This is a genomic window from Paenibacillus sp. FSL R5-0701 (assembly GCF_037973995.1).
Lineage (GTDB): Bacteria > Bacillota > Bacilli > Paenibacillales > Paenibacillaceae > Paenibacillus.
Map to the genome: position 1 here is coordinate 576,715 of NZ_CP150230.1, position 57,671 is coordinate 634,385.

Here is a 57,671-nt window from a genome sequence, read left to right on the forward strand (position 1 = left end):
TTGCGGCAATTCCATTACTTTTCCATCAAAATCGTGTGCGAGGTAACGTTCTGCCAGTGTGAGCAAGCCGATGTAATCGAAAAGCAGATCGTTGCGGTAGTCAATGCACTCAGCAAGTTCATCGATCTGTTCTTTGGTGTAACATTCCAGCAATTCTTCGCGGTAGATACCTTTTTTCACGAGATCTACAAGAAGAGGATGGAATGCGCCATAAGGCTCGTCCGGGTAAGACTTGTATCTGCGGTTGGTAGCCGCTTTTTTGTAAAGGGAAGTGAGCAGGGAGCGCGCCGCTGCAAATTTCCAATTAGGCTCCTCTTTAGTTACCAGTTCCAGTGCGCTCATGATAAAAGCGTTGCTGATTTCGTCTCCGGTAACTTCATCACGGCGGAGCTTGCTGTTTACCCCACGTACCAGACGTTCCTTGTCCAGCATTTCCAGTCCTTCCAGAGTACGGTCGGCATATACCGAGATGCGCATATCATCAAAGGCAAGCTGGCGGTTGTTCGGCTTGGTCACAACTTGTGGCATGAATATTCCTCGCTTTCGCATGTTTAAGAGATAAATTGGAGAAATTCTTTATATAAAGAATTGAGTGTTGTCTTACGGTGAGAAAAAGGTAAAGGTTGCTTTTGGCAGACTGAAACGGCGGTGACAAGTTCATGTCTTAAATCGCTCAACTTGAGGAGCACAAAACAGCACAATTCAGAACATACTCATATAAAAAGCATTCTCCTTGCCTCGCGGCTGAAAATGCCCATGGATGCTCTGGCTTCCTTACTGTCTTAGAAGTTCAGAATATCGACAGAAAAGGGTGCTTATGTAAGATTTTGTCTATTGCAGATGTGTCTGTAGTTTGAGGATACCGGATGCAGTCCAAACAGCCCCGTTAACCTCCATGTCAACTCTGTTTCGAGAAAGCGATTTACACCTACAGGGACGTGCCTTTGGAGGTGATTTCATCCTGTTTTTCGCGAGAATGCAGAAGGTGACTAATAGAAGCGGAGAAATCTAGTGTTACTACATTTTGTAGCTGTCAACATACTGTAACCCAACATATTGTGTTTGTAAAGTGGGCAGAACCAGTAAAACGTAATTCCGAGTATACCATTTAAGCCAGGAATCCGCAAAGGAAAAGGACTGGAAGATTTGAAGATTTATCAAAAAAAATTTTTGAACAATTTGAATGACGTCTTCACGTCAGTTTGAATTGTAACGCATTCAACTGGTAGAATAATAATAGTCAAAAATCGACTAAAATTAGCGGCAGCGGTTGTTCACGGGGCCCAGAGGAGGCGGAGCAAAATGGCAATAGCAGAAGTGACTGTAATTCCAATTGGAACGGGTACAACCAGTCTAAGCAGTTATGTGGCGGACATGCAAAAGGTATTGGAACATCAACGGGGCATTACATATCAGTTAACTTCCATGAGCACCATTATTGAGGGACCGCTTAACGAGATCTTTACAGCAATTGCGGCTCTGCATGAAGCGCCGTTTTTGTCAGGAGCTCAGCGTGTTTCCACATCCGTCAAAATTGACGACCGTCGTGATAAACCGGATGCCTCAAGTATACAGAAGTTACAATCGGTTCAGGATAAACTGACATCACATCAGGCGCATCCGAATTAATGGTTTAGTGTAAACATCCGTATATTCGGTTATTCAGTATGTTATAAGTCATTAATTAAAGCTTAGATTGTGTAGTTAACGTGAATTTCTGACATCTATAAACTGAAAGACAAAAAAGACCAGCTTATGGTATTATCCCCTTTAAGTAGACACTTGAAAAAAGCTATGCTGCCAGCGCGCATCGATATTCAATCGGTGCGCGCTGTTTGAGTTTGGCTTGAAAACGTCGGTAGTTGTAATGGTACATATAATCTTCCACGGCTTGTCGAATCTCTGCTTCTGAATTACACTGGTTAAGGTACAGCTTCTCTGTCTTGAGATGCGAAAAGAAGGATTCGATGCATGCGTTATCCAGGCAGGTTGCTTTGCGAGAGTGGCTACCCTTCACGCCGAATGCTTCTAATCGTGTGTTGTACGCCTGAGACGTGTATTGGAAGCCTTGATCCGAATGGAGCACGGCTTCCGAAACGTCTCTTTTTTGTGTCCATTGTTCCACCGTATCCAATACGAGCTGAACATCGTTCCGTTTAGATAATTGCCAAGCTACAATTTCGTTGTTGAACAAGTCTTGAATGACAGACAGATAAACGAATGTGTTTCCATCCGAAATATAAGTAATATCCGTCACCATTTTTTGCTGGGGGGCTGTGGCATGAAATTTGCGCTTCAGGCGATTCGGATAAATCACAGATGGCGTATAGCTGGACTTCTTCCGCTTCTTACGAATGACCGATTGGATCGATAGTTCCCGCATGATTCGCCATACTTTCTTGTGATTAACGTTCAGACCAGCCTCCCAGAGCGCCGTTGTCATGCGAGGATAACCAAACTCTCGGTTTGCAAAATGAATAGCCATCATGTGTTCTTTGATCTCACGATCACGGTCTTGTCTTGCGTCTCGCTGCGGCTGTGTTGCTCGCCATTTGTAATAACTGGAACGGGGTATTCCTGTAATCGATAATAGGCGTGTAATGCTATGCGAGCAGCGCAATTCGTCTATGATATCGTAGTTCTCCCGTTGGCTCAGCGCTTCTCCTTTACTAGATTTGGATACCGCTTTTTTAAATAATCCACCTGTGCTTGAAGGTAGTCACGTTCTTCTTCTACACTGCTAAAGGCAGTACGGGGACGTCCTTTCATTGGATTCGGAACATTGTTTTTTCGCTCATCGAACGATTCCCCGTTTTTCCACTTTTTCACCCACACCTTCAGTTGTGAACAGTTTCGAATTCCTTCGCGTTCAGCTACCACTTTATAACTTGAAGACCCTTCGACATAGGATCTAACCGCATTCAATTTAAATTCTTCGGTATACGTCTGAAATGTTTGTCCTTTTTTTGCCATAAAAATATCCCCTCCAAGTGTCACTTGAACCCTCATGATAACATGAAGGCTTTTTCAAGTGTCTACTTAAAGGGGATAATACCACTTAACGTTCATTAAGCTGGTCTTTTTGTATACTCATTTAACATTTTAATTAATCTGCAACTACCAATGAGGCTCCAATCAAAGTGGCGTTGGTGTAACCACCGCCAACATTTCCAAAAGAGAAGTTGGTAATTGGAGCACCGATAACAGTGGCATAATCACCATCAAGCAAATCTCCGGTCGTTGCAGGATATAACGCTATAATATCGTTTCCGTTCTCATCCATGACATGAACGACAGAGAAAGTTGCTCCGAGAGAGTTATCTTCCTCAACTGAAATGACTTCCCCGTTAACTTGTACGAAAGTATTGTAATAGTTGGCTACATTTTTATTCAGATGACGGGTCGTTACATTGGAGTCAACGAGCCCCTTTGCCTTTTTGCGGAGTTCTGCTGTACTGGCAGGGAACACATCGCTATGCTTGCCAAAGAAATTATATGAAGCCTGCTCCATGAAAGCTGTATCTTCCGTAATGTACGGAGTTAACTCATTAAAGAAATCGGCAACTGATGCTGTGGCAGATGAATTTCCAGTCGTTGCAGTTGGTGCTGTTTGCTCCAAAGGAACAGTAATGCTCAGGGAATCAAGGATATCTTTGATCTCATCCTGATTATAAGTATCCTTGGCGTAGGTTAACGTCATGGTATAGAGTTCTGTATTGGTCGGAATCAGATACTGCACAAGGACAACATCTGTACCCGAGGTGTGTTTATAGGCTCCTTCCAAGACACCAGCGCTATATTCTTTATAAGGCTTGTTCGTGTAGCTAGTTTTTGTATAATCGGAAATGCCGATGCTTGAACCGCTCTGTGTGTAATAATCAACTATATTATTGGCGTATTCTTCAGGATTGATTGAACCGGTTGAACTGGCCTCAATCGTCAGATTCATATTATCTGCAAATGTGGCAGATGAAGATTGGTTTGAAAAAGCAGCTTTAATGGATGGAGCATTCATTTGACTTGTATCTACGCTTTTCCAGGATTCAGGATAGGCAAAAGAAAATCCTTCTCCACGATATGTAGTGTATTTCGTTGCTTTTGCTTCTGTTGAGACAGTTTCAGTTGCCTTGGATGCTTCTGTCGTTTGGCTATCGGCTGTTGTGTTTGTTTCTGAATTACCACAGGCACTAAGCAATGTGGCTAATGCCAAAATCGTAATAAGTTTCTTCATTATGTCTAATTTCTCCTAATATGATTCCCATCGGTTGGGATTTTTTCTAAGGTCATCATCTCGTTTGGGATAATCCAGTTTAGGCGGTGGGCATAGAACCCCTTTCTACTATATTAGTAAAATAATAACATATATCAAGATTTCAGTATTCATAATTACTAAAAAGGTAATTTATCTGTATTTAACAAGTTAGAAGCAATAATAAACCGTATGGGTATCCATTTTGAACGATAGTACATACATTTGATGGATATAACCGTGAGATTTATTTATGACTTAAACGTATTCGAACATAACATTCCGACTTAAGGACTAACCCTTTATGTAGGTGCAATTAGCCAATAGTCGGTGAAAAAAACAGCCCATTTTCGACCTGAGCCCGGTCCCATGTGTGATTGGTGCATATAGTGAACTGTACCTCAAATCAAAGGAGGGGTTTACATGAGTGGAGTAGTAGGTGGATACGGCGGCGCATGGACATCGACTGGCGCGATCTTGGTTCTCTTTATCTTGTTGGTCATCATCTCTAAAGCATTCTTGATCTAATAAACGCTTGGACCCTAATATATTCGTAAAGGAGGGTTCTGTATGAGTGAAGTAGTCGGAGGCGCAGGATACGGCGGCTGGACATCGACTGGAGCAATCCTCGTTCTGTTCATTCTGCTCGTAATCATCACTAAATCTTTCTGGGTATAATATGGCGAGCTCTGCCGGGCAACCGGTGGGGTTTTTTTTTTAGAGGACAAGCATGGTGGAGAGCCAGGAAGATAAGATAGCTTGTGGTTGAACGGAAGAATTGGTGGAATTCAAGAAATGGAAGGATGGAGTATGCTTCGAAAATGGGGAAGGTACCTCATGGCTAAACGCCCATTTTGTCAAGATAAGGGCGATAGCCCGGTCCAGAGGTAGGCTGAATACATAGCTTAGGGGTGTAGGCAAATGTTAAGGAGGAATGAACAATGAGCGAAGTAAAACCGAATTCACCGAACGGACAGGGACACGTATACGGACATATGGGAGGTTATGAGCATATGCAAGGATACCAATACACAGGTCATGAAATGCATGGGTATGGATATGGTTGTGGAACAATGCCAATGGGATATGGCTATGGATACGGACACCATGCCAATCAGGCTCCAATGATGCACGGTTATCAACAGGGTTGTGGAGTATCCTATGGTCATGGCGGCGGAAGCTGGGGTTCCATGGGTACAATCCTTGTACTGTTCATCTTGCTGGTCATCATCTCCAAAACGATGTTTATCTAAGTATCTGTGAGTGCAAGAAGACTTTGCTGATCGTGGATCGTTACAGTAGGTGCTCCAAATAAACTCCGAGTTTGAATTCCATGTTGGGGCATAACGTACCTATGATTCAGAAAGGGACAGCGTAGGATTTCATCCTGCGGTGTCCCTTTTTTATTAGAATTAGGTGAAGGAGCGTTGGAATTACTTTCTTTAACGAACTCCACAGACGCTATTCCCTGAATTTTTGCCATTTCAAAAGTTCAACGAATCGTAGACGTCTTATTATCTGAATCTGAGCATGTTTGGAGCCTATATTCATGAAGTAACATGGATTAACGTGGCTGAGATTCGTTAGATTTCACATAGCACAGAAATCCTTAATATAAGGTGTGTAAGCTTCGTTAGCGTCTGGTGAGTGAAAGGAAGACTTTTCTCAAAGAAAGGAACGGTGTCCGACAGTATGTAGATGTTGCTAAATTGGATATGTAGACATGGATAAACACCCGGAACCCAATTCCGGGTGCTTTGTGTATGTTTTCAATCTTCTCAAGAATAAGTGATATCCAAAACAACAAAAGCCCTACCTCTCTTTTGTCCTTGCGGCTCCGATGACCGCGCCAGTGTGAATGGGAACATCTTGTGAAACTCTGTACTACCGGGTTATTGTGATTCAGGTTCTTCAATCTTCATAGGTTAATTGTGCTTAAAGTTCGCTGCGGTCGCAGCATGAAGAAAATATTCCGGGGTTTAAAGAAGACAGAAATCATATGAGGTTGTTTAATACAACTTTTATAGTATACCACAGGTTGTAATTTTCTGCAATAAAAAGGAAAGCGCGACCAGAGCAACATGTATTCGGACTGTTATGTTAGAAAGTGAAAGGTTAGTTTGAAAAGATACAGGAAAATTTCCAAACTATTTCTTCATAGGGGTAATCCTCTTCAAAAGATTCTGCGTAGGTTATAATAAGAGGGAAGAAACAGAAAGGGGCCCTCGCATGACTGAATCGATGGAGGACAGCAGGTTAATGCGGCAGATCGCGGAACGTGATGCCTCCGCGCTGGAGCTTTTATATGACCGTTATGAGCGAGCGGTGTACTCTTTTGCCTACCGGATCGTTGGTGATCCCATGACGGCAGAAGAGACCGTTCAGGAACTTTTTATGCGGGTCTGGAATAATGCCGAACGTTACGATGCCTCACAGGGGAAGCTGACCACATGGATGTTTGCGATCACGCGTAACATTGCAGTGGACATGCTGAGGCGGAAATCAAAAGGTGCAGCGGCTACTTCAGTTGAACACGAGATACTGGCGGCCTATGCCGATGAGCATACAAATACGGAAGAAGAAGTGCAGCGTAAATGGGAAGGCACCCGAATTAAAGAGGCGTTGTCCCAATTGAACGGTGATCAGCAACAAGTTATAGAATCGATTTATTATGCGGGATTAACCCAGCAGGAAGTATCCAGCCGATTCGGGATTCCGCTGGGTACAGTAAAGAGCCGTGTCAGGCTTGCCATGCGACAGCTCCAAAAGTTGCTGGCCGATGCTGAATTGCATCCGGACGCGGGAAGGGAGGGCATACATCCATGATGGAACGACATGAGGAGTGGTCTGATCTGGCACCGATGTATGTGCTGGGCGGACTGGAAGCAGAGGAAGTGGCGGCGTTTGAAGCGCATATGGCAACCTGCGAACCTTGCCGCCAGGAGGTAAGGGAATTGCAGGAAGTGACTGGCTTCCTGCCACTTGCGGCGGAACCTGTAGCACCGCCGCCAGGCATGCGAGCACGTGTGCTGGGCAACGTGCTCGGACATGTGCAGGAGAGCGCCGAGGCGAAGCCAGCAGCTGCTCCTGCAGAGCCTGAAGCACCCGTGGTGCTTCAGGAGGATCTTGCGCCGCAGCACAAACGTGCGGCCCGGGTGGAAGAGGCTGCCGAGGCACAGCCATGGCAGCCACAAGCGCGCGCGCGTGCGCGCAGCAGCCGCGCCTGGCGCGTGGCCAGTGCCGGCCTTGCGGCCGCGGCACTGGTGCTCGGCGTGTACACGGCGCAGCTGCAGAGCCAGATCGACTCGCTGACGCAGCAAGCGGCGGGCTCGTCGGCTACGCAAGAGCAACTGGTGCAGGCACAGGAACAGAATGCACAGCTGCAAGAGCAGCTGGCATCAGCACTGAAGCCCGCACAGGGCATGCAGACTGGCGAGGCAGTGAAGCTGAATCCTGCAACGCAGGACATTGTAGCTCAGGGTCTCGCAACCATCGTTATTGACAGCAAAGGCACTCACCTGGTTGTGCAGGCTGAGAACCTGCCGAACCTGGAAGGCAACGAGGCTTTTCAGGTCTGGTTGATCAAAGGAGATACCCCTCAGAATGCGGGTACTTTCCTTAGTCGTGACGGAACGGGAGCAGTATACTACACATTGGATTCGGTCAACGACTATGACACGGTTGCCATCACGCTTGAACCGGATGCAATGGGAGATGAGCCGCGCGGTACAATGATTCTGGCTGCCAAGATTAAAGGATAAATATAGGATATATTACCAAAGGCTGCTCCCTCGTGGAGCAGCCTTCTTGTGTTTCCCAGTTCTGGTGCCCACCCATTGGATTTTATTAATTTTTTTAGTCGGAGTAACCGATAAACAAATAGAAGGCAATACCCTTAATCTCCCTGTGTCTCAAGGGAGAACTGGTTGCACATAGAGAGTGAGGGGTTCAGTTGGAAGCATACCGTTCATTTATCTTTCGCCTGATACGCAATTATCTGATCGGTTCACTGGCAGCTGTTTTTGTTGTCGGTACAGTAGTTATGGTATCTACTCTGCAGATACCCAATATTCAATTTGTTCGACTCATCTTCATTGTACTGATCTCACTCTTGTTCATGCTGGTTGCAGAATTAATTACCCTGTGGGTGCAGCTTGGCCCTATAAGACAATTTTTCACTTCCGAGCATCATGAGAGAGACGAATTGAACCACATGTATGAGAAAATTCATCGTTTCCCGGGACAGACCATATATCGGATCATGGGTCCGCACATGCTTGGTTTTTCACTTCCGGCAGCCGGATTAACAATATGGATGATATCCACAGGGTGGCTTGAATTCCCTTACTTGTATATTGTCGTGGCCGCTGCGTGTGCCTTTCTGATTGCCGTCATGCATGCGCTGATTGAGTATTACCTAACGGTGCGGGCGATTAGACCCCTGTTGCTTGAGATTCGTCATCGAGGCAAAGTCCAATACGGGATGGAACCTTCACTGGGAGGGCGTATTCTCGTATCGATCCAGCGTAAATTTCAGCTAAGTACGGCACTGATTGGCTTATTTCCTTTATTTCTATTTTTCCTGGCTACATATATCCGACTTCAGTATATGGACAGTGAATTTGCGAAAGAGTACATACTGTGGGGAATTCTCATCGTTGTTCTGGGCGCGGGGTTTGCGCTGGTGGGAAGCTGGCTGTTGATTCGTGATGTTCGTGATCCAGTTGCTGAACTGACACATGAGATGAACCGAATTCAGGGGGGAGATCTTGGCAGACGAGCTCCGGATCTATATGCGGATGAGTTTTCGGCACTGATCTCCGGCTTTAATATGATGATTAACCGGCTGGAGATGAGACAGGAACGCAATCGACAGTTATTGCAAAGTTATTTTTCTACGTTGGCTGCTGCTTTAGACGCCCGAGATAAGTACACGGCAGGGCATTCCATGCGTGTGGCAGAGTATTCGCTGATGATTGGCAAGCTTAGCGGAATGAATGAGGAACAGGCGGATTTATTGTACAAATCAGCCCTGCTTCATGATATCGGGAAAATCGGCATTCCTGATGAGGTACTGCTGAAAGATGGAAAACTAAGCGATGAGGAATTCGCGATTATTCGCACACATCCCGTGCAGGGAGAGAGTATTTTGTTGCAAATAGAGCCTATTGATGCCATGGCCGACTTTTTGCCAGGTGTACGATCTCACCATGAGAGATATGATGGCAAAGGATACCCGGATGGGATGGCTGGTGACGATATTCCCCTTTTTGGCCGCATCATTGCGGTAGCGGATGCCTTTGATGCCATGACGTCTGATCGACCATATCGGAATGGGATGAGTCACGAGAAAGCGCTAACGATTTTGGAAGAAGGAAAAGGGACCCAATGGGACCCCTATTTTGCAGGTTTGTTTATTGATGAATGGAGACGACAACAGCATCTTCAGAAACCATCGAAGTGAGGGATCAGCTGATTCCCTCGGTCCACTTCGATTCTTTTCTGCGTCTCCGGTGAAGAGCGAGGCCTGTTATGATGGTGAGAACACATTCGCCGAGTATGACTGCACCCAAGGCGTCATAGATCACGTGTTGTTTAATCATTAGCGTGGATACTATAATGGTTGCTGCCCCGGCGGCTACCAAAATCTTGATGGGTTTGCGGATGCTTGGAACCGAGAGAACGGCACGCATAACCAGATAAGAGTGAAGAGAATGAATACTTGGAAAACAATTATAAGGACGATCCTGGCTGTAGAGCCATCCGAGAACAGATGCTCCCAAGCCAGTACCCGTCAGTTCCGGGCGCGGTACCATGGTCTGAAAGTTGAAGTAGATCAGATAACAGATCCAGACACAGATATTCATGGATAACAAGACGCGGTAGTACGTCAGTCGATCCTTGGCACACAGGTAGGCGAGCACACCGAATACAAACGGGTACCAGCCCAAATATGGAATGGACATGCCAGGCACGTAGGGAATGATCCGGTCGAGCGGCGAATCAAGCACTACGAACCCGCGTTCTGGACTATTAAGAATATCATAGAACAGCCCCATGACGGCCAAAGACAGCATTAAACTCAATGACAGCCAATAGGATTTGCTTTTTAACAATTGCACAACATCTTTCTCCTTTCATTCATGTTCCAGAGGAACATGACCCCAGCAATAACTATATAAGTTGCACTATACATTCATTTACACGAGAACGCAGAGGCAGAAATACCAGAAGGTTGTTCTGTCATCGGAGTGGCAAGTGTAATTATTCTTTAGTTCAATCTATATAGTAGTTTAAATTTAAACAACAATATATTCTACTACGACCAGCGCACAAATTGAATCCTGATTTGTGTATTTTTGTGTATTTTTTTGACGAAGAAGGAATGCGGAAGTTTCAATGGGCATGATATGATAGAGACACATACGGATGAAGGCACTTTGGCCAGTAAAGTCGGTACAACAGGAGTGAGTGAATGCAATTTTCAAAAATGTTCGTATTGAATATGGGGATGCTTATTACCATTGCATATCTTGCCAGTGTGTTCTATAAATATGTCGTAATACGTACCTCTTCCCGAGTGAAACAGATCAGTTCCGTGCTTGTCCTTATATTTGCAGGTTGGATCAGTACGGTGTTTGGGTTTCAACTCACCGATGAAGTGGTCTTTGATCTTCGATATGTTCCTTTAATTGTTGCCGTTCTAACGTATAGACAACCCTATAGCGTAATCATCGTGGGTATTGGAATCGGGTTGTCGAGGCTGACTTTTGGCATCACGGATGCTACATTGGCGGCAGTACTTAACATGTCTATTTTGGGCGTGATGTGTGCAGGTCTGAATATATGGATGAGACGCAGCAACTACAGGCTGATTATTAAAGGAATCCTTGTTACAGTTATCGTCAATGTGGTCAATAGTGTAAACATTGCTATCGTTGGTGTGATCCCGGCTACATACTTCTTTTCACATATTATGCCTTATACACTCCCTACAGGCATTGTGTTAAGTCTTGTTTTTGCATTTATTTTACGTGATTTTCAGAATGAACAGAATCGTATTTTGCTGATCCAGAGTACAAACCGGCTATTGTCTGTGCAAAAGGAAGAGTTACAGAAAGCCCAGATTGTACTGGAGGATCGAGCGAAACAATTGATGATTGCCTCACAGTACAAATCCGAATTTCTCGCCAATATGTCCCATGAACTGCGTACACCACTGAACAGTGTCATTAACTTTGCCCAGATGATCAGCGAGAATGCCGACATGGATCAGGAGGATATTGTACGTTTTGCCAATATGATCGACCACTCCGGGCAGGAACTTCTTACGCTCATTAACGATATTCTGGATCTTTCCAAAGTAGAAGCGGGGCGGCTGGATATTGTACTGGAGGATATCAGTGTTGCACAACTTACAGAAGATGCCATGAGCCACTTTCAGCTTGTTGCCGAGAAAAAAGGTATTCAGTTGCAAATGGATAAGAAACCGGGACTGCCCGATACGCTCTGGTCTGATCCCCAGCGGGTTCAACAGATTTTGCGGAATCTGATGTCCAATGCCATCAAGTTCACTCACCGGGGGAAGGTCACGCTGACCGTAAGCACCAAGCAGATTAAGAATGCAGGTATTCAGAATCGATGGCTCATTTTCTCCGTTCAGGACACAGGTATTGGTATTTCTGAGGACAAGCATCATTCCATATTTGAAGCATTTCAGCAGGCTGACGGGTCGATTAGTCGGAAATTTGGCGGTACCGGACTAGGCCTGTCGATCAGTCGGGATTTAGCGAGATTACTGGGGGGATCGATTGAACTTGAGAGCACTGAAGGTAAAGGAAGCACCTTCTATCTCTATCTCCCGTTGGACCGTGAAAAAATGAGTTGACAACCTTCGCGCCGTGAGTAGAATTTGGGATGACAACTAGCATCGACCGGCTTTTGAGACCCGGTCTAAGGAGTGTATCCCCATACAGAATACGGTCAACGTTACCCCTCCCCCGTCAGCAAGCAAACCACGGCGCAAGGGTTCGACACAACGCACGAATTTATCGATTGCAACATGGGAGGGTGTACCAGCTATTATTTTACAGACCTTGCTGGGAGGCCCGTTTTTAACCGGATTTCTGCTGTACCTTGGGGCCGGGTCGAGACATATCGGCTTTGTGCTCGCGATTACCACGTTTGTGAACATTGCCCAGATCGGAGCAGCTTACTGGATGCAGCGTATTCGCAGCCGAAAACGCATGCTGCTGTTATTTGTGGGCACACATCGTATCTTGTGGAGTGCAACGGGACTGATTCCGTTTATATTCCCCAAAGAGTGGTGGGTAAGTGTATATATTGGCGTGTATACGGTTGCTTTTATATCAAATACCATCGGCGGTATGATCTGGACTTCACTAATTGGCGATATCGTACCTGCTAAGGTGAGAGGGCGTTATTTTGGAATTCGAAATACGATTCTGAATGCTCTTGGAAGCGTATGCTTATTCGCAGGCGGTATTGTTTTGGACCGTTACCCTGGAGAAATGGGCTTTCTGATCCTGTTTATTCCGGTGTGGATCTGTGCCATTGCCAATACAGTCATCTATTTCTTTTATCCGGACGTGCCCTTTGAACGTTCTACCGAAAAGGTTTTCTGGCGCATGTTTATCAAGCCGTTCCAGGATCGTTCTTTCCTGAAAGCAACGCTGTTCCTGGCTGTCTGGTTATTGATCCAGACCTTGATTGTTCCGCTCTATTCCTATGTGATGCTTGATCTGCTGAATATCAATTATCAGACGGTATCCCTGATCACGGTAGTCCAGACGCTGGTTATGATGGCCGGGTTCTATGTCTGGGGCAATCTGAATGCCAGATTCAGCAACAAAACCCTCCTATTTTGGACATTGCCAGTCATTGCACTCTCCTGTTTGTCGTGGGGGTTAATGTCGTTCATGCCCGTATTGATCGCACTATTTCTATCTCATATTTTCCTTGGGATCGGTGTAGGTGGATTCAATCAGCTGGCATTTAACTTTACGATTGGAGACACACCCAAAAGTGAAAGACCGATGTTTGTCGCGGTGTATTCGGCTCTGACCGGAGTCACTTCGTTTCTTGGGCCGTTGTTGGGTGGCTGGTTGTATGAAAAGATGGAAACCTGGTCTGATGCGCTCGCCTGGATCTCAGCCTATGGATTTCAGGTGGGGGTTGGTGTCGTGATGCTGATTCTGACATTTACCCTTGGACGTCGTGTACTGTTAAAATAGAAACGATATAATTTCAACTCATGAATATTTACACTGGCACTTCGATGACAGAACAACCTTCCGATCGCTGTTATCCCCAGATTTTTTTGATTCCTTTTAGAAAAGGGAAAATCCGGGGATAAAGGCGAACGCTTCGCTTCTTCAGGTTATTTCTGTCCTCTCCGTTATCGTGTAAATGATTAGGTTGATCATATATATCTGGTATGACTTCAAAAAAAGATGGCGAAGTGGAGGGATGCATTTGAATCGTCTCGAACGGAAAGCCATGGTGATTGGAGCCACGGGGCTTGTAGGCGAATTACTGGTTCATCATCTGCTGGAACACTCGGCATACAGCATGGTTCGCGTTCTGGTTAGACGTCCGCTTGAGCTGCAACATCCCAAACTGGAACAGCATGTGGTGGACTGGGAACAGCTGGAGAGCCAAGACCACTTATTCGATGGAATCGATGACCTGTACTGTTGTTTGGGGACAACGATCAAAAAAGCAGGCAGTCAGGACAGTTTCCGTCAGGTGGATTATCATTACCCGGTTCGTGCAGCTACGATTGCGAAGCGACATGGTGTATCACAGATGCTGGTGATCTCCTCCATGGGAGCGAGTGCAGGTTCCAGAGTCTTTTACAGTCGGACCAAAGGGGAAATGGAGGATGCGTTATCCGATATCGGTTTACCGTCATTGCATATCTTCCGCCCTTCCTTAATTCTGGGAGATCGAAACGAGAAGCGGTTCGGTGAGCAGATGGCTGCCCATGCCATGAAGTTTCTGGATCGCTGGATGAAAGGCAGAGCGGACAAATACCGGGCGGTCCACGCCGCAACCATTGCACAGGCCATGACAAATATTGCACTGGTGCAAGCCAAGGGAAACCATGTGTATGCGAATGAAGTCATTCATGTCCTTGGCGCGGACGGAGGTTAAGAAACCTTTGAACGAGCTGTTTGCTTCATCTGTAAAGGCAGGAGCGTTTCTCGCTTGAGGTAGATCGTGGTATAATAGGCAACAAAAATGAGTTCGAACCCTGACTCCATGCGGCAGCAGGATAACGAACACAAAGGAGAACTCGTCCCATGAAAAAACCAATCTCTACCGATCAGGCGCCAGGCGCCATTGGTCCATACAGTCAAGCCGTTGATGCAGGCGATTTCATCTACACTTCCGGACAGCTTGGTCTGAATCCTCAAACGGGAGAATTCGGCGCAGATGTACAGGAGCAGACACGTCTGTCTTTGAGCAATGTGAAGGCTATTCTTGAAGCAGCAGGTACAAGTATGGATAAAATCGTGAAAACGACGGTGTTCCTGAAAGACATGAACGACTTCGTTCCTGTGAATGAAGTGTATAGCACGTTCTTTGAACAGCCGTACCCTGCACGCAGTGCAGTGGAAGTTGCTCGTTTGCCAAAAGATGCACTGGTGGAGATTGAAGTTATTGCCCTGAAATAGGACAACCTTATTCGTTCTTTTTATACATAAACAGCCGATTTCAGGTCGAAGACCAGAATCGGCTGTTTGCGTTACGTTTTTACGTTACATTTAAGCGTTATATATGATGGAAGTCGCTCAATCACGATCCTGATTACGGGCGAAGAACAACCATACCGCATAGATCGCTAGTACGATCGCAATGATGATTGCCGTATAATATACGGAAGTGACATCCTTTTGTTTAAGTGCAATGGCGATATACGCCCATGTGAATACAAGTGGGTATATGCTATCGCGATAACGGAAGCTAACGAGTACAGCCAGCACCATACCCACAATCAGCATGATGATCGTCCAGGTCGGTTCGCTGAGACCAAAACCATCCCAGCCAATTTTATATAACAGAACAGCTGCATTGACAATTGTTGCCACGCTAACCCATCCAAGATAGATGCTGAATGGCAGCTTCACAAGCCAGATCTCAGCAGTGGTTGGCACGGTAATAGTACGTGTTTTTACATACAGCATGATCAAGGACAATAGAAGCAGTACAATAATCAGTAAAGCGAGACCAGTTTGCAAGTTTTGAAAAGCAAAAATCCATGCTACGTTGAAGGCACAACTTGCCAGGAACCAGTACCCGAGACGGGTAATCGAGTCCCTTTTCCAGGAAGCGGGCACGAACTGATAGATCACAAACCCTGCCAACAGCAAGTAGATCAAACCCCATATAGCGAATGCATAGCCAGAAGGTGTGAGCAGCACAGGATACATATCCGATACTTCTTTATTGGTCTTGCCCCCGATTGGAAGAGCGTTGGAGAGGTAATTCACGATAATTACTGCGATAAAACCAATGGCGTTTAACCACTTGTACGGATTGTTACGTGACATTGTGTTTCCTCCTTGGTTTAACGAATGAATGAACCACGGGTCAGTCTACAATGAATATACCCAGTTCTTGCACATTCTAATAACAGCCGCAAAAAATTCACAAGTGGGATCTTTCAGATCCTTGTGCTCTGCCACTACGTTGGAACGGTACTCTGTCCCAATGTACGCGAAACGAAGCGGAAATATGTCCATGCCCACGATGTCCCACCAGAAGAGGAGGAAGATAATGCTCACAAGAGAAACGATGGAGCGACAGCAAACCGGGTTCTATGTAGTTGCATTGTTTTTAGGAGCAGCGATAGGGCTGAGTAATCCGGTATGGGGGAATGTTTTACACTACACCGTGTCCCCAGTTCTTGCCGTTCTGTTATACAGCATGTTTGTACAGATTCCCTTTTTACAGTTAAAAGAGTCCTGGTCGAATCTTCGATTTATGGGGGCGCTACTGGTGGCTAATTTTATCGTAGTACCTGTAGTTGTATGGTTGCTCACACTTGTCTTTCCGCAATCACCAGGCGTTCTGATCGGAGTCTATCTGGTACTGTTAACGCCCTGTATTGATTACGTCATTGTGTTCACACAACTCGGCAGGGGCAATGAGAAGCTGATGCTCGCCGCAACACCACTTTTATTCGTTATACAAATGATCCTGTTGCCGTTTTATTTATGGCTATTGATGGGTACTGAGGTGGCGCAGATCATGCAGGTAGGGCCGTTTGTAGAGGCTTTTCTGTTCCTGATCGTTATTCCACTGCTGCTCGCTGTTGTTACACAAGTTTTCTCCAGAGGTAAGGTGAGCGGGGAGCGGGTCATGAATGGGACGGCATGGCTCCCGGTTCCGATGATGGCACTTGCGCTGATCGTGGTTGTCGCTTCCCAGATTGGCAAAGTCTACAATGATATGGCGATTATCGTGAACGTGATTCCGATCTACGTTTCTTTTCTGATCATTATGCCTTGGATATCTCGGATCATTGCTAAGGGGTTTCGATTGAATCCAGCCGCCGGGCGGGCGTTGATTTTCAGTTCAGCCACACGGAATTCGCTGGTTGTTCTGCCGCTAGCGCTGGCACTCCCACCAGAATGGGCAACCATTGCAGCGGCTGTTATTGTTACACAGACTCTGGTGGAGCTTGCAGGGGAGCTAATCTACATTCGACTTGTACCTGCGGTGATTTTGCGGGATCGGTGAGCGTACTAGGGTGTATCTATGTTATGATCTAACATGATTAATAAAACCATTTTTGGTAAATAAAAGGGGAAGGTGAGAATCCCTATTTATCGAAAGATTATGTTCTACCTGGATATTGTCCTATTACTGTTCAGCCTCATCTATTTCCCCGTAGTAGCTCATAAGACAGGAAATAATATGGCTTATGGATTTATGGGTGTAATTTTAATAGGTACAATCTCTCGGATCGTATCCTATCTTAGAAAAGAAAGAGCCAACAAGTCGTCATGATATAGGCTATTTTCTGTAAAAGTAAAATCAAAAAGAGTACTTCCGATGGGCCATGCCGGGAGTACTCTTTTTAATTCGGATCAGGTACTCGTTACGTACCAGCCTCCAATAATGTTTTACGATATTCCGCTGGCGTGATGCCCTCCATCTTTTTAAACACTTTGCTGAAATACTTTTCATCCTGAAATCCAACCATCTCCGAGATTTTGGCGACACGCAGGGAAGGATTTTGCAGTAAAAGCTTGGCGTTGTTGATCCGCAGTTTGCCCAGATATTCCGACCAGTTCAGACCAAATTGCTGTTTGAATTTGCGGGAGATATACTCCCGGCTCAGATAGAAACGCGCGGCAATCTGCTGCAAGGACAGGTCCTCCTGATAATGGGCGTCCATATAACGTGCAATCTCACTCATGGGATCAGGATTGGCGTGGTGATGAGCGGTGAGCGCCTTACCGGCCGCAAGCAGTCGTTGTTCCAACAATGAACGAAGCAGGGGGAAGGATAACAGTCCTTCAGCGTCCAAAGGTAACTCGGCAAAGGGAATAGACTGTTCCTCCGTCACTTCTTCCTCTTGGAATGACGAACCTGCCGTATCATCAAGCCAGCGGCTCAGCATCCATTCCAGCTCGTCGATCCATTGCTGGATCTGCTCAGCACTGACAACCTCAAGATCAGTAATCGGGTCAAGCCACTCGGCGGCCGCAGCAGATACACTGGAAGCCCGGCAGCTCATGGCTGCCATACGCAGGGGTTCTTCATGGGCGGTTAAACGCCTGATTTTATTCCCATTTGATGATTCCATTGAGGCATGGATTCGCTGTTTAATTTGCACAGCATTACGTCGCCACAGCCTTGAACTTGCTTCCAGATAGGCCGCTGAGATTCCGCCAGGATAAGACTCACAGGTGGAGATGCCAAAATGAAGCCGGCGCTGAATCGTCTGTTCCAATCCATGATTGACCTTGTCCAGAATATGTTCCAATGAAGTGGATGGACCCCAATGCAGCAGAACAATCTCGTCCGGTTGATCCAACTGACGAAACATTACGCCTTCGTCTGGTGTGGATAACATCTCGGCACCGATATTGAGCACGGAGAACACAAGCAGGTCCGGTTGACTGCGGTATTTTGCCAGACAATCTGCATCCAGGTGGGACAGGCTGGTGACAGCGACACTACAGACAGGGATTAGACAGGGGAGATTTAACTCATCCTGCAATCGCTGCATGTGTGAAGGGCTGCTGCCTCTTCCGACGACAAGTTCGGTGAGCAGTCGATCCTGGTAGTGGGGGCGCATTCGATTAACGACAATGGATTGCCTGGTGGATTGTATCCGAATGGCGTCCTCCTCTTCCCAAGCTGTAACGGCCTTTAATAGAGATGCATTCAGCTCATCTGCTTCCACAGGTTTCAGGAGGTAGTCCATACCACCATGTCTGATGGCATGCCTCACGAGTTCAAAATCATCATATCCACTAATGACCAGTACCTTGCTGTGTGGGGTATGAGCCGATATCCATTCAAGCAATGCCATACCGTCCTTTCCCGGCATACGCATGTCACTGAGTATGATTTGAGGTTGATGTGCCGTGATGGCGGCGATGGCTTCATCCCCGTCTGCTGCTTCAAGTAAAGTATCAATGCCAAACTCTTCCCAATGACCAAGCAACCTTATGGCGTCGCGGACATGTTTTTCATCATCTACAAGCAGTGCCTTCATGTTGTTCACTCTCCCGCGTATAGTTTAACCGTGATCTTCACACCATTGGGTTCCTGATTGTTGATCTCAAGCCTGGCTGAATGACCGGGGTGTGAGTTCAATTGAAGTCGGCGTATTACATTTCGTAGACCGATGGATTCAGACTCGTTGGATTCTTGTGTGGATAACCCGGTTGTTGTATGACTTTGATGCAGCCATCCGCGGATCTCCAGTAATTTATCTTCTGGTATGGAGGGGCCGTTATTATTCAGTTCTATTTCAATCCAATGATCATTGATCCGGCGGCTGGATAGGGATATGTGACCTTTGCCAGGCTGAATATCTGCTCCATGTTTGAAATAGTTCTCAATTAAAGGTTGTAACGTCATTCTTGGCATTTCGACAGACAGGGTATCTTCGGCAAAATCCAAATCCACCTCAAGGCGGTCACCAAACCGCTCCTGCTGCAGTTCCAGATATAACCGGGCATGCTCCGCCTCTTCGCGTAAAGTCACGCAGGTCTGATCCCGCATGCTGTAGCGCAGCATTTTGGACAGGCTAGAGAGTAGTGTATACGCCCGTTGTCCTTGCTGTTGAAGGGCAAGTGTACCTATGGATTGCAGTGTGTTATATAGAAAATGCGGATGAATCTGCGCTTGCAACGCTTTAAGCTGATTTGTTTTATTGGCGATTTCGAGTCGATATTCCCGCAAAATAAGATTATTTACCGTATCCATCATATCTCGGAAATGACGAGCGAGCACCCCGAATTCATCTCGGCTGGATAGATGGATATCCACATGCAGACGCCCGGCTTGAATCTGGTTCATATATCGCATAAGTTGCTTGAGCGGACCGGTGATTCGGATGGAGATGAATAAGGTTGCGACAATGACCAATACAAGTGCTGCAATGGCAATCATTGCGTTATTCCACGTAAGTGTGGTGGCTCTGGCATATAACGTCTCATTCGGAATCTGTTTGACGATGGTCCAGTCAGCGTACGTGCTGCCAAGTTGCTGGTATACATACATGGAACGATCCTGTTCAAAATGCCCTGCGACATTCTGGGCTGTACCTTCGCCAGATCGTGCGATATTCAGTTCACTAGCCGTTTCCTCTCGTAGTGCATCCGTATGATTGACCTCGGAACGCCCCTGGTAAATGATCTGATTCTGACCATCCACAACATAGATCTGTTCCTTAGCCGGATCATACAGCCTGCCACAGATTGCTGCAATGGTATTCATATTCAGATCAATGGCGAGTACACCCAGACGCTCAGTGGACGGAATATCCTTGATCACCCGATGCAGGGTAATGACCGTTCTTTCAGGATCATCGGGGGAAGCAGCCTTGAATCCGTACGTGTGACTCATATGTGCCGATTCCACCCAGATATCCGGGCTGTCACCACTTGTTTTTCCATGAAGCGAGCCGGAATAGGCCTGTTTGCGTTCCTCCCGCTTCGGAAAGGGATTGGTAATTAAGGTGGATTGATTGGCGGCAAAAGAGTGCAAATACAGCTGGAATACATCCGGCACAGCCGCGCGGATCGTCTGCAAAGTGGTGTACACCTCGGCAACCGCACGATAATCACCAGGAATCTTTGCCAAGTTACGCAGAAAGTTCGGGTCGTTATACACAGCGAGCGACGCTCGGGCCACGTTATCCACATAGTTATTGAGATTGGTGGACGCTTGGTAGATCAGACGTTTGTTCTCTTCAACAGCTTGTTCACGCAGGGCTGTCTTGGTCTGGATAAACGTCATGCTGATCGATGCGAGCAGCGGAAGGGTGGTAGCAATGAGCATAAAGGCAATTAATTTGGTGCGTATACTGTAGTATTTGGACATCGGAACACCCCTTCTGGTTGCAGGTTAAGAGAGGACAATATTTTACCCCCAACTGTTCACAAGGGTCGGTGTTTCCCTCGGCGATAATGGGGTTTAATAGAAAAAGAGACCAATTTCATCCATCTATAGAAGGGGAGAACGATATGAAGCATCGCAAATCTTCACAGCTGTTACAGCAGCTTGTGTTCGTGGGTCCCTCCATCGTGTTTTTTATTCTCATCATCGTGGTCCCTTTCCTGCTTGGCATGGTGTATTCCTTCACGGATTGGAACGGGGTATCCGAGAACATTAATTGGGTAGGGTTTGACAACTTCGTGCATGTTTTTGCGAATGATCCCAAGTTCCAAACGGCGTTTTGGTTTACGGTGCGCTTCACCGTGGTTGGTGTAGTACTGACCAATGTGATTGGCTTTTTCCTGGCGTATTTCCTGACCAAACCGCTTAAGACGAGAAACATTCTGCGTACGATCTTTTTTATGCCTAACGTGATCGGTGGGTTGTTGCTCGGCTTTATCTGGCAGTTCATATTTGTGAAAGGGTTTTCAGCAGTAGGCGATGTAACCGGCTGGTCCTTCTTCAACCTTCCTTGGCTGGGAGACGAACCAACCGCCTTCTGGGGAATCGTGATTGTGTTTGTATGGCAGACCGCAGGATATCTGATGGTCATCTACATCTCATCTCTGACAAATGTATCCCCTGATCTGCTGGAAGCCGCCGAGATTGATGGCGCAAGTCGCTGGCAGGTACTGCGGAGCATCATTCTTCCGCTCATTATGCCGGGTGTAACGATCTGTCTGTTCCTGGCGATCTCTTGGTCGTTCAAAATGTTCGATCTCAATCTGTCGCTAACCAAAGGTGGACCGTTCGGATCAACAGAATCGGTTGCACTTAATATTTACAATGAAGCCTTTGTGAATAACAGATATGGTATCGGAACCGCCAAAGCGCTCGTGTTCTTCGTAATCGTTGCCATCATCACCATGATTCAGGTACGTCTGACGAAGAGCAAGGAGGTAGAAGCCTAATGGAGACGACAAAAAATTACCGCTTCAGTACCATTGTAACCGAGATTGTCATGGTACTCCTTGGACTTTTATTCCTTGTTCCGTTTTACTTCCTGTTCGTGAATTCGGTCAAAACCTTCGGTGATCTGCTCACCAATTCGGCTGCATGGCCGGAAGTATTTCAGTGGGGCAATTATGCTAACGCTTGGGAGAAAATTAACTTCCCGTCCGCGCTGATGAACTCGCTTATCGTTACTGTGGTCAGCAATCTGTTGCTTGTGCTGATCAGTTCCATGGCCGCGTACCGAATGGTTCGCAACAATACCCGGTTCAACCGGATTTTGTTCGGCATGTTCATTGCAGCCATGGTGATTCCGTTCCAGTCTATCATGATTCCACTCGTTACTGTAACCAGTAATCTGGGATTGATCGACAGCCTTGGCGGCCTCATTATCTGTTATCTCGGTTTCGGGGCACCGATGTCGGTCTTCCTGTTCCATGGATTCGTGAAATCCGTCCCACTGGAGATTGAGGAAGCGGCTCGTGTGGATGGAAGCTCTGTCTACGGGGTGTTCTTCCGGATCGTATTTCCACTCATGAAACCGATGTATGTAACCGTCATCATTTTGAACACACTCTGGATTTGGAATGATTATCTGCTTCCATCCCTGATCCTGCAAAGCTCCAACCTGCGTACGATCCCAATTGCGACCTTTGCACTCTTCGGTCAATATACGAAGCAATGGGATCTGGCTTTGCCGGCACTTGTGCTCGGTATTATGCCGATTATTATCTTCTTCCTGCTGATGCAGAAATACATCATTCAGGGGATTACGGCTGGATCAGTTAAAGGGTGAGTGCGAGTGCAGGTCGCTCCGGGATCAAGTTGCGCTTTCGGTCGCTGTTGCTCCTCGGTGGCCTGAATGGATTGGGGCAAGGAAGCCACCGAGTATCAAAGGCGAACGCTCCGCTCCTCCATCGCATCCTGATCCCTCTGCTCCCACCTCGCATGGAGGTGTGCAAAGGGAGTCATGCCCGCATAGCTTGGGCATGACTCCTGGGGAAAAGAGCAATAAAGAGAAAAGACTGATAAAGAGAAATGACCAAGAAAGACGCTTGTAGAGCCAGGAACTTCTTCTGCAGAGTGAAGTGATGGTAAGCTCCTTTTTCAAAGCGCTAACGAATCCACCGCATCTTAATAGGTGGATAATCAAGGAATACAAATTGTAACGAATCTCAGCAACGTTATTCGGGTACAAAACGGCGTCAGAGCCTTGAAAATCGACCAAATCGACGAAATAACATCGCTGTGATTCGTTAGAATGGGAGCCTGTGCAAATAGGTGCGAATAACGTGCGCTCGGTTCGTTAGGATGAAAACACGCTTCAAGGGAAGGTTATTCTGTCATCGGAGTGCCAGTGTAAATATTCATTAGTGGAACTGTTATACTGAAACTACTATAGGGAGAGTGTATGTATGAAAAGAATGACCAAGTTGACGTTGCTTATGCTGATTGCTTTTTCGGTAATGCTCGCGGGTTGTGGCAATGGAGACAAGAGTGGCAGTCCGGTCAACACGGATGCTCAAGGTGGTGGAGAGGCTGCTGCTGGAGATAAAACCATTAAAATATTCCAATTTAAAGTCGAAATTGCGGAAGCGCTCAATCGTCTCAAAGCTGAATATGAATCCTCCCATCCAGGCGTCAAACTGGACATTCAAACTGTAGGTGGTGGCAGTGACTACGGTGCTGCATTAAAAGCCAAGTTTGCCGCTGGCGAACAACCGGACATTTTCAACGTAGGTGGTTATCGTGAGCTGGATACATGGCTTGAATATCTGGAAGATCTGTCTGGAGAAGCATGGGCGAAGGATGCACTCGAAGTAGCCAAAGAGCCAATGACCAAAGACGGCAAGCTCTACGGACAGCCGCTCGCGCTGGAGGGTTATGGTTTCATTTATAACAAAGACCTCTTCCAAAAAGCAGGTATTACCGAAATTCCAACGACACTGGAACAATTGGATCAAGCTGCACAGAAACTTCAGGCCGCAGGCATTACGCCTTTCTCGAACGGATATCAGGAGTGGTGGGTGCTGGGCAATCATAACGTAAACGTCGCATTTGCAAATCAGGCAGATCCGGTGAAATTCATCCAAGGACTCAATGAAAGTACGGAGAAAATTCCTGGCAACCAAGTGTTCGCCGACTGGATCAACTTGCTCGACTTAACGTTGAAATATAGCAACAAAAACCCACTGACAACCGACTACAATACGCAAGTTACGTTGTTTGCGAGTGGAGAAGCGGCGATGATGCAACAAGGGAACTGGACTCAAGTACAGATCGATGGAATCGATCCGGATCTGAATCTGGGTATCCTCCCAATGCCAATTAACAATGAACCTAATGACAAATTGTTTGTCGGCGTGCCGAACTATTGGGTTGTGAACAAGAACTCTCAAGTGAAACCGGAAGCAAAAGAGTTTTTGGAGTGGCTCGTAACTTCGGATATCGGGAAACAATACATGACGAAAGAATTCAAATTCATCCCGGCGTTCAGTTCCATCACGGCATCCGAAGAGGATCTGGGTGACCTCGCCACAGAGATCATGAAGTATAGCCAGGAAAATAAAACACTCAGCTGGAACTTCAACCGTTTCCCTGAAGGGGTTCCACAAGAGTACGGCAGCACAATTCAGGCTTACGTTGCAGGCAAATCGGATAAAGCCGGATTGCTCGATGCGTTGCAACAGAACTGGGATAGTCTGAAAAAATAATCTGGATCATGGACGGTATCCACAGGTTACCGAAAACTGTTCAAAATTTTTGGATAGAAAAGTTAGTCTATCTGATATATAAGTTAATTTAAACAGGCCAACCAAAAATTTTATTCTGGTTGGCCTGTTTTTGTTTTTCCGAGGAGCTAAAAAGTGCTTACTGGAAAAATGATAGATGGTAATATCCCTGAAATGTGGATAACCCAAAAGCAGTTTAACGATCTCATGACGTATTTAACACAGAGTTAATACTATATGTGGATATCCTGTGTGTATAATGACCTAAATGTGGACAAGTAACGAGAAGCTTAAGCCAGAGAGGATCTTTTGTTAACAGAAGTACTTGTTTTCAATTGACTAGTACTGTATAGTTCTAAATATGACGAATCCAAAAATGAACACAGGACCTGCCAAATCCAAGAGTTCCAATCCGGTGAACCGGACCAAGGCAGTTGAAGTGGCGGCACAATTATTTCTGCGTCAGGGGTACAGCTACGTCAGCATGGATGAGGTCGTGCGAGTGAGTGGGGTATCCAAGTCAAATATTTATTATCATTTTAAAAACAAGGAGGAACTGCTTCAGGCCGTGGTACAATACTGGATTGCCCAGTATGAGTCGGAGCTGTATCTGCTGCTCAGTCAGCGTGAGCGAGGAGTGGAGGAGCGTATCTACTCATTCATGGCATTACTGTCGGCAGGTATTGAGGGCCGAAATTACGAAGGGAGCTGTCCTTTTGTTACGTTATATATGCAGACACCGGATAGTGCACCCCAAGTGAAAGAGAGCATATCCAGATTCTTTCGTGAGCTTAGACCTATGGTGGAGAAGTTGTTTCAGCAAGGTTTGGATCGCGGTGAATTCCGCAAAGAAATCGAACCGGGGCCAGCTGCGTTGTTGTTTATTGCAGCACTGGAAGGTTCGCTAATCCTAGCGGGAACTGCCCGTGATGTTGGGATTATAGAACAATCGGCGCGTACGTTTTGTCAGATACTTCGTTAATCGAAGCTCTTTTTTTGAATATAACTAGTACTATGTAGTACTAAAAAGGAGCCGTAACAGAATGATTATACATACTAACCGTGTATCCAATGAAGAAAACGCAGCAGCAAATTCAACAAATATGAATCAGGTAATAAGCAAGTCTGATATTGCAGCTACGACCATTTTTATGACAGGTAGTACAGGTTTTATCGGCAAAGAAACGGTCAAACAACTCACGCAGGGAGACGCACAATTGCTCTTGTTGGTTCGTTCGGAACAGCGAGCCAGAACGGTGCTGAAGGCTTACGGAGTGAAGGATTTCGACCGAATTACATTTATTACGGGTGATTTATCCCATTCGGGTCTTGGAATGACTACAGCGGATCGGGAGCGTGCTCTTGAAGCAAATGTAATCATGCATGCGGGTGGAACCATGGACGTTACCTTGGACCGAAAAGTAGCAGAGCAGATATTTATGAACGGGGCCAGAGAAGTGGCACAGCTTGCAAGGGAAATCCACTGTAACCACGGATTAAGACACTTTATCCACGTTGTTGGTTATATGAGTCCTTATGGAGAGCGGAATGCACAGGGGAATTATCTACAGGTTGAGCATGTGGATAACAATGAAAGTGCGTATGAAGAGATGAAGTTTCATGCCGATCTGCATATTCGCGAGCATGCAGAGCAGCATAACTATCCCTTATCCGTTGTGAATCCGAGTACAGTGGTTGGACCGCGTCCCACCGGTGAAACCGAGCAAACGGGTGGGATTGGCCTGCTCATTCAGGCGATTCAGAAAGGACTTATGCCGGTCGTGCCGGGAGGTTCATCCTATTGGTTACCGCTTGTGGAGAATGACATTGTTGCACAGACGCTTGTTTTTCTATCGAGGGAAACCGCTCCAGTCGGAGGAACCTATCCACTATTGGCGCGGAAGGAAAACAGTCCCAATATGAAGGAACTGTTGCAGCTTCTGGCACAGCAATTGGACGTACCCAAGCCCAAAGGGGCTGTGCCATTACCATGGATTCAATGGATCATGAAATCTGGGGGCACACGCATCAGTGGTGTTCCAGCGGAGTCGGTTGCTTTTATTACCAACAGGTCATTCCCGGTTGAAGAGACGGAGGCTCTGTTCACACGTATGGGGCAATCCTGGCCGGACATAAGGGAACAGCTTCCGCTGGTTACAGCCGATCTGGACTATCGTCTTCGTTATACGCCGCTACCTGAGGGTTTTCCGACAGATTATATTCGGTCGCGGAGCGGAAATATGGCTATGCTTGGTTGGGAGGGTGAGGGAGAGCCTTGGATTATTGTACATGGTTTGCTTCAATCTGCGGATGAGATGTTACCTTTGGGACAACAGCTTAGGGAACGTACTGGAAACCCGGTATGGTTAATCGATCTCGCTGGATTTGGACGGTCCCCTGTACATCAGGGGGATGAAGCATTTGAAGGTCAGGTTGTTGCATTGCTTCAGGCGCTCGGTGAGTTTGAAGGTCCGGTGCAGCTGGTGGGTCATTCGATCGGTGCAGCTATTGCAGCTGCGGCACATATGCGTAGCGGGCGGACAGACATTCGGTTGGGGTTGCTTCAGCCAGTGGCTAACAATTCGAATCCGAATGTGCTGAGATGGATTTCGCGTTTGCCAAGAGGGCTGATGCGCTCTCTGCTGCGTGGCAGATCGGAGAAAAGTTGGATTCAAATGTTCAGTGCCTATAGCGGCGTAGGCGACGGCAGTGTTATGGCCCATACCATGGGCAAGAGAATACGTTCCAGTCTCCAATCCCCTCGCATTGCAGGAGCGCATGCAGACTTGTTGCGCTGGATCCACTCGGGTCAGAGGAAAGGCGCCAGATCAACGTTGTGGGCGAAAATGGAAAGTCAGCATTATGCCAAGAATGCGCTGGTCGTATGGGCCAAGGAAGATCCGGAATATCACTATCCCCGGGATATGAACCCGAAGATCAAACGCATAGATGTGCCCTATGGGCATTACTTTCCGACGTTTCAGTATAAGGAAACAGCTGTAATCCTCGCTGAATGGTTTGATAACGTTAGATGAGTTCAGATTCGGTTCGGATATGCAGGAATCCCGTGTAAACTGTCGAAAGGGTCAAGTCGAGTTGTGAAGAGATGAACCAAAGACAGGAGAGATGAATGTATGAGTCAGCAACGTGTGGAGATTAGTAAAAATGTACTAATCGAGTGTCTAGGACTACGTAGCGGAGAGAATCTGGTGGTTGTCGCAGACGATATGAAACGGGATTTGGCCGAATCCATCTATGAGGCAGGCAAAGCACTTGGAGCAGAATCAGTCCTATTAATCATGAAGGAACGCAGCAGATCCGGCGAAGAGCCACCTGCGCCAATCGCGGATGCCATGATTCGGGCAGATGTAGCCGTGTGTGTAACGCGATATTCATTAACGCATACCCAAGCACGCAAACAAGCCGCTGCATCAGGGACCCGAGTGGCAACCATGCCTGGCATGACAGAGGATATGTTTGTGAACGGAGCAATTACGGCTGAATACTCACAAGTAAAGGCATTAACCGAGAAGGTGACAGCTCTATTAACTGCAGGTCGTCATGTACGAATAGAGAAGCAGGGGCATAGTCTGTCCTTTTCCATTGAAGATCGTAACGGTGTACCGAGCACAGGCATGTACTTGAACCCCGGTGAATCAGGCAATTTGCCATCTGGAGAAGCCTATATTGCTCCGGTTGAGGGTAAAGGCGAAGGCCGTATTGTTGTAGATGGCTCCGTTGCTGGGATCGGTGCACTTCGTGAACCGATGATATTAACCGTCAAGGGAGGACGTTTAGTTTCAGCTGAAGGCCCGGATGGGGCACAATTACTGGCAACACTTGGCGAGGGGGATGGTCGCTTTCTCGGCGAATTCGGAATTGGAACCAATAACAAGGCGAGAATCACGGGTGTAGTGCTGGAAGATGAGAAAGTGTATGGTACGATTCATGTGGCTTTTGGCAGCAATAATACATTCGGTGGAACGATTGCCGCCGGTGTGCATATCGATGCAGTTGTGCAAAAGCCGGATGTGTATATCGATGATAAGCTGATTATGCGTCAGGGTGAACTGGTGGAATAACCAGAGTGAAGGAAATCAGGCATGTCCACAACGTGTCCACAGTAATGGATAACTGGGGCGAAAATTCAGATTTTACGTCAGATTTACAAACAAATACACAACATGTCCACATTAAAATAATGAATATCCACATGAAATGCTAAACATATCCACAGCATGTGTGCAATATGTGCACAACTTATCCACAAATCAGGTATAACTCATGTTTTCACTCCATAAAACAGCCCTTTTGGAGCGAAAATATAAGTTATCCACAGAAATTCCGTTTTTTTGTTCCAAGTATTTGAAAACATAGAAACAGATCCATAATATATGGGGATAAAAAAGACCAAAAATCGGTATAAAGCTGATCTTTGGTCTTTTTTTTGAATATAATTTTTCAATCCTATGTCAGGTTACTTACGCTCAATATTAAAACGATTAACTTCCACCACCCTCCACAACAGGGCAAATGAACAGAGCGGAGACAGCAACCGTAATGCAACGTCTGTTGAAGTTGGCAAAATTGATCTGAAGCCTAAACATTTGGTCAAAAATAACCGATACACCAAAGTAACATCTAATGGGACGAAAGTAGTCTGATTATACGGAATGAGAGGATATGGGGATAACTATGGACGAGGGAATGCAATATATTAATTTTTCGGTAGGAGACCAGATCTTTGCACTACGAATCGATGAAGTTCATGAGATCATCAGAATGGTGCAGGTGACAACAGTTCCATTTGGAAGCCCGGAGATCCGAGGTTTTGCTTCGCTGTACGGTAAGGTCGTTTCAGTGGTGAGTCTTCGTGTATTGTTAGGCATGCCAGACCAGGAGGATACCTCTTCTACACGTATTATTGTGGTGCCTTACAAAGGTGGATTTGTACCGCTGATCGTAGATATGGTCGATTCTGTCGTAAGTTACGATCGTTTCGAGGAACCCGCTGAGGAACACCGCCGTTTCATGCTTGGCGTTTTTGACAAAATCGGGTTCTGTGAAGATCATCGTGCAGGTATTTTGAACCTGGATGTATTACTGGGCAGCTTGATCAGATCATAGGAGTATAACAATCCGTAATTCTTTCAATATTCAGTATTATCCTTCGGTTGACCCAAATGTTCCTCATCCGCTTTTCGGGAGAAGGGACATTTTTTTGTGCCTCTAGGGCGTTTTGAGACACCCCCTAACCATCGAAATAACCACTTTTTATGGGCAAAGGTTTTTAAATCCGGTCATTTTCGTATATGATGGAGAGTAACAATGCGAAGGGATGACGGGAGACTTTAATGATGCAATCGCTGTATGGAGTATGGCTTGGTGACGTATTTTTTTGTTTTTCCGGTGAAACATCGGAACCACGTGTGGATGCATGGAGCCACGTGGTAAGAAGGTTGAATTTTGGCGACGGGGGTCGTCTGTTTCAGCCTGCCGCTCTGCGTCTTGCGGAGCTGCGCTGGCCGAATCCGCTGAGGAACACGGCTGAAGCGAAGAACACGAAGCGGCGTCAACTGCTGGGGCGCACATTGGAAGGATTGGCAGTCTCGCCTAAGGATGCCTTCAGGTTGCTGCTGCAATGGGATGACCGTTTGTTAAATGCAGCCGGAATTCAGGTTGGAGAAGAGATGCGTTACTGGATCAAAGCAGCGCAGTTCACACAGGAGCTGCTGTTGCGGGGAGCAATTGCTCCATCGGCTGAATTCGCAGCAAAGACCGGAGCACGGCGACGGACCGGGCAAGAGACATTAACAGGCGTATGGCGGCCACGCTTGCAGCAGGAGGAGGACATCGAACGCTTCCGCGATCTTGCTGAAGCGATGCCTCCGATTGGGTTGGCTGCTCCTGGAGCTTATGCTTCATTGGAACCGGAAACGCGTGAAGAAGCAGGGGCTGCGGTATTATTTTCATTCATGAGTGGCATGATTCATGCTGTAGTGACAAGTGAACTGGAGGGCATGGACAGTGAGCTGTCCCGTTACCGCACCCCATATCGACGAGGATCTTCGCCAGTAGCCGAACTCTGGTGGAACAGTCTGATCTCGATGTTCCGTCCTGTGACGGTGCAAGGGCCGACGGACGATATGACAGCGTTTATTCATACGTTGCAAGAAGTTGGTGGAACGTCAATGCCAATCGTGGGAGCAGAAGAGATGGCACCTGCTGAAGGCCAATTGAAGCTGGTGCTCCGCTTGGAGCCTCCACTGGGCGAACATGAAACGATCTGGGGAATAAGCTTTTGGGTGGACAGTGAGCAGGAACCAAGCCTGAGGTTGCCTGCACGGACTATCTGGGCACATCCAGAGCGAGATCTGGACCGGGGGAAGGTGTTATATACCTCGGCGGCAGAGCAATTATTGATGGCACTCGGGCAAGCAGCAGAACTGGCACCTGAACTGGAGACGGCGCTGCTTACCGCCCGTCCGGAGGAAATTAAGCTGGAGCAGCAGGGTTTCTTTGAATTTCTCACGCATGCGGTTCCACGTTTGCAGAAGGCCGGGATAACCGTTCTCATGCCTTCAAGGTGGAGTCGTGCCGGGAAACGTCGTGCGGGACTGCGTCTGCAGATGTTGAATCGGGGAACAGAGCGGTTGCCTGGAGCCACATCGGCACTGGGCATGGAACAATTGGTTGCTTTCAAGACGGAGCCTATGCTGGATGGGAAACCGGTCACGGCGGAGGAACTGGCAGCACTGGCTGAATCCACAGTTCCGTATGTTATGTTCCGCGGTGAATGGATTGAAGTGGATACAAAAGAGATTCGCCAAGTCCTGCGTTATATGAAAAAAGAAGAAGAACAATATATGCCTCTCTCCGAATGGCTGCATCTGGCAGCGGATGAAGGGGAGGATTCCGCATGGAAGGGCCTTTCCGTCTTTGGCGCCGAATCTGATGGGATGCTTGCTTTCCTGCTCGATGGACAGGTGCTTCGCAGCATAGAGCCTCGTCAGGTTCCGGCAGAATTGCATGGTGAACTAAGACCTTATCAGGAACGAGGTTACCAATGGTTATCCGCGATGCGTGAGCTGGGCTTTGGCGTATGTCTGGCGGACGATATGGGACTTGGGAAGACCATTCAGGTAATTACCTGTCTGCTGGACCGCAAACACGAGGAACGCCAGGCAGCTGAAGAGGAAGCCCGTGAGAATGAGCTGTTGAATGGATTGGATGATTCTTTCCCGGCGGATCAGCACGCGAATGAGCAGCCTGTTCATCTGCCAGCACTTATTGTGTGTCCTACCTCGCTGCTTGGAAACTGGCAGCGTGAGCTGAAGCGGTTTGCCCCGGATCTGTCGCTGTACATTCATCATGGCGGACAACGGTTGCACGGGAATGATTTTCAGGCAGAAGCGCAGACGCATGACATTGTACTGACGACCTATCATCTGGCAGGCAGAGATGGCCCGGATCTGGCTTCGTTGCACTGGTCCACCATAGTGCTGGATGAGGCACAATATATTAAGAACTACCGTACCAAACAAGCGCAAAGTGTCATGCGCCTGTCTACACTTCACCGTATTGCGATGACGGGAACGCCTGTAGAGAACCGGCTGAGCGAACTTTGGTCGATCTTCCAGTTTCTCAATCCGGGGTATCTGGGCACAGCTTCATCGTTCCGCCAGCGGTATACGGGACTGGGGCCATCCGAAGAAAATGCAGCATCCTTGCGTGAACTTCATCGACTGGTATCTCCATTCATGCTGCGCAGGCTGAAGAGTGATCCGGATATTCGCAAGGATCTGCCAGAGAAGCTTGAACTGAAATCCTATTGTTCCCTGACGCCGGAGCAGACGGTGTTGTATCAGCGTGTAGTGGATGATCTGATGGGTGGTTTGGACGGCAGAAATGGCATTGCCCGGAAGGGGATTGTTCTGTCCTCCCTGACCAAGCTCAAGCAGATCTGTGATCATCCGGTGCTGGCGGACAGCAATCGGAAAGACCATGGCAAGGCAGAGGCATCTGGTAAGATGGAACGTTTGCTTGAACTGCTGGACGCCATCCGTGATAACGGGGAATCGGCTCTGATCTTCACGCAGTATGTTGCTATGGGAGATCTGTTGGTATCGAGGTTGAAACAGCGATATGAGGAAGAACCTTATTTCCTGCATGGTGGTGTGTCGAAAGCGCAAAGAGATGATATGGTGGAGACTTTCCAAAAAGGAGAGGGGCCGTCCATGTTTGTTCTATCTCTTCGTGCCGGAGGTGTAGGTCTGAATCTGACACGCGCGAGTCATGTCGTTCACTATGATCGGTGGTGGAATCCTGCGGTTGAGAATCAGGCAACGGATCGTGTATTCCGAATTGGACAGAATCGCAACGTGCAGGTGCATAAGTTGATCTGTCAGGGAACACTGGAAGAACGGATTGATGAGCTGATCGAAAGTAAGAAGGCACTCTCCGAGCAGGTCGTTGGTTCGGGTGAGAATTGGCTGACCGAGATGTCGGATGATGAGCTGCGTGGTCTGATCTCTCTTCAGGGTGAGACGTGGCTGTGACCTTGAACATTCAGAGGAATATAGATGTTGAGAAAGGGGGATTGTTGTGAGTGAAAAATGGAAGATCGAGCTGCATATGTCCCCCGGTGGATGGACAGCAGAAGTAAATACAGCAGCGGATGCGGATCAGGAAGTTTCCGTTTCTGCTTCCGCTTCCGCTGCTGAGGGCAAGACTGGATCAGCCGCAGGCATGTTCACAGTCACGGGAACGCCGGCGCGACTGAGCGAAGCGCAGCGCGAGTCTGTACTGGCTCAGCTGCGCAAGCGCCCGCTGACGCTGTACGCCTTGCTGCGCGGCGGCCCGGCGCCCGAGGAGCTCGCGGGGCTACTACCGGCTGCGCAAGCGCCCGAGGGCTCGCCAGGTGCAGCAACGGCCAGCGCGGCCGTGGCGTGCACCTGCGGCCGCCCGGGCTGCGCGCATGCCGCGGCCGCTGAGCGCGCCGTAGCCTCGCGCCTCGCGGCCGCGCCGCTGCTGCAGCTGGCGCACGCCGGCCTGCCGCGCGAAGCGCTGCTCGCCGGCGTGCTGGGATCATGGGCGGAGGAACTCGCGCATGATCCCAGCGGCCCCGGCCGCGCAGCGGAAACGGCTGGCCGCCCGCAAGTGCGGGGCGGCGAAGGCGGCGCGGCCGTCGGCGAGTGGATCGCCGAGGCGGCCGCGGACGGCGCCATGCACCAGCCGGGGCCGGGCTTTGGGGCCGTTGAGGTGCGCCTTACGCGGCCGGGCAAGCCGCCGGCGTTGCCGGAGCTGACGGCGCTGCTGCCGGGCGTGCCGGCCACCGCAGGGCTGGATTTGATCCGCGAGCGTGTAGCCACGCGGATGTGGCAGGCTGTCCAGAAGAAGACGGACAGCCCGGCAACCAAATGATGCACCCATCAGAGCGGGGGAGATCTCAGATCACCCCTGCTTGTTTTTATTGCAGCATGTTGCTCTAAAAGTCCAAAAAACGATCATACAGGCTGTACAGCCCGTATATGTTCATTCGGATCTCTTCTAAAGGACGTCTTTACTAGTGGAGCTTCGCTCCCAATTAAGGTATACTGTCGCAGGGAACATTGCATACAACAACTAGACAACATTTATATTATTGCGATAGGAGTTTTTACATGAAATCAACTACAGGAAGACAGCGCCGCATGGTGGTTATGCTGTCCTCATTGATGATATGCGGAGCATTGCTTGCCGCGTGCCAGAACGGTTCAGGCACAGAGGAAAGCCAGAATCCGAATGGAACAGGTAACACACAACAGGAGACGGACGGCACAACGGTTCATTTTACGGAGGATAAAGGAACTGATGGCGACAATGCTGGCGGGGATGACACATCATCTTCTGGCAACAGCGGTGAAGGCACGGATAGCGAGTCTGGGAATGCTTCAGCGGGCGGAGAGCAGGGCTCTTCGGACAATGGTAACGGGGCGACAGCGGAAGACCCATTGCTGGAGAAACGCAGTATCAGCGCACTGCAAACGACGATTGATGCACAATCCGTGGTGACCAATGCGGAGTCTATGACCGTCATTGTGAACAAACAACGGAGTCTGCCTGACGGGTACGAGCCGAACGATCTGGTAGAGCCGAATGTACCGTTCTCCTTCGACGAACCACACGAGAAGCGGCATATGCGCAAGGAAGCTGCGGAGGCGCTGGAGAAGTTGTTTGCAGGTGCAAAAGCGGATGGCATTGAGCTTCGTGCGGTGTCCGGTTATCGTTCATATCAGCGTCAGGTATCCATCTATAACAATAATGTCAAAACCAAAGGTCAAGAATACACAGATCGTGTGAGTTCTGTGCCAGGCCGAAGCGAACATCAGACGGGTCTTGCCATCGATGTATCGAGTCCGAGTGTGGGCAATGTGCTGGAAGAGGTATTTGGCACATCGAAGGAAGGCCAGTGGTTGGCTGAACATGCTGCAGAATACGGATATGTCATCCGTTATCTGCAAGGTGAAGAAGATACTACAGGTTACGTCTATGAGCCTTGGCATATCCGGTACATCGGTACAGATTTGGCACCGGATGTGGCGAAGAGTGGGTTAACTCTGGAAGAATACTTCGATGAGGCTAATATCAAGTTGTAATTTGGATGTTTCATCCTTAAAGAAAAAGAAAAGATACTATTTCTCATAAAATCCCCGAATGAACCGTCCTTGATCTATACAACGGGCAGTCATTCAGGGATTTTTTTCTGTGCAAAAATGTTAATGGAATTAAGATAGAATTAATTTCATTCCATTGTCTGAGATGATGGTGGACTGATATAATTCATGTTTAATCCATTTAGATATAAATACAACCAAAGCGAGGGACGAGAGAATGAGCAGACAGCAGGTTTTTACCGGTTCCCCATGGGAACCGTTGGTGGGATATTGCCGTGCCATCCGTGTAGGGAACCGAATTGAAGTGGCGGGTACAACCGCGATGCAAGATGGTGTAGTTGTTGGGGCAGGTGATCCGTACGCACAGACAAGGTTCGTTTTGCAGACGATCGAGAATGCACTGAAAGAACTGGGGGCTGACATGTCGCATGTGGTGAGAACCCGAATGTTTGTGACCGATATCTCCAGATGGGAGGAAGTTGGCAAGGCGCACGGTGAATTTTTTGGACAGATCCAGCCTGTAGCCACCATGGTTGAAGTTAGCGCACTCATTGATCCCTTGTTGATGGTTGAGATTGAAGTGGAAGCGATCGTTGAAGATGAAACCCAAGCCGGTTGATTCTGGCGAATACCCGGAAGATATTCTAAGGAACACAGGACGTCTTATCTGGCCCTCAGGTCCTCTTCTTAAAATGTAAAGAACACCAGACACGTTATTTCTCGAATTCTGATAAAAACACTGTAAACAGCTGTTTATTCTAAGATAGCGTGTCTCAGATTCCTTAGATTTTTGCGGGTGCTTCAAATCCTTGAATAAGACGCCTCAGATTCATTAGCGCTAAATCCAATTGCTCTCACATTCAGTATGAAACCTATTTCGTATGTAGCGCACATCGCGCGTGTCTGCTCTGGACAAGTTTCAGGTACGCTTCGGTTTGAAGCAGTTTGTAGACACGCTCTAAAAAAAACCAAAACCAAACCAAAAAACAACCTTACCCGTGCCTGTCAGAAGACAAGCGGATAAGGTTGTTTTGAATTAACTTCGCTGCCTGGCCGCACGGCTGAGCTCTTGATGCACCAAACTCATGACACCGCGCGCTAGGAGATACATGCGGATGGCTGGTCATTATGATGCTCCACACTCATGCCCCCGTGCTAAGCGATGCACGCGGTCGTCTGCAACAACATATAACATGTGTTTCAGCCAGACGTTTTTCCAATCATATTATTTCGCTTCCAGCTCTGTTGCAGGTGCTTCAACAACCACTTTCCAAGCCGTTCCGATTGGAGGCAGGCTGCGTGTCAACACAGGGCTGTAGAACCCAATGACTTTAGCGCCTTTGGTCAGTTCTTCAGCTTTTACCGTTTCACCTTCGTGGTTCACGATCAGTGTGTCTTTGTCGATGTTCAGCACGACATGGTCAGGAGCTGTTTCTGTTAACCGTGTACCTGTGATTTCAATCTGTGAGATGCTGCCTTCAGCTGTTTTTACATTTTCAATTGTACCCGCTGTGCCCAGAAGCTCTTTAGGTTGTGCCTCAGATGCTGTAGCCGCATCCAGTACAGTGACTGTATAGGTTGGCGTTTGTGGTGGCAGACTGCGAGTAGTGATCAGGGAATGCTCAGCTTCCACGTTCATGCCAATGGCCAGATCAGTCAGTGCAATCTCTTTCCCCTCAACTGAGATGAATTTTGTCTCATCGCTCAGATTGAGCACAATACCATCCGTACCTGCACCGCCAATCTGGATGGACTTATATTTATCTTGGTTCGAGATTCTGGTAATTACACCACGTTCAGTAACCGTCTTCACGTCCTCTTCACTGGAGATCGTCACCTGATTTCCTGTTGTGTTCACTTGTCCATGCAGTGCTTTCTCAGCAAAAGAAACCGGTACATACAATTTGCCGCCTGTGATTTCGGGCGCTGTGCCCAGTGTGAGCAGCATTTTATTCACAGAATATTGATCCTTGCCTGTGATTACCTGTGTCCAGAGAGCACCACGAGTCAGCTCTGCAGTTTTGGTTTCTTTATTCCATTCCAGTTCAATACCCAGGGCGTCGGTAAGATCACGCAGCGGGATCATGGCTACTTTGCCATCCTTGTTCCAATAACCATCAGAGATGGATGCACCATTCACGGATACGTTTACTACACTCACTGCGTTACTATCTGCTGAAACGGATGTTTGATGGGCTGGTTGTGTGTTGTCCAGTGTTGCTGCATAAGCGGCTCCGCCACCCAATGCCATGGATAGGGCCATCAGTGCACTTACTTTTTTCATGTTGTTGTTCATCAATATTCATCCCTTCTAATCTGTGTACTGTCGCGGTAAAATCTTCCTTAGGGCCGCGCTTCAAGTTAATAGACGGGACAAATCGTCTAAGTGTTGCAGTTGATGCAATGAACGTAAGCGGTAGGTTATTTTAAATTAGAAATATCGCTTGTATTGCAGGTTATCCGCAGCAGGATCAGGTTAATTTCAGGTAGTGGCCAAACCATTGTCCTATTTCACATTCAAGTACGAGGAGGAACGGATTAGATGAGTGATATGTTGGTAGCGCTCTATCGTTTGCCGGAGCAAGAGAGTGGACTGAGAACGCTGGAGGAATCCTCCATTGTGATTCGTAGAGCCATTGCCCCAGAGAAACAGCTTGTACTGGATTGGGTAAGGTCACATTTTAGCCAGGCTTGGGTGGATGAATGTGATGTCGCTTTTGCACGTCAGCCCGTGTCCTGTTATATTGCGGTTGAGCATGGGAAAATGATTGGATTTGCCTGTTACGAAGCGACATGTCGCAACTTCTTCGGACCGACAGGTGTGAGCCAGGATGCACGGGGCAAAGGTGTAGGCACAGCCTTGTTACTGGCCTGTATGCATGCGATGAAGGCAGACGGTTACGGGTATGCCATTATCGGATCAGCGGGCCCTGTGGATTTCTATGCCCGGACGCTGGGTGCCGTGAAGATTGAAAATTCAACGCCGGGTATTTACGAAGGCATGCTGCGGGCAGACTAGACGATAATGATGTTCTGGAAGTTGTGGAAAAGGAAGGGAGGACGATGATGAGCACGAAACAAATGTTGCACATCGGAATGATTGGTACAGGATCAATCTCGGATCTTCATATGAGGTGTTATGCCAAAAACGAGGATGCCGTCATCTATGCCATCTGCGATCTGAACGAAGAACGGGCTAAGGCTGCTGCGCAGAAGTACGATGCTCAATCCGTGTACACCGATTATCGGGAGATGCTGGAGGACCCGCATGTGGATGCTGTCAGTATCTGTACCTGGAATAATACACATGCCGAATTTGCCATTGCTGCACTGGAGGCAGGTAAGCATGTGTTGCTGGAGAAACCGGTCGCAACCAATGTGGAAGATGCGCTCCGGATTGAAGAAGCGGTGAAGAAGAGCGGACGTACGTTTATCGTGGGATTTGTGCGGCGGTATGATAACAATATGCAGATGATGCGCAGATTCATTGATGCCGGGGAGTTTGGTGAACTGTATTATGCCAAAGCTTCCATTCTGCGGCGTCACGGCAATCCAGGCGGTTGGTTTGCTGATAAAAGCCGTTCCGGCGGTGGTCCCCTGATTGATCTCGGCGTACATATTATTGACCAGTGTTGGTACCTCATGGGCAAGCCGAAACCTGTTTCGGTCAGTGGTAATACGTATCGGAAGTTGGGCAATCGTGCCCATATCGAACATCTTTCTTTTTACAAAGCAGCCGACTACAGCGCAGCTGTGAATGACGTGGAAGATATGGCGAATGCACTTATTCGGTTTGAGAACGGGGCTTCGCTGGCGGTGGATGTGAGCTTTACCCTGCATGCACGCGGAGATGAATCTTCGGTGAAATTATACGGCGAGCGTGGTGGGTTCGAACTGGAGCCGGAGACACTGATCGTCACGGAGAAAAATAATACCATCCTGAATATTGAACCCCAGACGGACAATACGGGTCTCCATATTCATAGTGCATTCCAGAACCAGATTGACCACTTTGTGGATTGCTGCCTGAACGGTACAGAACCGATCAGTCCAATCGCGGATGGTGTGGCTTCCACGCGCATGCTATGCGCAATCTACGAATCGGCTGAGAAAGGGCAGGAGATTCGTCTGGATTAAATCCATTCCCGTTCCTGTTGTCCTTCATATAACAAAAGCATGCGTCTTCCGCGTGATCTGCGGTTGCGCATGCTTTTTGGCATCTTGTCATTTGTTCAATGGTGAATTCTCGTACCCCGGGTCATCGTAATCCGTATCCTGCAGCCTCGGAAGCACGTTCATGCTCTCGATCGCCTGCCGGGTGTTCGGCGTGCCATGGTCATACAGAAAAGTGTACAGCAAGGTCATGCCATCCGAAAATTGCTCTGTTGCCTCATCATGATCTGCCGACTTGTAGGGTACCGGAGCCCGTTGCAAGGTATAGGCGTCATCATCCTCCAGCACCTTCATCAGATCTTTTAATCGGCCCAACTGTTTGTCATCCACCAACACCTCAAAGGGTGTAGATTCGTTCTTGGTTTGCTCAATAAGATTATGTGTTACCGATACATACAGATGTTGTTTGTCGTCCTGCATAATCCAACCCCCATTCTGAAATGGAAAAAAGACGCTTCTACTGTTAATAAACAGCAAAAAGCGCCCTGAAACGAGCTACTATGCTCGTGTGTTATTTACTCATCCACATGTTCAGTCACATATGACCAGCCATTACCTTTTCCTTCTAATCGACTTTGTTCAAAAAAATCAATTCCATCTACTGTAATACTGACTGACACGAGAGATGGTTCATCTTTAACGGGATTAACGACGATGAACCCTTTATCCAATAGATAAGTAATGGTTCTAAGTCGCTCAATATGTGCTTGTGGAAAAAGTTTTTCTTTGGGAGCGATATAAGCGGGATTTTCGGTAAACCAAATATCGTACAATTCCTGTAGGGTGTCGAATCTTTCTTGAATCCGCTCTTTAATAATCATCTCTAACTTCATAAGGGACCTCTTCCTTTGAGTTATTTCCCAAATCTCCCCGTTACGGGAACTTGGCGGGTGCCAGCCTCCATCGATCCTGAACACAGGGGACAGGCGGGAGGGCCTGAGGATGCCTTCTTGGTTGCTTTTGAAGGCACAGCCGGCTTCTGTCTTAGCCAAGCTTTACAGGTGGATGAACTACACTTCCAGACCGCAACGGTCTCCGTACGCTCAGCATTACCTGAACCTGAAGTGTGCGAATGTGAACTGGAGGAACTTGCAGCTGTTGGACTCAGACCTGTGGTGCTGAATGCCTTATGGTTGCGAATCTCCCCACTACCACACCGTTCACCGAGGCGATCCTCATCACGTTCGTTGTGGACCTCGTAGTCACGACGGTCACTGTGGCTGATGGCACGACGCTGTGCTGCATCCCGACCTTCTGAACGGGCACCTGAGCCGGACGAGCGGGCATACTGTCCGTTGCCTTTACCATATGAAGCCTGACTGCTCGTCCGGCTCTCCTCACGAGGTTTGCGTTTGTCCGGTACTTCCATGCCGAAGGCTTCAAGCAGGAAACGGGACACATCCGCTGGTTTTCCGTGATGGCTCGCCGGTGAGGTGACATACAAGTACTGCTTGGCCCGTGTGATGGCAACGTAGGCGAGCCTGCGTTCTTCCTCCAGCGCCATGTCCAGTTCGGCATCTGTCTGCTGCATAGCAAGCGCAGCTTTCTGATCCTCGGGAATATCCTGGCGAAGTGCTGTACTGTGAGGCACAATGCCTTCACTGGCTCCAATCCAGTACACACAAGGGAACTCCAATCCTTTGGCCCGGTGGATCGTCATCAGCTGTACCGCGTCACTATCCTGCGCACGACGCAAAGATTCCATCTCACGGTGTCTGCGGGACAGCTCATCCGCGAATTGGATGAACTCTTCTACCGTTTCGAATTTTTTGACAGCAGCTTCGAATTCATCCAGGGTTTCCAGCATCGTTTCCTTATAATGGGTGAAGATGCTGGGATCACCACTTTCCATGTACTTGTCGTAGAACTGCCTGCGCATCTCCTGAATGGCGATGATGGGCTTTAGTTTGTGCAGTGATTTGATCAGCTTGATGCGTTCCTTGACCTGTTCCTGCTGGAACGGTTTCAGCTTGTCCCATTTCACCAGATGGATGAGTGGGTATTTCTTCGCCTGTTGTTGTTCACAGCGCTGAATCCACTCCAGCCCTGCATCCCGTGATACATAGAGCGGTCCTAATGCACTTGGGAGAGCATCCATGGCACGTGGATCAAGAGACAGACGCAAATGATCCATCAGGGGTCTGATGAGAGACTGGTCATAGAACACCGGAGAAGCACCATGCTGTACAAAAGGCACATCTTTCAACACAAGCTGCTCAAATACAGCCCGGCTGCTGCTGGCTGTCCGGTGAAGAATCGCAATATCACGATAGGTGTGTTGTCCTTCTTCAACCTGCTGGCACAGCTGGTTTACGACCCACGCTGCTTCTTCCTCCGCATTGGAGGGTGTAGCGAAACGGGGGGCATCGCCGCGGTTTCCAGCGGCACGCAGCCGTTTGTCACGTCTGCGTTTATTGCGGGCGACCAGTTCACTTCCGAGTCCCAGAATGCGTGCATCACTACGATAATTGATATCCAGCGTCACGATGCGTGCACCGGGGTATACTTTATCGAATTCCAAAATTGATTCCTGGCGTGCGCCATTAAAGGTATAGATCGTCTGGTCATCGTCTCCCACAACCATCAGATTGCGGTGAGCGGAAGCCAGTTTTTGCACAATTTCATACTGCAGATGGTTGGTATCCTGGAACTCATCCACCATAATGTACTGGAAACGCTTCTGAAGCGGCCCCAGAACAGCAGGATCACGAAGCAGCGCGGCTGCCCGCAGTAAAATATCATCAAAATCCATTTTGCCCCGATCTTGCTTCCAGGCTTCGTAACCAAGCAGGACACGCTTCGCATCGCGTTCTTCCTGCGATTTCTCAGGCAAGTCGGTTGTTTCCGATCCTTGCATCTTCCATGCGGACAGCATGGCCAGCAGACTTTCAGGCTGGAAGGCTTCACTCATGCCATTTTGGCGAAGAAGCATCTTCAGCACCGTATGCTGGGCTCGCGACTCGCCAAAGATCTCTTCCTGCACACCGTAATGACGTAATAATGTCAGCGCAAAAGAGTGGAAGGTGCGAGCCTGTACGGCTCTCGCGGCTGCCGGACGTATGCCTGGCAATGCGGCGATCCGGTCTTTCATCTCGGTGGCGGCCTTGTTCGTGAACGTCACCAGCAGGATACTGCCTGCATGTACGCCGCTGACCTCTATGAGGTAGCCGGCTCTTGCAGCCAGTACAGTTGTTTTGCCACAACCGGCTCCGGCGAGCGTCAGAATAGGTCCTCTGCCGTGACGGACTGCCGAGATTTGTGGTGCGTTTAACTTGATACCTGCCTCTTCCAGCGAGCGAAAATAAAAGGCATCCTGTTGATCATTGCCCACGAGTTGTCGACTGGTCTCCAGCGGAGCAGACGGGGACTGGGGCAGGGACGCCGCCGGGGTAACCCCGAGCGGACGGGGGTAGAACGTTGAGTTCGGACTTAACATGTTTCATCCACCTCTGTATGCATTCAGGGATAGGACTATCCCGGCTAAAAGTAAACCATTTGCCCTTTTCACAATCGCATTGTAAATTGGTATGATAGAGTTAGTCGCCTAATCAGGCGGTTAAGTATGGTCAAAGCTTCATTATACCCGAACATATGGTCTTGACGAAAGCCCCCGATTTCATCCAGTATCGGTATAAAACGGGCACCTGCACGAGATTACGCAACTTTTTGGCATGATTTCGTATAAGTTATATGCCTGAGCATTTTGCATGAAGGATGTAATATGCTAATTTACCACAAGTATGTGTTCAAAAAGTCTGGTTTTCAGTACCGAGAAGATGGAATGAAGCTAGAAATGGAGTAGCGGAGCGTAGGGAAACTACGTGAGCAACTACAATGTTTCCGAAGGAAACATACTTCGTAAGCATATGCTTATTCGGCTGAATGCCATATTCGATGCTGAGGATGCCACTGGCATCCTTCGTAATCAAAAGCGGACTTTTTGAATAACCTCTAAAATTTGAAATGATAATATTGGTTTTGACGGGACAGAGGAGGAATGGTCATGAAACTGCTTCAGCGCATCAAAGACGGAGCGAACAAAGCAACAGAGCGTGCCCAGCACGCCGTTGAGATTGGGAAACTGAACAACCAGATTGTGGGCTTGCAACAGGAACAGGAAGTCCATTTTACAGATATGGGTCGCATCTTCTATGAGGGTTATCGGGCACAGGATATGACGCGTGCAGAAAAAGAGATGGTGGATCTGTCGCAGCTCTGCGACGAATTGCAGGACGAGATTGATGGTCTGCGCAACAAGATTGCACAACTCAAGAACGAACGGTTGTGCGAGTGTGGACACGTCGCTTCCCTGGATGCCAACTTCTGCCCTAAATGCGGACGCAAGTTGGGTGAACTCAAGACACCAGCACCTACAGTAGGAGCTGCAGGAGTCGCAGGAGCCACCACAGCCGCGAGACAGGAGGCAGCTGTGGCTCAGACCCCAACTCCAGAGCCGGACTTCTACGATGCGCCACCTGAACTGGAACTGGAGGAAGACGAGCCGTATCATACGGTCATTCCGTCCATAGCGGATCTGGAAACGGAATCGGAATATAACAGTACGGAATTTACCCAGGAAGAAAAGGAAGCGTTCGATGCGGAGTGGGAACGTCGCAGAGATGAAGAGATGCAACGGGAACGTGAGCGTCAGCAGGAACTGGACGAACGCATCCGCTACTGGAAAGAAAACAACCCGATTGTGAACACGGTGGACGTACAGACCGAAGTATCACGCGAAATGGTGAATTGTCAGATTTGTGCAGCCGAGCTGCCCAAAGGGTCGAAGTGGTGCCCACGTTGTGGTGCCGAACAGATCTGATCTGATGCAGTAGAAGCACTGCTGCATCATTGTGAGGCAGTGCGGGTTGCTGACAGCATGGGGGGACGGGAATATGGACCAACTGCTGCATCATTTGCGTCATCTTGGGTTTACCGAGATGGAATCTAAAATTATGGTGGAACTCGCCCGTCAGGGATCAGCCTCAGGCTATGAGGTTGCGAAGCGGCTTGGCGTGTCCCGTTCTAATGTATATGCGACCCTGCAACGGCTGGAACAGCGTGGGTTCTTGCGGTGTAGTCCGGGGGAACCGGCGAAGTATAGTGTGCTGAAGCCGGAGGAGATGACACGCATGATCTCCGATCAAATGCGTACCTCGCTGGATTATGTTCAGAGCAGCATGCCCAAGAGTGAACCGGAGAAGCCTGTCTTTTATAACGTCGAAGGGGACAAAAATGTGTTTGAGAATCTGAGCCGTGAATTGGCCGAGGCTCAGCATGAGATTGTCGTAGACGTTTGGCGTGAAGAGGCAGAGCTGCTACGTAATGACTTACAGCAGGCTGAAGCTCGCGGTGTGCGGTTGTTATGGTCGTGTGATGGTGGCGAAGGCATGCTCGATCAGCCTGTTCCTTTGCCGGGTCTGCCATTGTACGGCACAGGTAATGGTCGGAAATTCTCTCTGGTGGTGGACCGCCGCTGGTGCATGCTAGGCATGCGAGGGGAATCATGCGCCACACAGGCAGTGGTGACGGAGCATCCGGTAATGACCGGACTGCTGCTGAATCATTTTGCTCAAGAGCTGGTGTTGTACGAATTGGAACAGGATATGGGTGAGGAACTGGAGTCCCGCTATGGGCACCGGTACGAAGAACTCTCTGCGCGTTATTGGTCTTCTCCTTCAGGAGAGGGTGAACACAGCTAGACAGATCGGCGACTAATTCACCTCTGATGGAGCATGCCAGCACAAAGGTACCTATCTTGATGAAACGAATACGTGTGTACATAAAGCAGGCGTTGCCCGAAGGCAGTCGCCTGTTTGTGCTGGTTTGAGATATGACAGTGATGTTTGTCACAGCATCTGTTCCCAGTCAAGTCGATAGTAAAGGTATGAAGTTATGCTATTTTTGAGAAAATGAAGCTATGAACATTCGATTGAACTGGATCGGGTTGAACAAGAGTGTACGTGATCAATCTTTGGGCACGTGATACAGAGCTTCCAGCACATCCGTATAATAAGCTGTGCCATGAGGCACGAATTCTGCTGCCCGAATCTCGCGAACGATACGTTCCGGATCATCAGCTGCATGATCACTTAATGGGTTCTTATGACCGATGGAATGCGGTGTTAATGTCAATGGCTGGGCCTGAACTCCGGTAGCTTGAATCACGTCGATCTCATTACGAAACAAAGCGAGTAGATCATCCAGCGGAACTTCATACAGGCTATCCACCTCGCTGGGCTGCAGAACGTAGGCTTCGAGCGGCTGGTTCAGACATAGTCCATAGACGGCACTGAATTCCCGATCTATGAATGGAACACCACGCACCTCTCCTTGGAGTTGCTGTGTAGCTGTGAGTAGATAGGTTAGTGCATCGAAAGATACATGGACACCCAGTTCTTCCTCCAGCTCACGACTGGCGTCTTGCAGTTGTTCACCTGCGGTGAGATGACCTGCTGCTGTAATGTCGTAACATCCGGGGAAGGTATCCTTAATATCACGTCGCCGCTGAAAAAGAACCTGTCGTTGCTCGCCTTCGTCACGCACGATCCAGCAGTGGAATGAACGGTGCCAATATCCTTTGGCATGGACCTCGCTGCGTAGTGAAGTGCCGATCCAATTTTGCTGATCGTCATAAATGTCGAAACGTTCTGGGGTCATGTAACGTATCTCCTTATATAGCAGTTTTTAAAGTTCAAAATTTCACAAAGTATGTTTTAAACGAAAGGGGAACCATCGTATGGAATGCATTGTACACTTTCAGGTGATTTATCCGCAACCTCAGGAACGTAAAAGTCTTAGAGGACTTATATTTGTAGGGCAAGGTCAGGAACCAGCTAACAGTCAGTTAAGCAGCATGTTTAAGGATATGGGATTTAATGTACGTTTGGAAGATGAGGCACAGTTGTTGTTCAAGCCAGTGGATGCTTCGGCAAACTTTGAATATATTCGTGTGACAGAGCTTGATACTGGGGAAGAAGTTTACAAAGAAGATAAAGATCTGAAGTCGATCCTGGAGCATTTGCTGCCACGCCGTTTCTAATTCATGAGCATGGCCGCGAATGAAATTCATGAGGGAGCATATGTAATACATGTATGATAGACACAAAAAAGGCCCCACCTTTACGGTGGAACCTTCAAACCTTTAAGCTACGCAACCCATTGTTAAGGAAGCCCATATGGCTAGCTTTTCATACATAAACCCTAGCAAGTAAGAGGTTGTCCCTCGCATTAGGATTTATATCCGTAATTCAACTCGGCGCGTCTTTAAAACGTTTATCGTGATTATGCCGGAGCGCCGGTGCCTTCAGCTTCAAGCTCTGAAGTACAGTGTGAGCAGCGGGTAGCTGCGGCTGGAATTTCCGATAGGCAATACTTGCAAGCCTTGGTCGTTTTTTGCGGCTCGGGCTTTTTGTGTTCTTTGCTTTTGAGATAGTTGATGCCCTTCACAAGCATGAAAATACAGAACGCGACGATAAGAAAATCAATCATGACGTTGATGAACTGACCATAAGCAATCACGGTAGCCCCAGCTTCGTTGGCTTGAGCGAGTGTGGTGATGTCCTGTCCGTTTGCTGTTTTGATATCCCCGTCCAGGTTGATGATTTTCTGACTGAAGTCGATCCCGCCCAGCAGTTTTCCAACCGGGGGCATGATGATATCATTCACAAGGGATGTGACAATTTTACCAAATGCAGCTCCAATAATGACACCGACCGCCAGATCGATGACGTTGCCGCGGACGGCAAATTCCTTGAATTCTTTAAGTACGCCTTTCATGTTTGCATATCTCCTTTGATCATTCAATTCAAAATATAGGCCGCGTTTCCATCTATTCTCCGTTCGGATTCGCGCTTCCGTTCTCATATTGTACATAAAAAAGTGATTCCAATCACCCCCTGTTTGCAAATTAAGACAAGTTTCCGCAACTTCCATGAAAATACTTCTTTATTTCACGCCGCCGATTCGGTATACTTCTAACATTGTCAGTTATGTTTAACCTTTTATATTCAGGTTCGCGATCATACATTGTAACGAATCATGGAGCCAAAATTAAATATGCCGTTACTCGTATATGTGCAGGAATAGGCCTGCATGTCTCTACCCGATCACCGGAATGATCGGACTACGGGAAAGATGTTGCAATGTTTGTATGGTTGGCATGAGATCATTCTCAGGCAGTTTGACTGAAGAGCAGGTTCAAGTGGTTTTTATCTGTTTCCGATTACACTGTTTGAGGTTTCTCACAACAGGATTGAACTCTTGTCATTCTGTCCATCCAGCACACTTGCAGCATCCATACGGCTTGTCCATATATGTACAAGTCCGTCTTTCCCGTCTCCGGTTATTCCGCAGCGTGTGAAAAGGCGGGCTTTTTGCTTTTTTACCCATGCGATTGGAAGAGCTTGTGAGCCACTGTGCGGAGGGCATTCAGGGGGAAGAATTACAATGCAATTGTTAAAAGACAAGGTAAGACAGGAAGGCATTGTCCTGTCCGAGCAAGTACTCAAAGTGGATTCATTCCTGAACCACCAGATGGACCCGGTTTTGATGAAGGAAGTGGGCAAGGAATTCATTCGCCGCTTTGAAGGTGAGAATATCACACGTGTGCTGACAATTGAGTCGTCAGGGATCGCACCGGGCATCATGACTGCGTTGGAGCTTAACGTGCCGCTGATCTTTGCTCGGAAGCAGAAGTCGCTCACACTGACAGAAGACATTCTGGTGGAGAAGGTCTACTCCTTCACGAAGCAGGAGACCAATGAAATTACCGTTGCCAAGAAATTCATGAAGCCTGGTGATCGTGTGCTGATCATTGATGATTTTCTGGCGAATGGTGAAGCAGCATTTGGTCTGGCTCGCATTGTGGAGCAGGTTGGAGCCGAAGTGGTGGGTATCGGTATTGTTATTGAGAAAGCATTCCAGCCGGGAGGTCGCTTGCTGAAAGAAGCAGGATACCGCGTGGAATCGCTGGTTCGTATCGGGGCACTGTCGGATGGACAGGTTACATTTGCGGACGAGGAGGGCACGAACTAATATGGCACGCGAGCGTATTTTTCAACGGCATCGGCATCCAATCAAAACGTTCTCCCTCGGACTACAGCATGTGCTTGCGATGTATGCAGGAGCCGTCGTTGTCCCATTGATCGTCAGTAACGCATTGGGTTTTACACAGGAACAACTAACCTATCTTATTGCCATTGACCTGCTCGCATGTGGTGTGGCTACACTGCTCCAGGTATGGGGAAATAAATATTTCGGCGTAGGGCTGCCTGTCATGCTCGGTTGTGCATTCCAGGCCGTGTCTCCGATGATCCTAATCGGGATGAACAGTGGAGTATCTGCCATTTACGGAGCAATTATTGCCTCAGGGCTGTTCGTATTGATCTTCTCCGGAATCTTTGGGAAGCTTATTCGGCTCTTTCCACCCGTGGTTACGGGTTCGGTGGTTACAATCATCGGTTTAACCTTGATTCCGGTTGCTTTCCACGATCTGGGCGGCGGTCAGGGTTCAGAAGATTTTGGCAGCGGAGTTAATCTCATGCTCGGCTTCGGCGTGCTGCTCTTTATCATTCTAATGACTCGTTTTACAACCGGTTTTATCCGTTCCATCTCAGTATTGATTGGTCTGCTTGTAGGTACGATTGCGGCAGGGTTTATGGGCGAGGTTAATTTTGCTCCTATCCGCGATGCAAGTTGGTTCCACGTTGTTCAGCCATTTTACTTCGGCAGACCGACGTTTGAAATAGTACCGATCCTGACGATGATTCTGGTGGCGATTGTCAGCGTGGCCGAGTCCACAGGTGTATTTATGGCTCTGGGCAAGATTCTGGACAAGGACCTGTCGTCCAAGGATCTGGCGCGCGGTTATCGCGCAGAGGGTCTGGCCATTGTTTTAGGTGGTATTTTCAACTCATTCCCGTATACAACGTATTCGCAAAATGTAGGACTGGTACAGATGACACGTGTGAAGACGCGTGATGTCATTGTAGTAGCTGGTGGAATCCTGGTGGTTATTGGATTTGTGCCAAAAATTGCAGCCCTCGCACAGCTCGTTCCAGGGGCAGTGCTTGGCGGAGCCATGGTGGCCTTGTTTGGCATGGTGGTATCATCAGGCATTCGGATTATCGGCAGTCAGGTCGATCTGAACCGACATGAGAATTTGTTTGTCATCGCTTGTTCTGTAGGTATGGGGCTTGGGGTTACCGTTGTACCTGAGCTGTTTGCAGGGGCACCGGCCTGGGCTCAGATTATGCTCGGTAATGGTATCATTGCAGGCAGCTTCACAGCGATCTTCATGAACCTGCTGTTTAATGGTCTGGGCACCAAGGAAACAGCTGCCAAGATGGCTGAACAACAGGCAGATGCCATCCTTGGAGAGACGGGCAAGTCAGCTTAATTAGCCGAATTAGGCCAGGCTTTTCGTGCAGCAGGATTGTTATGTTAACTGTTATTAATAGACGATTCACAAGATGAATAATGAATCAGGTTAATCATGATGATATACAGCATGAATGGTTTATGATATACATCGTTTATGCTATGAATGTTCAAGCGCATGAACGAATGAAAGAGACACTTTTAGATGCGAAACACCGAAGATACAGGCTCAACAGAGTTGTGTCTTCGGTGTTTTTTGTTTTATTTAACTATGATGAGCGGGGATTACAGATGACGCAGCTGTTTTTCTGCAAAATCGCCAACCCACGGCAGTTTTAGCCACTTCCCCTGCAGGCTGGTAACGACCATAACCAGCCAGACCACTACACCGAGCAGGGATAACAGCGATGCCACCAGTGGTCCGAACAACGGAAGGAAAGCTGATAATACATGCCCGACCATAATGATGCCAAAGACCGTTACAGATTGCAGTGCATGAAATAACACGAACCGACTCCGCTTCTCCACAGCGAGAAAGACAATCCCACCTACAAAGGTAAACAGATAACAAAGCATGCCAGCAATATTTTCATCCAGACCGCTAGACGATTTCATGGGGGACATCCGGTCCAGCCTCCTTTGACCTTTTTAACTAGGTTATGAGAGAGGTGGACAGAACTGAACCGATGAATTTATTTGCCTATAATAGGATGGAGTGAAAGAACAGTCAAAAACAAGAAACAGGGACAGGATCAGCTGAGTTACAGCATGATCTGCCCCTGTCCGGATGAAGAACTCGGTACTTCTAACAAAAATAATCACTACCCACCCTGAAACTGTCTGCGTGGGCTGTCGATCTTGCCTTTTTTATCGGTGTCGTTTTCTTTGGGAACCAAACGTTCATCGGTTCGTCCTTCATGATGATTATCAAATGCATATTCGGTCAGTTTCCATTCCGACTTGCCTAGAACGGGGTCAGACGGGAAGTGTTGCCCCCGGTGAAGATGTTCCTCTCGTCCGGCTTCGTTAATGTAAACTCCGTCTACTTCCACCTTTTCATGCGAAAGGGGCAGCATATCCTGTTCTTTGCGGTCCATGAGACGACGCCTCCTTTGGATACCAGTAATTTAACTGTATGGGTTGTCCGTGATAATATCCCCCGAATAGTTCAGTGTTATGCTGGATATATTAATTCCGTATAGAATGGCGGCATTCATAACATATGATTCGGAATTAAACTTTTTGGGCTTGAAAACCGTTATATTTATTAGAGGAAATCGTCAAGTCGTAAGATACTTCCGAATATGCTACAATAAGATTATGATTCATTCCGAATCATATCGGGTATTTATAGTGTCAGGTACTTGCTTTCTAGCGAGGTTCCCGACCTAAAGCTTGCTTTAAGCCGCGCACACAACTTCATGGATGGCATTTAAGACTTATTCGGCATTCTCTAAACGGAGCATTCACTTTCAACGTTTTGGGAGGGAATTACAATGGCAACGAAAGGTCACAATGAGGTCAAAGAAAGTTTGAGGGAAATGACTCGGATTTTCCGTCCTAAAGATCCAAAAAAATTCGTGAAGGAGTACGTGAGAAAATACCGGATTACGGGTGGATACGAGGAAGAATTGACTTCTGTGGTTGAGCATGAGCTTGTCAAGATGGATTCTTCCGTGTCCTGAAACAACACACAACTCTGATTATACTGTTCCGATAATGAATAGAACCGTCTCCCGGGCGATAAGCTCCGGCAGGCGGTTTTTTTTGCGTTCCTGCTGCATATATATGGGAGTACACCTACAGCGGGAAGGATGAATGCATGTGGACCCTATTTTGAAAACCAAAGAAGAGATTGGCTACATGCGGGAAGCTGGCCGAATTTTGCGAAGTTGTCACCAGCATATTGAGCAGTGGATGATCCCCGGTATCACGACAGCAGAGATTAATGAGCGGGTGGAAGAGTTTCTGGCAGTACGAGGAGCCACACCGGAGCAAAAAGGGTACAAAGGATATCCGTACGCGACATGTGCCTCTGTTAATGAAGTGGTCTGCCACGGATTTCCTGGGGAAGAGGAGCTGGCGAGCGGGGATGTAGTGACCATCGATATGGTGGTGAACAAAGACGGCTGGCTTGCTGACTCGGCCTGGACATATGGAATTGGTGAAACAAGCAGATCCATTCGCAAGCTGATGAGACGAACGGAGAAGGCCCTTGAGCGGGCGATTGCCCAGGCAGTTCCAGGAAATACACTCGGAGATATTGGAAGTGCCATTGAACGAACAGCCAGGTTGTATCGGTACGGTATTGTGAAGCCTCTCATTGGTCATGGAATTGGTCAATATATTCATGAACCCCCAAATGTGTTGCCTTATGGCAAACGCAGAACGGGCACGATGCTGACAGAGGGCATGGTTATTACGATTGAACCCATCTTTACAAAAGGCAGTTCCGGGGCCGTTGTGTGGGATGAAGATGGATGGACGGTAAGGACGGTAGATGGCAGCTGGGGGGTCCAGTATGAGCATACGGTTGCGATTACTGGGAATGGCCCCTTGATTCTGACCGATGGCACGTGAGATGAAGTCAGTGAAGAAGAGGACTTGAGTTGAACTTTCTCCGACATGCTCCATGCTGTTTTGAGCTTGAAGATAGCGGTATGGAGCGATAGGCATGTCTTCTGAATGGATATGGAAGAGGTTTTCCATAAATTCTGATCTTTTTTTTGCATAATAGCACATGTTTTCAATGTGAGAAAAATCACCAATAAATCGAGTTTTATCACCGAAATTTGGCAAAAATTTTCAAATGTAGAGTGTAATACTTTTAACTGAAATCGTTTGCAAATCAAGTTGCAGAGCGGTTTTTTACATAAAGTGAACAATTTGTGAACATGTGTCCAAAGATTGACAAAATCATACCCTCAACTTATATTTAATAAGTGATTGAAGCATATAGAATGAATTGGAAGAATGCGCAGACATGCCCTGAGCAGGAAATCACGGGAGTACTGGAAGCGTTATTTTTGGAAGCGTTCTGTATGATGAAGAGGATTATGCGTATCGTGCTGAAACGTACCTTTTGTTGCCTTTCTACCGAACGACAACGGTAATCTACGAAAACGTAAAAAAGTGGGGTAGATCAATGATGAAACAGTGGCAGGTTGCAAAGCGAATTCTCCCCTTGCTGGCGGTGTTCTCTTTGCTGCTATCCGCATGCGGGCGGGAAGACTTGTCGGTAATGAAACCTCAGGGTCCTGTAGCGCAAGGCCAATATGATCTGATGAAGTTATCCATCGCGATTATGATCGTGGTGCTCATCATTGTATTTGCCATAGCGGCCTACGTTCTGATCCGGTTTCGTAGACGAGCCGGGCAGACTGAGATGCCCGAACAGGTTGAAGGTAATTTCAAGCTGGAAGTAATATGGACAGCCATTCCGTTATTGCTGGTTATTGTTCTGGCAGTACCGACGGTCCAAACGATTTTTGCCCAAGGCGAAGATCTGTCCAATGACAAAAACGCACTTAAGGTCCAAGTCACCTCGCATCAGTACTGGTGGGAATTCACTTATCCTCAATATGACGTAACCACCGCTCAAGATCTCATCATCCCGACCGGAACCAAAATCGCATTCGAATTAAAAACCGCTGACGTGCTTCACTCCTTCTGGGTGCCGTCACTTGCGGGCAAAATGGACACAAACCCGGATGGAACACTTAACAAGTTCAGTTTCTCTGCACCGAATGAAGGCGTTTACCGCGGTAAATGTGCCGAGTTATGTGGCAGATCACATGCTTTCATGGAGTTTAAGGTAAAAGCAGTGAGTCAGGAATCGTTTGACAGATGGGTGAACCAGATGAAAGCACCCGCAGTCCTTCCTGAAGATACTCAATTGGCCGAAAAGTTCAAAACAAACTGCCTTTCTTGCCACGCTGTTGGTGATCAAGGTGGACCGGTTGCACCTAACCTGACGGGAATCGGCGGCAAGGAATCTGTCGCAGGCATTTTGCTGAATTCTCGCGAGGGACAGGAAGAAGGTAGTCCGGTACTGGATAACATGAAAGAATGGCTCCATGATCCACAATCCGTGAAGCCGGGCAATACCATGCCGAATCCCAAAGATCTTGGGTTGACGGATGAAGAAATCGACGGAATTGCCGAATATCTGGCCAACTACAAATTGGACTATGAATAGAACAGCAAGGACGAAGAAGGGGGTACACAACCTTGGCTCATGCGCATAGCGTCAAGAGGTACAGGGGCTTGATGGATTGGATCACCACCGTCGATCACAAAAAAATCGCCATTCTCTATTTGGTTGCGGGTGGATTTTTCTTTGGAATCGGCGGCATTGAAGCCATTTTGATTCGGATTCAACTGATGAAGCCTATGAATGATTTTGTATCGGCACAGGTCTTCAACGAATTGATTACAATGCATGGAACTACAATGATTTTCCTTGGTGTCATGCCACTTATATTTGCCATTATGAATGCTGTCGTGCCTTTGCAGATCGGGGCACGGGACGTTGCTTTCCCGTTTCTTAACGCGCTGGGTTTCTGGACGTTCCTGTTTGGTGGGTTACTGCTGAACCTGAGCTGGGTTATGGGTGGAGCGCCGGATGCAGGCTGGACCTCATATACGCCGCTTTCGGGCAGTGAGTACAGTGGAACGCATGGTGTGGATTTCTACACCATCGGCCTTCAGATCGCGGGTCTGGGAACGCTCATCGGGGGCATTAACTTTCTCGCAACGATTATTACTATGCGTGCTCCAGGCATGTCCTACATGCGGATGCCAATGTTTACATGGACAACATTTATTACATCTGCCATTATCCTTTTTGCGTTTCCTGCCATCACGGTAGGGCTTGTACTTTTGACGTTTGACCGTATACTGGGAGCGAATTTCTTCGATGTCGCAGGTGGCGGTAACCCGGTACTCTGGCAGCACATCTTCTGGATCTTCGGGCACCCGGAAGTATACATTCTGATTTTGCCGGCATTTGGTATCATCTCGGAGGTTATCCCGACCTTCTCGCGTAAACGGTTGTTCGGATACAGCTCCATGGTATTTGCCACCATCCTGATTGCCTTCCTGGGCTTCATGGTATGGGCGCATCACATGTTTACAACAGGTCTGGGTAATGTAGCCAACGCGCTTTTCTCCATCTCCACGATGTTGATTGCCGTACCTACCGGGATCAAAATCTTTAACTGGCTCTTTACGATGTGGGGTGGACAGATCCGTTTTACAGCGGCAAACCTGTTTGCAGTTGGTTTTGTCCCAACCTTCGTTATGGGTGGCGTTACAGGCGTTATGCTTGCATCTGCTCCGGCAGACTTCCAGTTCCATGATACGTACTTTGTTGTAGCCCACTTCCACTACGTTATTGTAGGGGGACTCGTACTTGGATTGTTCTCAGGATTACATTACTGGTGGCCGAAGATGTTCGGACGTATTCTCAGTGAAACACTGGGCAAATGGACATTCTGGACATTTATGATCGGTTTCCAATTAACGTTCTTTGTACAGCATTTCCTCGGTCTGATGGGGATGCAGCGCCGGATCGTTACATATTTGCCGAATCAGGACTTTGACCTGCTCAATCTGGTCAGCTCCGTCGGTGCGTTTCTAATGGGTGTTGGGGTTATCATGTTCCTCGTGAACATCGTAATCACAATGAGAAAACCGGCTGGCGCGCCAAACGATCCGTGGGAAGACGGCCGTACACTGGAATGGTCTATTCCATCTCCGCCGCCGGAATATAACTTCAAGCAGACACCGCTGGTACGCGGAATTGATGCATATTGGAAGGAAAAAATGGCAGGACATACGGAGATGACACCGGCAGAACCTGTAGGTTCGATTCATATGCCTTCAGCAACGCCGTTGCCGTTTGTAATGTCAGTAGGTATCTTTATCGCCGGACTTGGCTTGATGTTCAGCAAGGATGAATTCGGAAATGCATTTATGAATGTCATTTTTAACAATTATATTGTAGTTATTATTGGTCTCGTAATCACATTTGGCGCAATGGCACTTCGTTCACTTTATGATGATCATGGCTGGCATATTGAACCGGAGGATCAGGATGAGAAGGGGGCTAGAACATGACAACCTCACATGCCGAACCGGTGAACGACAAATTGCCGCATGAACCGGAGAAAGCAACGCTGGAAGGCCGTAACAAGCTTATTGCCTTCTGGTTGTTCCTTGGCGGCGAGACGGTACTGTTCGGTACACTCTTTGCTACCTTCCTGGCTCTTCGTGGCCAAACCAATGATGGACCTACGGCGAATGAACTGTTCCACCTGCCACTCGTGGCCGCTGCAACGTTCATTCTCCTGGTCAGTAGTTTGACGAGTGTATTCGCGATTCAGGCCATGCATAAGGGCAAGCGAGATGCATTGGCATTGTGGCTTGGCATCACGGTAGTACTGGGTATGGGATTTCTCGCACTGGAAATTTACGAGTTCTACGAGTATGTGAAACATAAAGAATTTGGCATGACCACGAGTGCATTCAGTTCAGCATTCTATACACTGGTCGGGTTCCACGGAGCCCACGTTGCTTTTGGTATTGTGTGGATCGGAATCATTATCGGTCAGCTGTTCAAAAAAGGATTGACGGTCGTAACCGCACCTAAAGTATACGTCTCAGCAATGTACTGGCACTTTATTGACGTGGTATGGGTGTTCATCTTTACGGTCGTGTACCTGCTCGGAAAGGTGGGGTAGCACATGTCGGCACAGGATAAGACAGATCAACAGCCTGTGAAACACCGTCACCGGACGGAAGGGCCACAGAAACACGTCGTGGTGTTTATCTTCTCCATTATTCTTACGCTGATTGCGTTTGCGGCTGCTTCTGCCGGAGGGGTCAACACAACCTTTATCATTATTATTTTGCTCGTCATGGCTATTCTTCAAGTATTCGTTCAATTGGGTTATTGGATGCACTTGAAGGACAAAGGGCACTTGATGCCGATTCTGTTCATGGCCTTTGGCTTTTTCGTAGCCTTTACGTGCATCATTATGGCACTCTATTGGGTCTGGTGGTAAAAGAGATGGCGGCGGCGCATTGCCGCCGTCTTTTCCCCTTTTTGCCGAATGAATCTTCACAAAGTAATGATGGCAACAACCAAATCAGGTCACGGGGAGGTTTCCCGTATGCTCGGGTTGCAATATTTTAGCTTTAACGATTTATGGAGTCCGCTTATATTGGCTTTATTTCTAATCATTGCTGCGGCTTATCTGGTACTTGTGGGACCTTTAAGCGAGCAAATAAAGGATGCAGAACCTGCGAGTGCTGCACAGAAAATCATGTTTATTACAGGGTTGTTTGTCCTGTATCTGGCTCAAGCTGGACCATTTAATCTGCTTGGTCACGTGATGTTTAGCTTCCACATGGTGAGCATGGCGTTCTCCTATCTGGTAGCTCCGCCGCTGATGATGAAAGGTTTGCCGATATGGGTATGGCGCAGAGTCGTACGCTGGTTGCCTACACGTCAGCTATCGTTCCTGGCTCATCCAATCGTTGCGGCAGTGCTCTTTAACGGGCTGTTCTCGCTGTATCACCTACCGATTGTACATGATTACGTCATGCTGAATTTTACCGTTCACCGATTGTATTATATTGCATTGTTCATCACCTCGATGCTCATGTGGTGGACATTGCTGAATCCGTTGCCAGAAGGCAGACAAGCATCGGGGTTATCCAAGATCGGTTTTATTTTTCTGAATATGGTGCTGCTTACGCCTGCGTGCGGATTGATTATCTTTGCGTCCGAGCCATTGTATCAGACGTACAGCAACCCGGCAG

General features: G+C 47.9%; 51 protein-coding genes, 1 pseudogene and 1 riboswitch (2 of these 53 only partly in view). Of the genes and pseudogenes, 37 read left to right on the forward strand and 15 right to left on the reverse strand.

Going from position 1 to position 57,671, the window contains the following annotated elements:
- A protein-coding gene (locus MKZ13_RS02735; RefSeq protein ID WP_339181582.1) for a ribonucleoside-diphosphate reductase subunit alpha crosses the window boundary here: on the reverse strand, positions 1 to 528 show its beginning. Its footprint begins 1,791 nt before the window's first position; 528 of the gene's 2,319 nt are visible here — the first part of the coding sequence; it begins with the start codon at positions 526 to 528; the stop codon falls past the left edge of the window.
- 774 nt (positions 529 to 1,302) lie between these two features.
- On the opposite strand from MKZ13_RS02735, the gene MKZ13_RS02740 reads away from it, so the two are divergent.
- Positions 1,303 to 1,629 carry an MTH1187 family thiamine-binding protein gene (locus MKZ13_RS02740; protein WP_339181585.1) on the forward strand — a complete coding sequence of 109 codons (327 nt, stop codon included), beginning with the start codon at positions 1,303 to 1,305 and terminating at the stop codon, positions 1,627 to 1,629.
- A gap of 163 nt (positions 1,630 to 1,792) precedes the next feature.
- Here the strand turns inward: MKZ13_RS02740 and MKZ13_RS02745 are convergent.
- Positions 1,793 to 2,973: pseudogene (locus MKZ13_RS02745) on the reverse strand (IS3 family transposase).
- 133 nt (positions 2,974 to 3,106) lie between these two features.
- Entirely contained in the window at positions 3,107 to 4,231 is a 1,125-nt protein-coding gene (locus tag MKZ13_RS02750; protein ID WP_339181588.1) for a PsbP-related protein, read from the reverse strand.
- A 441-nt stretch (positions 4,232 to 4,672) separates the two neighbouring features.
- Here MKZ13_RS02750 and MKZ13_RS02755 point away from each other — a divergent pair, with 441 nt between their 5' ends.
- From MKZ13_RS02755 to MKZ13_RS02780, 6 genes are all read left to right on the forward strand, one after another.
- A complete protein-coding gene (locus tag MKZ13_RS02755) occupies positions 4,673 to 4,777 on the forward strand; it encodes a hypothetical protein (RefSeq protein ID WP_017690880.1) in 105 nt (34 codons plus the stop codon).
- A 42-nt stretch (positions 4,778 to 4,819) separates the two neighbouring features.
- Positions 4,820 to 4,927, forward strand: a complete 108-nt coding sequence (locus MKZ13_RS02760; protein WP_221825910.1) for a YjcZ family sporulation protein — start codon at positions 4,820 to 4,822, stop codon at positions 4,925 to 4,927.
- 263 nt (positions 4,928 to 5,190) lie between these two features.
- A complete protein-coding gene (locus MKZ13_RS02765; RefSeq protein WP_017690878.1) occupies positions 5,191 to 5,502 on the forward strand; it encodes a hypothetical protein in 312 nt (103 codons plus the stop codon).
- 976 nt (positions 5,503 to 6,478) lie between these two features.
- The gene (locus MKZ13_RS02770; protein ID WP_339181592.1) at positions 6,479 to 7,075 is read left to right on the forward strand and encodes a sigma-70 family RNA polymerase sigma factor; all 597 of its coding nucleotides are present in this window, start codon (positions 6,479 to 6,481) and stop codon (positions 7,073 to 7,075) included.
- On the forward strand, positions 7,075 to 8,010 hold the full coding sequence (locus MKZ13_RS02775; RefSeq protein WP_339181595.1) for an anti-sigma factor: 936 nt from the start codon (positions 7,075 to 7,077) through the stop codon (positions 8,008 to 8,010). Before MKZ13_RS02770 ends, MKZ13_RS02775 begins: the two co-directional genes overlap by 1 nt.
- Positions 8,011 to 8,201: 191 nt before the next feature.
- Positions 8,202 to 9,713 (forward strand): HD domain-containing phosphohydrolase, encoded by a 1,512-nt coding sequence (locus MKZ13_RS02780; RefSeq protein WP_221825929.1) that lies wholly within the window; start codon positions 8,202 to 8,204, stop codon positions 9,711 to 9,713.
- Between the two features lie 4 nt (positions 9,714 to 9,717).
- On the opposite strand, the gene MKZ13_RS02785 is transcribed toward MKZ13_RS02780, so the two are convergent.
- Positions 9,718 to 10,371: a phosphatase PAP2 family protein gene (locus MKZ13_RS02785; RefSeq protein ID WP_036607365.1), complete on the reverse strand. Its 654-nt coding sequence runs from the start codon at positions 10,369 to 10,371 to the stop codon at positions 9,718 to 9,720.
- Between the two features lie 353 nt (positions 10,372 to 10,724).
- Here MKZ13_RS02785 and MKZ13_RS02790 point away from each other — a divergent pair, with 353 nt between their 5' ends.
- From MKZ13_RS02790 to MKZ13_RS02805, 4 genes are all read left to right on the forward strand, one after another.
- Entirely contained in the window at positions 10,725 to 12,137 is a 1,413-nt protein-coding gene (locus tag MKZ13_RS02790; RefSeq protein WP_221825945.1) for an ATP-binding protein, read from the forward strand.
- 208 nt (positions 12,138 to 12,345) lie between these two features.
- The gene (locus tag MKZ13_RS02795; RefSeq protein WP_197997917.1) at positions 12,346 to 13,503 is read left to right on the forward strand and encodes an MFS transporter; all 1,158 of its coding nucleotides are present in this window, start codon (positions 12,346 to 12,348) and stop codon (positions 13,501 to 13,503) included.
- Positions 13,504 to 13,738: 235 nt separating this feature from the next.
- Positions 13,739 to 14,425, forward strand: coding sequence for an oxidoreductase (locus MKZ13_RS02800; RefSeq protein ID WP_221825715.1), 687 nt, complete (start codon positions 13,739 to 13,741; stop codon positions 14,423 to 14,425).
- A 149-nt stretch (positions 14,426 to 14,574) separates the two neighbouring features.
- A complete protein-coding gene (locus tag MKZ13_RS02805) occupies positions 14,575 to 14,949 on the forward strand; it encodes a RidA family protein (protein ID WP_017690870.1) in 375 nt (124 codons plus the stop codon).
- 117 nt (positions 14,950 to 15,066) lie between these two features.
- On the opposite strand, the gene MKZ13_RS02810 is transcribed toward MKZ13_RS02805, so the two are convergent.
- A complete protein-coding gene (locus tag MKZ13_RS02810; protein WP_221825712.1) occupies positions 15,067 to 15,825 on the reverse strand; it encodes a tryptophan-rich sensory protein in 759 nt (252 codons plus the stop codon).
- Between the two features lie 223 nt (positions 15,826 to 16,048).
- Between MKZ13_RS02810 and MKZ13_RS02815 the strand changes: the two genes are divergently transcribed.
- On the forward strand, positions 16,049 to 17,017 hold the full coding sequence (locus MKZ13_RS02815) for an arsenic resistance protein (RefSeq protein WP_339185306.1): 969 nt from the start codon (positions 16,049 to 16,051) through the stop codon (positions 17,015 to 17,017).
- Between the two features lie 361 nt (positions 17,018 to 17,378).
- Here the strand turns inward: MKZ13_RS02815 and MKZ13_RS02820 are convergent, their stop codons facing one another.
- Both MKZ13_RS02820 and MKZ13_RS02825 read right to left on the reverse strand, forming a co-directional pair.
- On the reverse strand, positions 17,379 to 19,007 hold the full coding sequence (locus tag MKZ13_RS02820; protein WP_339181602.1) for a response regulator: 1,629 nt from the start codon (positions 19,005 to 19,007) through the stop codon (positions 17,379 to 17,381).
- A 5-nt stretch (positions 19,008 to 19,012) separates the two neighbouring features.
- The gene (locus MKZ13_RS02825; RefSeq protein WP_339181604.1) at positions 19,013 to 20,842 is read right to left on the reverse strand and encodes a sensor histidine kinase; all 1,830 of its coding nucleotides are present in this window, start codon (positions 20,840 to 20,842) and stop codon (positions 19,013 to 19,015) included.
- A gap of 143 nt (positions 20,843 to 20,985) precedes the next feature.
- On the opposite strand from MKZ13_RS02825, the gene MKZ13_RS02830 reads away from it, so the two are divergent.
- From MKZ13_RS02830 to MKZ13_RS02880, 11 genes are all read left to right on the forward strand, one after another.
- Complete coding sequence (locus MKZ13_RS02830) at positions 20,986 to 21,867, forward strand: sugar ABC transporter permease (protein ID WP_036607341.1); 882 nt, start codon at positions 20,986 to 20,988, stop codon at positions 21,865 to 21,867.
- Entirely contained in the window at positions 21,867 to 22,703 is an 837-nt protein-coding gene (locus tag MKZ13_RS02835) for a carbohydrate ABC transporter permease (protein WP_339181606.1), read from the forward strand. Before MKZ13_RS02830 ends, MKZ13_RS02835 begins: the two co-directional genes overlap by 1 nt.
- Positions 22,704 to 23,322: 619 nt before the next feature.
- Positions 23,323 to 24,621: an ABC transporter substrate-binding protein gene (locus MKZ13_RS02840; protein WP_237177715.1), complete on the forward strand. Its 1,299-nt coding sequence runs from the start codon at positions 23,323 to 23,325 to the stop codon at positions 24,619 to 24,621.
- A 433-nt stretch (positions 24,622 to 25,054) separates the two neighbouring features.
- The gene (locus MKZ13_RS02845) at positions 25,055 to 25,621 is read left to right on the forward strand and encodes a TetR/AcrR family transcriptional regulator (RefSeq protein ID WP_339185308.1); all 567 of its coding nucleotides are present in this window, start codon (positions 25,055 to 25,057) and stop codon (positions 25,619 to 25,621) included.
- A 61-nt stretch (positions 25,622 to 25,682) separates the two neighbouring features.
- Positions 25,683 to 27,674: an alpha/beta fold hydrolase gene (locus MKZ13_RS02850; RefSeq protein ID WP_339181611.1), complete on the forward strand. Its 1,992-nt coding sequence runs from the start codon at positions 25,683 to 25,685 to the stop codon at positions 27,672 to 27,674.
- A gap of 99 nt (positions 27,675 to 27,773) precedes the next feature.
- Positions 27,774 to 28,721 (forward strand): aminopeptidase, encoded by a 948-nt coding sequence (locus MKZ13_RS02855; RefSeq protein ID WP_339181614.1) that lies wholly within the window; start codon positions 27,774 to 27,776, stop codon positions 28,719 to 28,721.
- A gap of 625 nt (positions 28,722 to 29,346) precedes the next feature.
- The gene (locus tag MKZ13_RS02860; RefSeq protein ID WP_164783412.1) at positions 29,347 to 29,766 is read left to right on the forward strand and encodes a chemotaxis protein CheW; all 420 of its coding nucleotides are present in this window, start codon (positions 29,347 to 29,349) and stop codon (positions 29,764 to 29,766) included.
- 227 nt (positions 29,767 to 29,993) lie between these two features.
- On the forward strand, positions 29,994 to 33,197 hold the full coding sequence (locus MKZ13_RS02865; protein WP_339181617.1) for a DEAD/DEAH box helicase: 3,204 nt from the start codon (positions 29,994 to 29,996) through the stop codon (positions 33,195 to 33,197).
- A 46-nt stretch (positions 33,198 to 33,243) separates the two neighbouring features.
- Entirely contained in the window at positions 33,244 to 34,062 is an 819-nt protein-coding gene (locus MKZ13_RS02870) for a hypothetical protein (protein WP_339181620.1), read from the forward strand.
- A 239-nt stretch (positions 34,063 to 34,301) separates the two neighbouring features.
- On the forward strand, positions 34,302 to 35,276 hold the full coding sequence (locus MKZ13_RS02875; protein ID WP_127551134.1) for a M15 family metallopeptidase: 975 nt from the start codon (positions 34,302 to 34,304) through the stop codon (positions 35,274 to 35,276).
- Positions 35,277 to 35,511: 235 nt separating this feature from the next.
- Entirely contained in the window at positions 35,512 to 35,913 is a 402-nt protein-coding gene (locus MKZ13_RS02880; RefSeq protein ID WP_076332718.1) for a RidA family protein, read from the forward strand.
- A gap of 606 nt (positions 35,914 to 36,519) precedes the next feature.
- On the opposite strand, the gene MKZ13_RS02885 is transcribed toward MKZ13_RS02880, so the two are convergent.
- Positions 36,520 to 37,578, reverse strand: a complete 1,059-nt coding sequence (locus tag MKZ13_RS02885) for a copper amine oxidase N-terminal domain-containing protein (protein WP_339181625.1) — start codon at positions 37,576 to 37,578, stop codon at positions 36,520 to 36,522.
- Positions 37,579 to 37,836: 258 nt separating this feature from the next.
- Here MKZ13_RS02885 and MKZ13_RS02890 point away from each other — a divergent pair, with 258 nt between their 5' ends.
- Complete coding sequence (locus MKZ13_RS02890) at positions 37,837 to 38,313, forward strand: GNAT family N-acetyltransferase (RefSeq protein ID WP_339181627.1); 477 nt, start codon at positions 37,837 to 37,839, stop codon at positions 38,311 to 38,313.
- A gap of 47 nt (positions 38,314 to 38,360) precedes the next feature.
- Positions 38,361 to 39,431, forward strand: coding sequence for a Gfo/Idh/MocA family oxidoreductase (locus tag MKZ13_RS02895; RefSeq protein ID WP_221825896.1), 1,071 nt, complete (start codon positions 38,361 to 38,363; stop codon positions 39,429 to 39,431).
- Positions 39,432 to 39,518: 87 nt separating this feature from the next.
- Here MKZ13_RS02895 and MKZ13_RS02900 read toward each other — a convergent pair whose 3' ends face one another.
- The 3 genes from MKZ13_RS02900 to MKZ13_RS02910 form a co-directional block, all read right to left on the reverse strand.
- Positions 39,519 to 39,887 (reverse strand): hypothetical protein, encoded by a 369-nt coding sequence (locus tag MKZ13_RS02900; RefSeq protein WP_221825891.1) that lies wholly within the window; start codon positions 39,885 to 39,887, stop codon positions 39,519 to 39,521.
- Between the two features lie 95 nt (positions 39,888 to 39,982).
- A complete protein-coding gene (locus MKZ13_RS02905; RefSeq protein ID WP_221825892.1) occupies positions 39,983 to 40,300 on the reverse strand; it encodes a hypothetical protein in 318 nt (105 codons plus the stop codon).
- Positions 40,301 to 40,320: 20 nt separating this feature from the next.
- Complete coding sequence (locus MKZ13_RS02910) at positions 40,321 to 42,903, reverse strand: UvrD-helicase domain-containing protein (protein WP_339181629.1); 2,583 nt, start codon at positions 42,901 to 42,903, stop codon at positions 40,321 to 40,323.
- Between the two features lie 567 nt (positions 42,904 to 43,470).
- Between MKZ13_RS02910 and MKZ13_RS02915 the strand changes: the two genes are divergently transcribed.
- Together MKZ13_RS02915 and MKZ13_RS02920 are read left to right on the forward strand one after the other, a co-directional pair.
- Complete coding sequence (locus MKZ13_RS02915) at positions 43,471 to 44,286, forward strand: zinc ribbon domain-containing protein (protein ID WP_339181632.1); 816 nt, start codon at positions 43,471 to 43,473, stop codon at positions 44,284 to 44,286.
- Positions 44,287 to 44,359: 73 nt separating this feature from the next.
- Complete coding sequence (locus MKZ13_RS02920; RefSeq protein ID WP_339181635.1) at positions 44,360 to 45,166, forward strand: helix-turn-helix domain-containing protein; 807 nt, start codon at positions 44,360 to 44,362, stop codon at positions 45,164 to 45,166.
- Between the two features lie 265 nt (positions 45,167 to 45,431).
- Here MKZ13_RS02920 and MKZ13_RS02925 read toward each other — a convergent pair whose 3' ends face one another.
- Complete coding sequence (locus tag MKZ13_RS02925; protein WP_339181638.1) at positions 45,432 to 46,124, reverse strand: NUDIX domain-containing protein; 693 nt, start codon at positions 46,122 to 46,124, stop codon at positions 45,432 to 45,434.
- Positions 46,125 to 46,203: 79 nt separating this feature from the next.
- On the opposite strand from MKZ13_RS02925, the gene MKZ13_RS02930 reads away from it, so the two are divergent.
- Positions 46,204 to 46,506: a hypothetical protein gene (locus MKZ13_RS02930; RefSeq protein WP_017690846.1), complete on the forward strand. Its 303-nt coding sequence runs from the start codon at positions 46,204 to 46,206 to the stop codon at positions 46,504 to 46,506.
- 242 nt (positions 46,507 to 46,748) lie between these two features.
- On the opposite strand, the gene mscL is transcribed toward MKZ13_RS02930, so the two are convergent.
- Positions 46,749 to 47,243 (reverse strand): large conductance mechanosensitive channel protein MscL, encoded by a 495-nt coding sequence (mscL, locus tag MKZ13_RS02935; RefSeq protein ID WP_221825723.1) that lies wholly within the window; start codon positions 47,241 to 47,243, stop codon positions 46,749 to 46,751.
- A 269-nt stretch (positions 47,244 to 47,512) separates the two neighbouring features.
- Positions 47,513 to 47,612: riboswitch (purine riboswitch) on the forward strand.
- 300 nt (positions 47,613 to 47,912) lie between these two features.
- On the opposite strand from mscL, the gene MKZ13_RS02940 reads away from it, so the two are divergent.
- Both MKZ13_RS02940 and MKZ13_RS02945 read left to right on the forward strand, forming a co-directional pair.
- Positions 47,913 to 48,500, forward strand: a complete 588-nt coding sequence (locus MKZ13_RS02940; RefSeq protein WP_036613196.1) for a xanthine phosphoribosyltransferase — start codon at positions 47,913 to 47,915, stop codon at positions 48,498 to 48,500.
- A gap of 1 nt (position 48,501) precedes the next feature.
- Positions 48,502 to 49,863 carry a nucleobase:cation symporter-2 family protein gene (locus MKZ13_RS02945; RefSeq protein ID WP_036613194.1) on the forward strand — a complete coding sequence of 454 codons (1,362 nt, stop codon included), beginning with the start codon at positions 48,502 to 48,504 and terminating at the stop codon, positions 49,861 to 49,863.
- Positions 49,864 to 50,129: 266 nt separating this feature from the next.
- On the opposite strand, the gene MKZ13_RS02950 is transcribed toward MKZ13_RS02945, so the two are convergent.
- Together MKZ13_RS02950 and MKZ13_RS02955 are read right to left on the reverse strand one after the other, a co-directional pair.
- Positions 50,130 to 50,468, reverse strand: coding sequence for a hypothetical protein (locus MKZ13_RS02950; RefSeq protein ID WP_237177728.1), 339 nt, complete (start codon positions 50,466 to 50,468; stop codon positions 50,130 to 50,132).
- 197 nt (positions 50,469 to 50,665) lie between these two features.
- Positions 50,666 to 50,941 carry a transposase gene (locus tag MKZ13_RS02955; protein ID WP_221825736.1) on the reverse strand — a complete coding sequence of 92 codons (276 nt, stop codon included), beginning with the start codon at positions 50,939 to 50,941 and terminating at the stop codon, positions 50,666 to 50,668.
- Between the two features lie 399 nt (positions 50,942 to 51,340).
- Between MKZ13_RS02955 and MKZ13_RS02960 the strand changes: the two genes are divergently transcribed.
- The 7 genes from MKZ13_RS02960 to ctaG form a co-directional block, all read left to right on the forward strand.
- A complete protein-coding gene (locus tag MKZ13_RS02960) occupies positions 51,341 to 51,529 on the forward strand; it encodes a hypothetical protein (protein ID WP_017690840.1) in 189 nt (62 codons plus the stop codon).
- Between the two features lie 133 nt (positions 51,530 to 51,662).
- Positions 51,663 to 52,424, forward strand: coding sequence for a type I methionyl aminopeptidase (gene map, locus MKZ13_RS02965; RefSeq protein WP_076215505.1), 762 nt, complete (start codon positions 51,663 to 51,665; stop codon positions 52,422 to 52,424).
- Between the two features lie 565 nt (positions 52,425 to 52,989).
- Positions 52,990 to 54,042 carry a cytochrome c oxidase subunit II gene (coxB, locus tag MKZ13_RS02970; protein ID WP_047840266.1) on the forward strand — a complete coding sequence of 351 codons (1,053 nt, stop codon included), beginning with the start codon at positions 52,990 to 52,992 and terminating at the stop codon, positions 54,040 to 54,042.
- A 32-nt stretch (positions 54,043 to 54,074) separates the two neighbouring features.
- Positions 54,075 to 55,964: a cytochrome c oxidase subunit I gene (ctaD, locus tag MKZ13_RS02975; protein WP_091038336.1), complete on the forward strand. Its 1,890-nt coding sequence runs from the start codon at positions 54,075 to 54,077 to the stop codon at positions 55,962 to 55,964.
- Complete coding sequence (locus MKZ13_RS02980) at positions 55,961 to 56,587, forward strand: cytochrome c oxidase subunit 3 (RefSeq protein WP_047840264.1); 627 nt, start codon at positions 55,961 to 55,963, stop codon at positions 56,585 to 56,587. The genes ctaD and MKZ13_RS02980 overlap by 4 nt, the downstream gene beginning before the upstream one ends.
- Before the next feature lie 3 nt (positions 56,588 to 56,590).
- On the forward strand, positions 56,591 to 56,911 hold the full coding sequence (locus MKZ13_RS02985) for a cytochrome C oxidase subunit IV family protein (protein WP_036613178.1): 321 nt from the start codon (positions 56,591 to 56,593) through the stop codon (positions 56,909 to 56,911).
- Positions 56,912 to 57,019: 108 nt separating this feature from the next.
- Positions 57,020 to 57,671, forward strand: partial view of a cytochrome c oxidase assembly factor CtaG gene (ctaG, locus tag MKZ13_RS02990; RefSeq protein WP_339185310.1) — the 5' portion only. Its footprint extends 272 nt past the window's final position; 652 of the gene's 924 nt are visible here — the first part of the coding sequence; the start codon lies at positions 57,020 to 57,022; the stop codon falls past the right edge of the window.

Excerpts from the sequence above, each read along its gene's own strand:
- MKZ13_RS02750 (WP_339181588.1), bottom strand. The coding sequence starts at position 4,231 with ATGAAGAAACTTATTACGATTTTGGCATTAGCCACATTGCTTAGTGCC.
- MKZ13_RS02820 (WP_339181602.1), bottom strand. The coding sequence starts at position 19,007 with ATGAAGGCACTGCTTGTAGATGATGAAAAACATGTCCGCGACGCCATA.
- MKZ13_RS02850 (WP_339181611.1), top strand. The coding sequence starts at position 25,683 with ATGATTATACATACTAACCGTGTATCCAATGAAGAAAACGCAGCAGCA.
- MKZ13_RS02940 (WP_036613196.1), top strand. The coding sequence starts at position 47,913 with ATGCAATTGTTAAAAGACAAGGTAAGACAGGAAGGCATTGTCCTGTCC.
- MKZ13_RS02805 (WP_017690870.1), top strand. The coding sequence starts at position 14,575 with ATGAAAAAACCAATCTCTACCGATCAGGCGCCAGGCGCCATTGGTCCA.
- MKZ13_RS02980 (WP_047840264.1), top strand. The coding sequence starts at position 55,961 with ATGACAACCTCACATGCCGAACCGGTGAACGACAAATTGCCGCATGAA.
- MKZ13_RS02860 (WP_164783412.1), top strand. The coding sequence starts at position 29,347 with ATGCAATATATTAATTTTTCGGTAGGAGACCAGATCTTTGCACTACGA.
- MKZ13_RS02925 (WP_339181638.1), bottom strand. The coding sequence starts at position 46,124 with ATGACCCCAGAACGTTTCGACATTTATGACGATCAGCAAAATTGGATC.
- MKZ13_RS02775 (WP_339181595.1), top strand. The coding sequence starts at position 7,075 with ATGGAACGACATGAGGAGTGGTCTGATCTGGCACCGATGTATGTGCTG.
- MKZ13_RS02985 (WP_036613178.1), top strand. The coding sequence starts at position 56,591 with ATGTCGGCACAGGATAAGACAGATCAACAGCCTGTGAAACACCGTCAC.
- MKZ13_RS02800 (WP_221825715.1), top strand. The coding sequence starts at position 13,739 with ATGCATTTGAATCGTCTCGAACGGAAAGCCATGGTGATTGGAGCCACG.
- MKZ13_RS02855 (WP_339181614.1), top strand. The coding sequence starts at position 27,774 with ATGAGTCAGCAACGTGTGGAGATTAGTAAAAATGTACTAATCGAGTGT.
- MKZ13_RS02765 (WP_017690878.1), top strand. The coding sequence starts at position 5,191 with ATGAGCGAAGTAAAACCGAATTCACCGAACGGACAGGGACACGTATAC.
- MKZ13_RS02880 (WP_076332718.1), top strand. The coding sequence starts at position 35,512 with ATGAGCAGACAGCAGGTTTTTACCGGTTCCCCATGGGAACCGTTGGTG.
- MKZ13_RS02830 (WP_036607341.1), top strand. The coding sequence starts at position 20,986 with ATGAAGCATCGCAAATCTTCACAGCTGTTACAGCAGCTTGTGTTCGTG.
- MKZ13_RS02840 (WP_237177715.1), top strand. The coding sequence starts at position 23,323 with ATGAAAAGAATGACCAAGTTGACGTTGCTTATGCTGATTGCTTTTTCG.
- MKZ13_RS02825 (WP_339181604.1), bottom strand. The coding sequence starts at position 20,842 with ATGTCCAAATACTACAGTATACGCACCAAATTAATTGCCTTTATGCTC.
- MKZ13_RS02930 (WP_017690846.1), top strand. The coding sequence starts at position 46,204 with ATGGAATGCATTGTACACTTTCAGGTGATTTATCCGCAACCTCAGGAA.
- MKZ13_RS02835 (WP_339181606.1), top strand. The coding sequence starts at position 21,867 with ATGGAGACGACAAAAAATTACCGCTTCAGTACCATTGTAACCGAGATT.
- MKZ13_RS02950 (WP_237177728.1), bottom strand. The coding sequence starts at position 50,468 with ATGTCCCCCATGAAATCGTCTAGCGGTCTGGATGAAAATATTGCTGGC.
- MKZ13_RS02890 (WP_339181627.1), top strand. The coding sequence starts at position 37,837 with ATGAGTGATATGTTGGTAGCGCTCTATCGTTTGCCGGAGCAAGAGAGT.
- MKZ13_RS02955 (WP_221825736.1), bottom strand. The coding sequence starts at position 50,941 with ATGGACCGCAAAGAACAGGATATGCTGCCCCTTTCGCATGAAAAGGTG.
- MKZ13_RS02915 (WP_339181632.1), top strand. The coding sequence starts at position 43,471 with ATGAAACTGCTTCAGCGCATCAAAGACGGAGCGAACAAAGCAACAGAG.
- MKZ13_RS02755 (WP_017690880.1), top strand. The coding sequence starts at position 4,673 with ATGAGTGGAGTAGTAGGTGGATACGGCGGCGCATGGACATCGACTGGC.
- map (WP_076215505.1), top strand. The coding sequence starts at position 51,663 with ATGCATGTGGACCCTATTTTGAAAACCAAAGAAGAGATTGGCTACATG.
- MKZ13_RS02945 (WP_036613194.1), top strand. The coding sequence starts at position 48,502 with ATGGCACGCGAGCGTATTTTTCAACGGCATCGGCATCCAATCAAAACG.
- MKZ13_RS02740 (WP_339181585.1), top strand. The coding sequence starts at position 1,303 with ATGGCAATAGCAGAAGTGACTGTAATTCCAATTGGAACGGGTACAACC.
- mscL (WP_221825723.1), bottom strand. The coding sequence starts at position 47,243 with ATGAAAGGCGTACTTAAAGAATTCAAGGAATTTGCCGTCCGCGGCAAC.
- MKZ13_RS02905 (WP_221825892.1), bottom strand. The coding sequence starts at position 40,300 with ATGAAGTTAGAGATGATTATTAAAGAGCGGATTCAAGAAAGATTCGAC.
- coxB (WP_047840266.1), top strand. The coding sequence starts at position 52,990 with ATGATGAAACAGTGGCAGGTTGCAAAGCGAATTCTCCCCTTGCTGGCG.
- MKZ13_RS02895 (WP_221825896.1), top strand. The coding sequence starts at position 38,361 with ATGAGCACGAAACAAATGTTGCACATCGGAATGATTGGTACAGGATCA.
- MKZ13_RS02760 (WP_221825910.1), top strand. The coding sequence starts at position 4,820 with ATGAGTGAAGTAGTCGGAGGCGCAGGATACGGCGGCTGGACATCGACT.
- MKZ13_RS02900 (WP_221825891.1), bottom strand. The coding sequence starts at position 39,887 with ATGCAGGACGACAAACAACATCTGTATGTATCGGTAACACATAATCTT.
- MKZ13_RS02790 (WP_221825945.1), top strand. The coding sequence starts at position 10,725 with ATGCAATTTTCAAAAATGTTCGTATTGAATATGGGGATGCTTATTACC.
- MKZ13_RS02770 (WP_339181592.1), top strand. The coding sequence starts at position 6,479 with ATGACTGAATCGATGGAGGACAGCAGGTTAATGCGGCAGATCGCGGAA.
- MKZ13_RS02920 (WP_339181635.1), top strand. The coding sequence starts at position 44,360 with ATGGACCAACTGCTGCATCATTTGCGTCATCTTGGGTTTACCGAGATG.
- MKZ13_RS02910 (WP_339181629.1), bottom strand. The coding sequence starts at position 42,903 with ATGTTAAGTCCGAACTCAACGTTCTACCCCCGTCCGCTCGGGGTTACC.
- MKZ13_RS02865 (WP_339181617.1), top strand. The coding sequence starts at position 29,994 with ATGATGCAATCGCTGTATGGAGTATGGCTTGGTGACGTATTTTTTTGT.
- MKZ13_RS02810 (WP_221825712.1), bottom strand. The coding sequence starts at position 15,825 with ATGTCACGTAACAATCCGTACAAGTGGTTAAACGCCATTGGTTTTATC.
- MKZ13_RS02960 (WP_017690840.1), top strand. The coding sequence starts at position 51,341 with ATGGCAACGAAAGGTCACAATGAGGTCAAAGAAAGTTTGAGGGAAATG.
- MKZ13_RS02875 (WP_127551134.1), top strand. The coding sequence starts at position 34,302 with ATGAAATCAACTACAGGAAGACAGCGCCGCATGGTGGTTATGCTGTCC.
- MKZ13_RS02885 (WP_339181625.1), bottom strand. The coding sequence starts at position 37,578 with ATGAAAAAAGTAAGTGCACTGATGGCCCTATCCATGGCATTGGGTGGC.